General features: G+C 68.4%; 32 protein-coding genes, 1 tRNA gene and 4 pseudogenes. 22 read left to right on the top strand and 15 right to left on the bottom strand.

The features are described from left to right. The 7 genes and pseudogenes from AC5P1B_RS33230 to AC5P1B_RS33200 form a co-directional block, all read left to right on the top strand. A pseudogene (locus AC5P1B_RS33230) lies at positions 1–120 on the top strand (aminofutalosine synthase MqnE); the annotation flags it as partial. A 46-nt stretch (positions 121–166) separates the two neighbouring features. Beyond that, a complete protein-coding gene (locus AC5P1B_RS33225) occupies positions 167–493 on the top strand; it encodes a ferredoxin (protein WP_493891733.1) in 327 nt (108 codons plus the stop codon). Then, positions 493–1,716, top strand: a complete 1,224-nt coding sequence (mqnC, locus tag AC5P1B_RS33220) for a cyclic dehypoxanthinyl futalosine synthase (protein WP_493891732.1) — start codon at positions 493–495, stop codon at positions 1,714–1,716. The genes AC5P1B_RS33225 and mqnC overlap by 1 nt, the downstream gene beginning before the upstream one ends. Positions 1,717–1,771: 55 nt before the next feature. Then, a complete protein-coding gene (locus AC5P1B_RS33215; protein ID WP_493891731.1) occupies positions 1,772–2,683 on the top strand; it encodes a 1,4-dihydroxy-6-naphtoate synthase in 912 nt (303 codons plus the stop codon). Between the two features lie 768 nt (positions 2,684–3,451). Beyond that, a complete protein-coding gene (locus AC5P1B_RS33210) occupies positions 3,452–4,438 on the top strand; it encodes a glycosyltransferase (RefSeq protein ID WP_493891730.1) in 987 nt (328 codons plus the stop codon). After that, entirely contained in the window at positions 4,435–5,967 is a 1,533-nt protein-coding gene (locus tag AC5P1B_RS33205; protein WP_493891729.1) for a hypothetical protein, read from the top strand. The genes AC5P1B_RS33210 and AC5P1B_RS33205 overlap by 4 nt, the downstream gene beginning before the upstream one ends. Positions 5,968–6,028: 61 nt before the next feature. After that, positions 6,029–6,358, top strand: a pseudogene (locus AC5P1B_RS33200) (transposase); the annotation flags it as partial. A 252-nt stretch (positions 6,359–6,610) separates the two neighbouring features. On the opposite strand, the gene AC5P1B_RS33195 reads toward AC5P1B_RS33200, so the two are convergent. The 3 genes from AC5P1B_RS33195 to AC5P1B_RS33185 form a co-directional block, all read right to left on the bottom strand. Further along, entirely contained in the window at positions 6,611–8,737 is a 2,127-nt protein-coding gene (locus tag AC5P1B_RS33195) for a peptidoglycan DD-metalloendopeptidase family protein (RefSeq protein WP_493891728.1), read from the bottom strand. Positions 8,738–8,747: 10 nt separating this feature from the next. Further along, a complete protein-coding gene (locus AC5P1B_RS33190) occupies positions 8,748–9,452 on the bottom strand; it encodes a hypothetical protein (protein ID WP_493891727.1) in 705 nt (234 codons plus the stop codon). A gap of 170 nt (positions 9,453–9,622) precedes the next feature. Then, on the bottom strand, positions 9,623–10,036 hold the full coding sequence (locus tag AC5P1B_RS33185; RefSeq protein ID WP_493891726.1) for a hypothetical protein: 414 nt from the start codon (positions 10,034–10,036) through the stop codon (positions 9,623–9,625). A gap of 592 nt (positions 10,037–10,628) precedes the next feature. On the opposite strand from AC5P1B_RS33185, the gene AC5P1B_RS33180 reads away from it, so the two are divergent. From AC5P1B_RS33180 to AC5P1B_RS33145, 8 genes are all read left to right on the top strand, one after another. Continuing rightward, complete coding sequence (locus AC5P1B_RS33180; protein ID WP_493891725.1) at positions 10,629–12,269, top strand: conjugal transfer protein; 1,641 nt, start codon at positions 10,629–10,631, stop codon at positions 12,267–12,269. Between the two features lie 101 nt (positions 12,270–12,370). Further along, complete coding sequence (locus tag AC5P1B_RS33175; protein WP_493891724.1) at positions 12,371–12,670, top strand: hypothetical protein; 300 nt, start codon at positions 12,371–12,373, stop codon at positions 12,668–12,670. Between the two features lie 96 nt (positions 12,671–12,766). Further along, on the top strand, positions 12,767–13,291 hold the full coding sequence (locus tag AC5P1B_RS33170) for a hypothetical protein (protein ID WP_493891723.1): 525 nt from the start codon (positions 12,767–12,769) through the stop codon (positions 13,289–13,291). 7 nt (positions 13,292–13,298) lie between these two features. Then, complete coding sequence (locus AC5P1B_RS33165; RefSeq protein WP_493891722.1) at positions 13,299–16,310, top strand: ATP-binding protein; 3,012 nt, start codon at positions 13,299–13,301, stop codon at positions 16,308–16,310. 9 nt (positions 16,311–16,319) lie between these two features. Beyond that, positions 16,320–18,836, top strand: coding sequence for a hypothetical protein (locus AC5P1B_RS33160; RefSeq protein ID WP_493891721.1), 2,517 nt, complete (start codon positions 16,320–16,322; stop codon positions 18,834–18,836). A 78-nt stretch (positions 18,837–18,914) separates the two neighbouring features. After that, complete coding sequence (locus AC5P1B_RS33155) at positions 18,915–19,583, top strand: hypothetical protein (RefSeq protein ID WP_493891720.1); 669 nt, start codon at positions 18,915–18,917, stop codon at positions 19,581–19,583. 246 nt (positions 19,584–19,829) lie between these two features. After that, positions 19,830–21,272: a WhiB family transcriptional regulator gene (locus AC5P1B_RS33150; protein WP_493891719.1), complete on the top strand. Its 1,443-nt coding sequence runs from the start codon at positions 19,830–19,832 to the stop codon at positions 21,270–21,272. Further along, positions 21,265–21,525 (top strand): hypothetical protein, encoded by a 261-nt coding sequence (locus AC5P1B_RS33145; RefSeq protein ID WP_493891718.1) that lies wholly within the window; start codon positions 21,265–21,267, stop codon positions 21,523–21,525. The genes AC5P1B_RS33150 and AC5P1B_RS33145 overlap by 8 nt, the downstream gene beginning before the upstream one ends. Positions 21,526–21,814: 289 nt before the next feature. Here AC5P1B_RS33145 and valS read toward each other — a convergent pair whose 3' ends face one another. The 5 genes from valS to AC5P1B_RS33120 form a co-directional block, all read right to left on the bottom strand. After that, on the bottom strand, positions 21,815–24,385 hold the full coding sequence (gene valS, locus AC5P1B_RS33140) for a valine--tRNA ligase (RefSeq protein WP_493891717.1): 2,571 nt from the start codon (positions 24,383–24,385) through the stop codon (positions 21,815–21,817). Between the two features lie 385 nt (positions 24,386–24,770). Continuing rightward, on the bottom strand, positions 24,771–25,766 hold the full coding sequence (locus AC5P1B_RS33135; protein WP_493891716.1) for a translation initiation factor 2: 996 nt from the start codon (positions 25,764–25,766) through the stop codon (positions 24,771–24,773). A 962-nt stretch (positions 25,767–26,728) separates the two neighbouring features. After that, a complete protein-coding gene (locus tag AC5P1B_RS33130; protein ID WP_493891715.1) occupies positions 26,729–34,108 on the bottom strand; it encodes an SDR family NAD(P)-dependent oxidoreductase in 7,380 nt (2,459 codons plus the stop codon). Between the two features lie 271 nt (positions 34,109–34,379). Next, positions 34,380–34,787 (bottom strand): hypothetical protein, encoded by a 408-nt coding sequence (locus tag AC5P1B_RS33125; protein WP_493891714.1) that lies wholly within the window; start codon positions 34,785–34,787, stop codon positions 34,380–34,382. 830 nt (positions 34,788–35,617) lie between these two features. Then, on the bottom strand, positions 35,618–35,785 hold the full coding sequence (locus AC5P1B_RS33120) for a hypothetical protein (RefSeq protein WP_493891713.1): 168 nt from the start codon (positions 35,783–35,785) through the stop codon (positions 35,618–35,620). Positions 35,786–35,805: 20 nt separating this feature from the next. Here AC5P1B_RS33120 and AC5P1B_RS33115 point away from each other — a divergent pair. Further along, a pseudogene (locus AC5P1B_RS33115) lies at positions 35,806–36,219 on the top strand (tyrosine-type recombinase/integrase); the annotation flags it as partial. A gap of 63 nt (positions 36,220–36,282) precedes the next feature. Here the strand turns inward: AC5P1B_RS33115 and AC5P1B_RS33110 are convergent. Next, positions 36,283–36,356: transfer RNA gene (locus AC5P1B_RS33110), tRNA-Gly, on the bottom strand. A gap of 474 nt (positions 36,357–36,830) precedes the next feature. Here AC5P1B_RS33110 and dcd point away from each other — a divergent pair. From dcd to AC5P1B_RS33095, 3 genes are all read left to right on the top strand, one after another. Beyond that, positions 36,831–37,406: a dCTP deaminase gene (gene dcd / locus AC5P1B_RS33105; protein WP_493891712.1), complete on the top strand. Its 576-nt coding sequence runs from the start codon at positions 36,831–36,833 to the stop codon at positions 37,404–37,406. Between the two features lie 98 nt (positions 37,407–37,504). Continuing rightward, a complete protein-coding gene (locus AC5P1B_RS33100; protein WP_493891711.1) occupies positions 37,505–38,002 on the top strand; it encodes a phosphoribosyltransferase in 498 nt (165 codons plus the stop codon). Positions 38,003–38,442: 440 nt separating this feature from the next. Beyond that, complete coding sequence (locus tag AC5P1B_RS33095) at positions 38,443–38,856, top strand: hypothetical protein (RefSeq protein ID WP_493891710.1); 414 nt, start codon at positions 38,443–38,445, stop codon at positions 38,854–38,856. A 161-nt stretch (positions 38,857–39,017) separates the two neighbouring features. On the opposite strand, the gene AC5P1B_RS33090 is transcribed toward AC5P1B_RS33095, so the two are convergent. The 6 genes and pseudogenes from AC5P1B_RS33090 to AC5P1B_RS33065 form a co-directional block, all read right to left on the bottom strand. After that, on the bottom strand, positions 39,018–40,037 hold the full coding sequence (locus tag AC5P1B_RS33090; RefSeq protein WP_493891709.1) for a Yip1 family protein: 1,020 nt from the start codon (positions 40,035–40,037) through the stop codon (positions 39,018–39,020). A 325-nt stretch (positions 40,038–40,362) separates the two neighbouring features. After that, positions 40,363–40,686, bottom strand: coding sequence for a hypothetical protein (locus AC5P1B_RS33085; protein ID WP_493891708.1), 324 nt, complete (start codon positions 40,684–40,686; stop codon positions 40,363–40,365). A gap of 194 nt (positions 40,687–40,880) precedes the next feature. Continuing rightward, positions 40,881–41,990 carry a chaplin gene (locus tag AC5P1B_RS33080; RefSeq protein WP_493891707.1) on the bottom strand — a complete coding sequence of 370 codons (1,110 nt, stop codon included), beginning with the start codon at positions 41,988–41,990 and terminating at the stop codon, positions 40,881–40,883. Between the two features lie 503 nt (positions 41,991–42,493). Further along, positions 42,494–43,984, bottom strand: a pseudogene (locus AC5P1B_RS33075) (esterase). Positions 43,985–44,400: 416 nt separating this feature from the next. After that, positions 44,401–45,633, bottom strand: coding sequence for a GNAT family N-acetyltransferase (locus AC5P1B_RS33070; RefSeq protein WP_493891706.1), 1,233 nt, complete (start codon positions 45,631–45,633; stop codon positions 44,401–44,403). 43 nt (positions 45,634–45,676) lie between these two features. Continuing rightward, positions 45,677–46,906: a helix-turn-helix transcriptional regulator gene (locus AC5P1B_RS33065; RefSeq protein ID WP_493891705.1), complete on the bottom strand. Its 1,230-nt coding sequence runs from the start codon at positions 46,904–46,906 to the stop codon at positions 45,677–45,679. Between the two features lie 62 nt (positions 46,907–46,968). On the opposite strand from AC5P1B_RS33065, the gene AC5P1B_RS33060 reads away from it, so the two are divergent. The 3 genes from AC5P1B_RS33060 to AC5P1B_RS33050 all read left to right on the top strand — a co-directional run bounded on the left by AC5P1B_RS33060 (position 46,969) and on the right by AC5P1B_RS33050 (position 49,787). Then, positions 46,969–48,630 (top strand): MFS transporter, encoded by a 1,662-nt coding sequence (locus tag AC5P1B_RS33060; protein WP_493891704.1) that lies wholly within the window; start codon positions 46,969–46,971, stop codon positions 48,628–48,630. A gap of 132 nt (positions 48,631–48,762) precedes the next feature. After that, positions 48,763–48,909, top strand: a complete 147-nt coding sequence (locus AC5P1B_RS33055; RefSeq protein WP_493891703.1) for a hypothetical protein — start codon at positions 48,763–48,765, stop codon at positions 48,907–48,909. A 380-nt stretch (positions 48,910–49,289) separates the two neighbouring features. Then, entirely contained in the window at positions 49,290–49,787 is a 498-nt protein-coding gene (locus tag AC5P1B_RS33050) for an SRPBCC family protein (protein WP_493891702.1), read from the top strand. Positions 49,788–50,045 lie beyond the last annotated feature (258 nt).

The following is a 50,045-nucleotide window of genomic DNA, read 5'->3' as shown; positions in this document are numbered from 1 at the left end:
GACCTCATCAGGGACGCGGGCTTCCAGCCCGTCGAGCGCAACACCCGCTACGAGATCATCCGCGAGTACGACGGCCCCGACGCCCGCCGCCGCGAGTCCCCCCAGCCCATGCGGGTTTGACCCCGGCCGGTATCCCCCATCCCACGACGATCGGCAGGCATCAGCCATGGACACGAACACGCCCGAAGCCATGGACACGAACACGCCCGACGAAGAACTCGAAGTCTGGATCGACCAGGACCTGTGCACCGGAGACGGCATCTGCGCGCAGTACGCCCCGGACGTCTTCGAGCTGGACATCGACGGACTGGCCTACGTCAAGGACGAGAACGACGAACTGTGCCAGCAGCCCGCCGCCACGGTGATTGTTCCGCTTCCTCTGGTGAGGGACGTGGTGGACGCAACGAACGACTGCCCCGGTGACTGCATCCATGTGCGTCGCAAGAACGACCAGGTGGAGCTTTACGGGCCCGACGCAGGAGCACTGGTGTGATGACTCTGACCATGACGACGTTCGAGAAGGAACACCCCGGCGCGAAGGCGGCGCTCGACCGCGCCGCCGCTGGGGACCGCATCACTCCGGAAGAGGCGCTCGACCTCTACCGGTTCGCGCCGCTGCACGCGCTGGGCGCGGCCGCTGATGCCGTGCGCCGCCGGCGCTACGCGGGTACCGAGCACATCGCGACGTACATCATCGAGCGGAACATCAACTACACGAACGTCTGCGTGACGGCGTGCAGGTTCTGCGCCTTCTTCGCCGCGCCCAAGGACGCGGCCAAGGGCTGGACGCGGGAGCTTGATGACATTCTGCGGCGTTGCGCGGAGACCGTGGAGCTGGGCGGTACGCAGGTGATGTTCCAGGGTGGGCATCACCCGGACTTCGGGGTGGAGTACTACGAGGAGCACTTCTCGGCGATCAAGAGGGAGTTCCCGCAGCTGGTGATCCACTCGCTGGGGGCTTCCGAGATCGAGCACATGTCCCGGATCTCCGGCGTCAGCGCCGAGGAGGCCATCCGCCGGATTCACGCGGCCGGGCTCGACTCGTTCGCGGGTGCGGGCGCCGAGCTGCTGCCCGCCCGGCCGCGTAAGGCGATCGCGCCGCTCAAGGAGTCCGGTGAGCGGTGGCTGGAGATCATGGAGATCGCGCACGGGCTCGGCGTCGAGTCCACCTCCACGATGCTGATGGGCACCGGCGAGACCAACGCGGAGCGGATCGAGCACATCCGGATGATCCGCGACGTGCAGGACCGTACGGGCGGCTTCCGCGCCTTCATCCCGTACACCTACCAGCCCGAGAACAACCACCTGAAGGGCCAGACGCAGGCGACGATCTTCGAGTACCTGCGGATGCTCGCGGTCGCCCGGCTGTTCCTCGACAACGTCGCCCATATCCAGGGCTCGTGGCTGACCGTCGGCAAGGAGGCGGGCCAGCTGTCGCTGCACTACGGCGCGGACGACCTCGGCTCGGTCATGCTGGAGGAGAACGTGGTCTCCTCGGCCGGCGCCAAGCACCGCTCGAACCGCATGGAACTCATCGACCTGATCCGCAAGGCGGGCCGCGTCCCGGCACAGCGCGCCACCACGTACGAGCACCTGCTCGTGCACGTCGACCCGGCCAACGACCCGGTCGACGACCGCGTCGTCTCGCACATCTCGTCGACGGCGATCGAGGGCGGCACCGCCCACCCCGAGCTCAAGCTCATCGCGTCCACCTGACCCTCCCGACAAACCGGGCCACCGACACCGTCGGGCTCCGGGGAAAGGCGCTTCGATGCCCGAGAAGAAAGCCGCACCGGGGATTCGCCCGGAGGCGCTGTCCATCGCCTACTCGCCCTGCCCCAACGACACCTTCGTCTTCCACGCCTGGACGCACGGGCTGGTCCCCGGTGCCCCCGCCCTCGATGTGCGCCTCGCGGACATCGACATCACCAACGGTCTCGCGAAGGAAGGGGCGTTGGATATCCTGAAGATCTCCTACGCCTCGCTCCCCCACGTCCTGGCCGAGTACGCGCTCCTGCCCTGCGGCGGCGCCCTCGGCCGGGGCTGCGGGCCGCTGGTGGTGGTCCGTGCCGGAGTCGAGTCCCCGTCGCTGGTGGGCCGACGCGTCGCCGTGCCCGGCACCGGTTCGACGGCGTACCTGCTGTTCCGGCTCTGGGCGGCCACGGCGGTGTCCGACGCCCCCATCGGAGCCGAGAGCGGCATCGGTGAGATCGTCGTCCTCCCCTTCGACGAGATCATGCCCGCGGTACGCGACGGCGTCGTGGACGCGGGCCTTGTCATCCACGAGGCGCGCTTCACCTACGCCTCGTACGGGCTGCGCAGCCTCGCCGACATGGGCGAGGAATGGGAGAAGGAGACCTCGCTGCCCGTCCCGCTCGGAGCCATCGTGGCCAGGCGCAGCCTGGGCGCCGGGCGTCTGAACGCACTCGCCGAGGCGGCCCGCGCATCAGTACGCCACGCCTGGGCCGACCGGGACGCCTCCCGCTCCTACGTCCTCCGACACGCCCAGGAGATGACCTCGGACGTGGTCGACCAGCACATCGACCTCTATGTGAACGAGTACACCGAGGACATCGGCGCCGAGGGCTACGAGGCGGTACGAACCCTCCTGACCCGCGCCGCCGCCATGGGCCTCGTCCCCCCGGTCGCCCCCGACGCCCTGACGCTTCCCGGCACCGACTGAAGGGCGGCGGCGGGGGCCGGACGACGAGAGGGAGGAGGAAGGAGGAAGGAGGAAGGAGGAAGGAGGCGTCGACCGGGTCCCGGCCGACGGGGCGCACCTGGTGCGCCGTCGTCACGTGGCGGAACGCTGACCAACGGACGGTCGCTCCGGTCACCCGCTTGGACCTCTGCCCACGAATGCCAGCCACGAAGGCGGACGCGTCGAGCGAGTAGGCGCACGTGTACCGGAACGTCCGGCCGCTCCCACCGGGAGGGGGTCAGAAGCCAGGCAGGGACCGCACCGGGCAGATAGGGCCACGGCTGTCAGCCCGGCAGCCGGCTGTCCATACCGACAGCGCTCACGAACTGCCGCGGGCCCGCAGCCGCAGTGAGCAATACGGCACTGACAAAGGCTGCCCCACGCGCCCGCGATGCCGTTACGGCAGGCGCTGAGATGGACGATTTCATTCCGCTCTTGGTCCCTATCTGTTGTCCCCTGCTGCCCGGCAACATGGTGCACGGGTGCGGACCCGGCCAGGCGCCCGACTTGGTCAGGGGGCGGAACGCGCGGAAGACTCCCGAGTCTTCAGGTGGGCCCAGCTGCCCTCGATTGGCTGAGGTCGGAGTCACCCGCTGGAATACCACCCCATGCATTCTCGCCGCACGTCGGCGCTCCGGAATGCCAACCTCCCCACAGATACCCGCTCACGTCGGTTTTGCGGATGGTACGTTGGCCGAAGAATGGGGATTTTCGCGTGGAATCCAGCAGGGAGACAGAGGGCTGTAGTTCGTGCGTATTACTTTCCTCTTACACAACGCGTATGCCATCGGTGGAACGAACAAGACGACGTTCAATCTGGTCGCGTCACTGGCCGAGCGGCATGAAGTCCGTATCGTCTCCGTATGCAGAAACCGGGCGAAGCCGCTGCTCACGCTGTCGCCGGGAATGCCTGTCACGGCCTTGGTCGACCGGCGCGAGTCGGCCCCTGACCAAGCCGAGCGATTAGCCAAGGAGCCGGGCCGTTACCTTCCTGGAGGAGACAGCCGCTCCTCCCGATACCATCGCCTCGCCGAGCAGCGGATCATCGACTCGTTCGCCGGGGTCGACGCCGACGCCGTCATCAGTACCCGAACGGGGCTCAACGTCCTCCTCGCCCGCTTCGGCCCGCGCGAGACCTTGCGGATCGGCCAGGAACACCTCACGCACGACACCCACCCTCACGGGCTGCGTCGAAAACTTCAGCACTGGTACCCGCAACTTGATGCTCTGGTGACGATGACGCGGGCCGACACTCGGGCGCACCGTGAAGGACTCCAGCTCTCCGGAACCCTGATCGAACGTGTTCCCAACAGCGTCCCCGCCCCGCAGGTGACCCTGTCTGACGTAAGCAACTGTCCCCACGGCCCACGCGAGATCATCCGGGAGGGCGTCGACGGCCGTCTTGTGCACCGCGACGACGTGCGGGCCTACAGCGCCGCACTGTCGCAGCTCATGGAAGACGAGGAACCGCGTGCCCGGATGGGCGGGGCCGCGCGAGCACGCGCCGAAGAGGAGTTCGCCCCGGAAAGCATTGCCCACCGGTACGAGGAGTTGCTCACCGGGCTTGCCCGGCGGACCGAGCACGGCGCGCCGGGCAAGCCCGAGCGGGCGACGCGGCCCCAGTGCGCCTCGGGAAGACGCCGGACGGTCGCCCTGTACCGGGCCACCGGCACGATCCTCGGGCGCGGAGCACTGCGCCGTATGCGCCGCACGTTACGACAGGTCGCCAGGCCATGACGCCGACTGTCCCGGGCATCGGCCCCCGGCCCGGCCCGGCGAGTCGGGAAGCGTTCGCCGACGAGCAACCCTTGGCCCTCCGGCGTCGGGCGCACCGGGGGCTGGCCGTCGTCTGCGTTCTCTTCGCTCTTCTCCCGTTGGCCTTCCTCCCCTTGTCGATGCCACTCGGCTGGGACGAGATCGTCTACGCCAGCCGCTTCGGCGCGTATGCGCACGGCCTGGACGTTCCGTTCGAAGCGCCACGAACCCGGGGCGTGCCCACGCTGATCGCCCCCGTGGCGGCCTGGTCCGACTCCGTCGTGCTGCTGCGCGGCTGGCTCAGTGTGCTGGCCGGCGCCGCGATGTACGCCGGATTCCTGCCCTGGATCAAGGTGTTCCGCTCGCGCCCGTCCGTCGCCCCGCTCGCTGCCGCTGGATACGGCAGCCTCTGGTTCGCACTCTTCTACGCCCCCTCGGCGATGCCCAACCACTACACGGCGATGGGCGCGATGGCAGCCGTGGGTTGCCTCCTCCGCTACGTGGAAGGCGAACACGACCGAAGGCTGCTGTATGGGCTCGCTTTGGGCCTGGGGCTGGCCACCACGATGCGCCCGAACGACGCGGTATGGATCGCAGGCCCCCTTGTGCTGGCCCTCCTGCTTCACCGCCCCTGGCGTGCGGTCGCGCCGGTCGCGCCGGTCGCGGCGATCGCGGTGGGCGTGGTGGTGGCGGCGATGCCGTGGGCGATCGAGTCCGAGAGGCGCTTCGGGGGCATCAGCGAGCGACTCGCCCTGGCGAGCGACCAGCAAGGGGGAGCGGGACTCCGGTTCAACCTGCCCGCCGTGGTCACCGCGCTCGACGGGCCTCTACTGTGCCGACCGTGCACCTCTGACAGTGTGCCGTGGCCGAAGGCTCTGTGGTGGTTCGCTCTGCTGACCCTGGCGGGCGTTGGTCTGGTGCTGGCCCGGCGCTCGCGGCCGGGACACCCGGCAGTGGCCCTCTGGCTCCCGGCAGCGGTCGCCGCATCCGCGGCGCTCACCTACGTCTTCCTGATCGATTACGCGGCCGCCCGCTTCCTGCTCACCTCGTACGCGCTCCTGATGATCCCGGCGGCGCTGACTCTGCACACCGTGTGGACGGCGGCCCGCACGCGCGGCCGCATGACGGCCACCGCACTGCTCCTGGTTCTTGTCGGACACCTGTCGCTCCAACTGGAGCTGCTGCACGCGCACGCGGCTATCCAGACTGATGCCCGTCGGGACTGGACGCGCATCACCGCGGCACTGCGCGCGGCTGGCGTCCAGCGGAACTGCGTCCTTGACGGGAACAGTTCGGTCATCCCGGTCGCGTATACGGCCGGCTGCCATCCCTCCAAACAGCGGCCCGGACGTCCCCCGGACGCACTGATCCTCCGCAACGCCAACCTGCCCCGTGCCCAGCGGGACTGGTGGCTGATCGCTGTTCCCCATACCTACAACAAGGGGTGGCGGATCGCGGTACCGCCCCGGAAGGGCGCTTCCAGGGGCGGAGCTCCCATCCGGCCCGGTTGACGTGTAAGGGCCGGATCACGGCCGCCACAGTGGAGGCGGGTCTTGGGGCCGGGGGTGGGGGATATCGCGTGTCTCGGGAGTGCAGGACGCCTGGTGGGAGACGCTGCCGGAGCGTACGCGGCTGTTACCCGCCGAACTTGCCCTGGTCGACGCGCTCTTGGGTGACGAGCGATTCATCGCTTTGTGGCGGGCGGTGTTCGCTGAGCGGCTGGGGCGGCCGTCCGTGCCGGTGGAGACGCCGCTGCGCCTGCTGTATCTCAAGCACCGCTACCAGCTGGGTTACGAGACTCTGTGCCGTGAGGTCGCGGACTCGTTGAGCTGGCGCCGGTTCTGCCGCATCCCGCTGGCCTCGCCGGTGCCGCACCCGACCACGCTGATCAAGCTGGTGCGCGCCTGCCGGAGTGCCCGTGATCGACCGCTGCTCACCGCCCGATCTGGTGCGCATGTGGTGCGGGCCGCTTTGTCCGGCTCGTGGACCTGCCCTTCACCGACGGCGCCCGCTCGTATCTCTGCGCGGCCGGCGGCATGACATGCCTGGACACCAGGCTGTCCGCGGCCCGCGAGATCACCGTTGTCGCGTTCCCCACCCCGAACACCGGGCCTGGGGAGCGCGGCCACAGCAGCAGCGTGCTTCGCGTACTGCTCACGCACCTTGACTCTTGTCGACTCCGTCGGCCTCCACCGGGTCCGTACCCTTCGGGATCGGTACCCGGTAGACGCCCGTGATCTCGTCCTGGACGTCCCAGGTGCTGAACTTGACGACTTCGCGCTTATTCGGAGCGTGAATGATCTTCTTGCCCGCCGAGTCCCAGACCAGACCCACGTGTCCAGAGCGGCCATTTCCCTCCGGCCGGAAGAAAATCACGTCACCGGGCTGCGCCTCGGACAGCTTCACCTCGTGCGCCTTGAGATTGGGCTGTTGGTCGTAGGTCGTGCTGCCGATATTGATCTTTCCACCGCTGGCCATGTAGTACGCCCACTGGGTGAAACTCGAACAGTCGAAGCTCGTGGGGTTCTGACCCTGCAGTCGCGGGGCGCCCAGGACGTACTTGGTGCCCAGACCGCGCTGAGCCCAGCGGAGCACCTGCCGGATGATCGGGTCGTCCGCCTTGGGCAGCACGCCGGTGCTGCCGGCGCCGTCCGGGTCGACGTTCGGGCCGCCCGCCTTCTCGGCGCACCTGGAGTACTGGCTGTCCTTGCTCTCGCCCTTCTCGCCGTCGTCCTCCGGCGTGGTGCCGTAGTCGGGATTGGCGACGACCTTGCCGTCCATCCACGCCTTGGGGTCCACCATGCCGGGACCCTCGTCCTGGCCGGGGTTGAACGGGTCGTCGACTCCGGGCTTGCGCACCTCCCAGTGCAGGTGTGGCCCGGTGACGTTGCCGGTCGAGCCTATGGTGCCGATCTGCTGGCCGCGCTTCACCTTGTCGCCGACGGATACGAGGATCTTCGTCTGGTGGGCGTAGAGGGTGATGACTCCGCCCGCGTGCTCGATGTTCGTCTCGTTGCCGTACGCGCCGCCGGAACCTGCCTTCTTGACGGTGCCATCAGCGGGGGCGTAAATCGGAGTTCCGCTGCTGGCCTCGAAGTCCAGCCCGGTGTGGTAGCCGAGGCTCCAGTAGGGGCCTTCCTTGTGGTACGGCGTACCGCTCTGGTACGTGCCCTCCTTCATCGGCCACTGCCAGTCCTTCCCGGCGTTGCCGCTGTCATCCGGCTTCGGAGCCTGCGGCCGGGCCAGGGGCTGCGCGAACGCGGCAGGGGCCATGGCGGGTGCCGGTCCGGAGCCCTGACGCGGGATCGTGAAGGCGGCCTGCACAGTCGACGGCTTCGACGACTGGCTCCCGCCCTCGTCCAGCGGCGGGGTCGACCACTTGCGCGGCTCGGCCGGTTTGATGCTTCCGGCCTGCGATATCTGCACGTCGTTGCCGACCGGCTCGGGGATGTCGGACTGCTCGCCCAGGGTGGGGAAGTCGGGGTTCTTCTTGATGGTGGCGGTGAGGTGGTCGTACCAGCGCTTGATGCGGTCCTTGTCGTTGGTGAAAGCGCCCCGGTAGCGGGATGCCTGGCTGAGCACCACGCGCATGTAGATGGTGTTCGACGTGGACGAGCCGGAATAGACGCGCAGTGCCTCGGCCGCCTGCGTCTCGGCGTCCTCGGCGTGCAGATAGTTGGCTGCCGCGAAGGCCGCGTCGTCGACGTTGTAGAGGTCCTTCTTCCCGTCGTCGTTGCCGTCCGCGCCGTAGTCCGTCCAGGCTGGATCACCGAACTGGAGAATGCCCTTGTAGCCAGCGCTGTTGGCGCCCCCCGGCGCCGCGGACGGGTCCTGACCGTACTTCGTCTCCTGGTACATCTGGCCGACTATCAGCGTCCAGTCCAGTCCCTCGTACCTGGCCGCGGCCCGCATGGCAGCCATAATCATCCGCGGCGGTATCTCGTTGCGCGCGGCCTCGCTGGGCGTGTACATGCCCTTACCCGGCATGATGGGGTTGGTCGCCGCCTCCGGCCCTGTGTTGCCGCCGTTGGCGGCCTCCTTGTAGTCGTTGCAGGCGGCGGCGGAGGCGGTACCGCCGGCCCCGCCTCCGAAGAGCATCGTCATCATCATGACGATGGCCAGTGCCCCGACGGCGAAGAACAGGCAGCCACACCCGCAACCACCACCGCAGCCCAGACCACCCTTCTTCTTTTCCTGCGCCTTGCCCATCACTGAGGCGGCCAGCTTCCTGGCCGCCATGCCGCCCAGCTTCTTGAGCGCTATGGCTACTGGAACTGCCATCTACGCCTCGCTACCCGGCCTGCTCGGAAGCGCCGGCATCGCCGAGCCCGAAGAGGTTGAAACCGGAGACCTTCCAGTCCGATTCCCCCGGGTTCTCCGCGGTCACCAGCCAGAGGTTGGTCTCGGTGGTCTTCTTGCCCTTCGCGGTGTGCGTGGTCTGGAGCTGGACCACGGTGGAGATCTGCTGTCCGCTGCCCTTGGCCAGGTCGTCCGATACGAGCGCGTCGCGCATGATGGTCGCCTTGGCCTGCGACGAGCACCGTTCGGCTTTGCAGCGATCCCACTCCTTGCCTGTGGGCAGCGAGGTCTCGCTCCGAATCGACGGCTCACTGGCGATGAGCTCAGACAGTGGACGTCGCCATTCGTTCGACTTGCTTGTGTAGTCGTACGTGCTGACGCCAGCCATGTAGGTCGCCATGACCTCGTGCGCCTCGGCCACTTCCGCGAGCGGGACGACAGGCTCAGGGTCGGGCAGCTTGCCGGTCTCACCGCCGGGTTCCGAGCCGTTGCCCCCGGACTCCTGACCGCCGCCCGGTGGCGCGCCGGTCTCGTCACCCGGCTCCTTCGAAGCGGTCGCTTGAGAGCTCTGGGCCCCCGTACCCCCGTCTTCTTCCTCGTCGAAGAAGGTGAAGACCGCCAGCACAGCGATGAAAAGGAAGCCCAGTACACCCAGCGCCAGGTATCCCTTGCGCTTCTGGTTCGGATCCAACTCCATCGCTGCGGATCTCCCTTGTCAGCTGCCGGTCCGGCCTCAGGAGTGAGGTGACCGCGCCACGGTAGGAGGCGCGTGTAGCAGGAGTTCGGTGGTCTTTCCTCATGGGGAGACGGATGAGGAAAGCGCGCGTCCCTGTCGCACGTCGGAAGAGGCCTGGGTCGTCCAGCCGCTCAGGTGAGGATGACACCGAGGAGCAGGAGAGCGGCGACCCCGGCGAACATGATGATTCTCGCCGTGGGGTCCTCTCTCTCCCAGAGGTCATGCACCGTCGCCCAGCCCGACAGGCGCGTCCACCGGTTGCCTTCCTTGCTGGTCGGGTTGTTGGCCGCGGCTGGCTCGCGCACGTCGTCGGCTTCGTCGGCCTCATCGCCAGGGCCGAGATCCACTCCCAACTGCTCCTGTGCGACCTGCATGAGCTCGTCCAGCAGGTCGGGGAGTGTGTTGGGAGTCAACGGGAAGGTCATGATGCCTTGCGGCGACTGGAGGCACAGGGCGGCCTGCCAGGGGTCGCCGGGCTTGTATCCCGCTACCCAGGCGCGCTCGGCCTGGGACATCTGCGGCAGCGACTGATGAGCCGTGGCCATCATCGGGGCCTGAACGACCGGCTGCGGCATCCCAGGCTGGCCTGGTGGCTGATAACTGTCCTGCGGTGGCCCGTAGGCCGGTTGAGGCTGTGGCGCGAAACCCTGCTGGGGTACCTGTGGCTGTGCGGCTGGATATTGCTGCGCAGCGGGCTGCGGGACGGCGTAATGCTGGGCCGGAGGCTGCTGGGCGGCTGGAGCCGCGTCCGGCACCTCCACTTGTCCCTGAGGCGGGGCCTGGTACGCCGGGGGTGCGGTCGTGTGAGGCCCCGTGCCCCCATGAGCACGCGGATCTTGGGGGGAGGGGGGCGCGTGCTGCTCGCTCAACGCTTGTCCTTCGGCGTGGTCGGATGGTCAGGCGGGCCGCGGCCCGTCCACATGGTCGCCGATGCGTGTATCAGCCGACCAGTGCACCACAGTCATGCGCGCTTCGCGGTTTCCTCACCCCTTTCCTCAAAGACCATATGCAGCCCCTCGTTTGAGGAAAGTCAAGCCGTCGCTGCGCCAACTCTTTGTCAGACTGCCGATGGCACCTGGCGGATGGTCCGGGGCCCGCGGTAGGCGGCAGACAGAGACCGTTGGAGACACCGACTCGATGACAGACCACAACAGCGATGCTGGCGGGGTCGGCGGAGGCCAGGCGCCAGGGCACCCCGCATCCTTCGGTGCGCCCCCGGCAGCTCCCCATCAAGCCGGAGCGTCACAGGGCGGCCCGCATGGCCAGGGCACCACAAACGGTTCTGCCTCGCAGGCGCAGCAGTACGCGGGCTACCCGCAGCAGACACCCTCCGACGCGGCGCGGGCGCAGGTCGCCGCAGCGTGGGTACGTAGCGCTCCCCAGGCCGCTGCCCCACCGGGTCAGGCAGCCGTACCCACCCTGCCGCCCCGGGGCGCGGGCAACGCCGCCGAGGACAAGAAGGCGAAGCGCGAGCGCGCCAGGCGCGAGCGGAAAGCCGAGCTGGACCGGAAGCGGGCAGCCCGCAAGGAGCAGGCGGCTGCCAAGAAGGCTGCCACCAAGAAGGGTTTCACCAAGAAGAGTTCCACCAAGAAGGGCGAAGCCGCTCCCGCGAGCGGCCCGGCACAGCCGGGGCCGACAGCCTCGGCACCGGTCGAGCAGGAGACGCCACCCGCCAAGGCCGGGAAGCCGGGCAAGTCGTTCGACGTGCCGGCGCCGGGGGGACGTATACCGGCCGGCGGTCGACGCACTCATATCGCGCTGCGGGCCGCTGTGCTGGCCACCACGTGCCTGTTCGCACTCGGTTCCTGCACGGTCATGGGCTTGGTGATCGGTAAGTCCGGCAACACCCGGACCGCCGCTCTGTCCAAGGACGACGTCGCGCGCTACAAGCTGACCGACTTCCCCCTTGACGCGGCGGCCGCCTTCGCAGAGCGATACTCCCTGCTGTGTATGACGTTCTCCGAGAAGGAGCAAGAGAAGCGCAAGGCGGCGCTGTCTCGATTCATCTCCTCGGGAGTCGACGCCGGTTGTGGTTGGACAGGTGAGGGCTCCCAAACGGCGGTCTCCGCCGATTGGGACGGCAGTGCCGAACCCATTCCCGAATTCGGGAACCACGGTCGGTACATGGGCGTCCAGGTTCGCATGAGCACCGGACTCGTCACGTCACTCGTCGTTCCGGTGTATGCGCAGGACCTGAAGACCGGTCAGGGCCTGCGGGTGGTGGGAGACGTCGGAACCATGCCGCTGGCTCCCGGAGGAAAAGTTCCTGAGCTCGGTGACGCAGTCGTCGACGAAGCGCTGTCCTCTCAATTGGAGAGCCGGGTCCTGCCTGGTTTCTTCAGGGCATGGGGTGCTTCGGACAGTACCGCGCTGGCACGCTTCACCACACCCGGTGCCACGGTTCGGGCAAAGGGCGGCCTGCATGACGCGTGGCAGAAGCCGGTCGTCTCCTCCGTTGAGGCACTGGCTCCTGCCGGTACGGATGCCGGGGATGCCGTCAGATACGAACCTGGACAACTGGTGAGGGCACAGGTGTCGGTGCAATGGGCCGATGCTGACGGAGCTCATATGCTCCGCTCCTATCGGGTGATCTTGGAGAACACAGCTCAAGGGTGGTTCATCAAGGACATCAGCGGAGCCGTTCCCGACCGTGAGGGTGGGGCGGCAGAGGTCGCCGAACCCGACTCCGAAGACGGTAACGCCAGTTCCCCACCGGCATCGCCGGGGACGTTGTCGGGCGATGACGAAGCGGCGAAGAAGGATTCCAAAAAGAGCTAGCTAGCGCTTGGAGCTCTGCGAAACGACGGGGGGAATAGTCGTCCCCCAGGGCTCATCTCCATGCAGTCGAAAGGGAAAAAATGCAGCAGGGAAATGTGCGAGTGCTCGCGGCAGAGGATGTCGACGGCCTCACCCAGAACATCATGAACGTCATTCAGCCGATCAGTATCACGCTGGTCACGCTCGCGCTGACGTTCCTCGGAATTCGCCTCCTGATGTCAGTGAAGAATGGCGATGGAATGCGTGAGGCATTCCAGGGTGTCGGTCTGATTGCCGTGGCAACTCTGCTCATCGCGGGTGCCGCCGGTCTTGCCGATGTGCTGTTCGACCTCGGTAAGGATGTCGGCGGCAATGGGCCTGAATCCGGCGGCGTCGAGAATGGGAACATTGACAATCCGTAATTGACAGGCGCGGGGTGGCCACGCTTTTGATGGCTGCCTCTGCCCGTCGACCGAAGCGGTTCGCGTCAGTACGTATCGAAAGTGGGGAGGTTCCCAATGGCGGAAGACGTTCCTGAGCCTCTGGTCGCGTATGACCATACCGACCTGCTGACGCGCCCGAAACGCATCTGGAACTGGGGAAACATTCCCCTTCCTGGTCTGCTGCTGCCGGCATTGGGTGCCACCTTCGCCTTCGGGGTCGGCTGGTTCGTCCTTCTCACCATGCTGTCTGCCGCCGTGCCGTTCCTCGGCCTGTCGATGCTGACCTCTCTGCTCTACTTCGGCCCCCCGATCGCTGTGTATTTCGTATGGGGGAAACCTTTGCCTTCGGCCCTGACCCTGAGTCAGGAAGTCGTCGTCTGGGCTGATTACTGGTTGCAGCCCAAGAGGTTGCAGGGCCTGAGCGCGGATCAGGAGCCGGAGGAGATTCGCTGGCAGGTCATTCTCTGGACACCTGGTTCGCGCTGGCAGCAGCGGCACGCCGCAGCACGGGCGGCTGTCGCACAACAGGGCACTTCATTCTCCGCAGGCATCGCCGACCACGTGTCGAAAAGCCTGCCCGATACACCTCCTCAGGGATGAGTCCTCCATGCTGTTGATCATTCCGGCTGCGGCAGTGGTGTTCTTCGTTGTTGCTCTCATCACCGTGTCCACATCGTCCAAAAAGGCGAAAAACGGCCAGGGTAAGGGCGGCAAGGGGCAGGCGCGGAGCACCGGTTCGTCGTCCAACGCTGCTCATTCGCGACGCGAAGACCTGCGCCTGCCCTACCGCTATGCCGATGACGTGATCTTCATTCATGGGGACTCAGTATGGACCGGACTGGTACTGCCGACTTCCATCGACGAGTACCTGAGTGTCACCGAGCTGCAAACCATGGCGGAGAGCCCGGCCCGTGCGTTGCTCAGCCTGGCGCGCAGTCAGCGGAATGTGGAGTGCCATTACCGCAAGGTCTACCAGCCGATCACCGCGCTCACATGGGCGGAGGACCTCAACGCGGTTGCCTGGGACCCGACCGACAACTACAAGGCGTACAACTACCGCAAGGCCGAGTACCAGGAGCGCATTGGTGCGATGCGTGAACGAAACGTGCTGCTGGTGAAATTGGGCAGCTTCAAGCGCGGCAGCAGCGGCGTGCTGGAGGAGGACGACGAGCCTCACCAGGACGCCGGTCTGCTGCGCAGCGTGAACGGTGCGGCTGACAAGGCGGCGTCCGTGGCGAGCGGAGTGGCCGACGAGTACCTGAGCCCGTCCGTGCTCGCCCACTGGACACAGGTCGCCGTCGAGGTCCACGAGAGCCTGGAAGGCCTTGGAGGAAGCCCGCTGTCGCGCGAGGAACTGGTCTGGCTGATCCGCAAGCCGCTGTTCGGTGATCTCCCCGTGCCGCCGGAGCCCGTCCTCGGAAGCCGGTCGTGGGGGCCGGACCAGTTCGACCTGGTGGTGGATTTCTCCGGCGAGAACAAGAAGACGCACATCGTGCTGCACCAGTACCACGAGGAGACGGGAGAGCGGCAGACCAGCTACACCACCACTCTCGTCGCGGCGAACTGGCCGGCTGAGACCCGCTTCCGGCAGAGCACCGCATGGGCGAGGTACGCGGCGCAGAACGTGGAGTTCCCCGTCGAGATCGACATGCGCTTCACGTTGATCCCCTTTATGCGGTTCAAGGACCGCGCGGACAAGATCCGCGGGAACCTCGTCGACGAGATGAACGACATGGTCAACGGCGGGCGCAATCCGGACGCGAAACTCGCCTCGCAGGTAAACCGTGCCAAGACACTCTGCGAGGACATCGACGAGCACAAGATGCCCGGGATGGAGGCGCAGATCCGCTTCACGATCTCCGCGCCGGACGTCAGGGAGCTGGAACGTCGCCGCCGCGTGCTGGAGCTCCAGTTCAAGCAGGACCTGAAGGTCACGCTCCTGCGGCCGAGCCGGCAGCAGTGGCGCCTTCTTCAGTCTCAATTGCCTGGTGACGCGCCGAAGCTTCCCATCGCGCCCTATCTGCGGCTCCAGGAGGTGGAGCAAATGGGGGCCGGTCTGCCGACCGCCGGGACCGAGATCGGGGACAATCCCGAGTTCCGGTCGGGCAAGCGGCTGGGCTGGGTGGGCAATCTCGTCGGCTGGGCGGGCAAGATGCCCGTGCACTATTCCCTCCACGTCGGCCCTGCCCGGAATGACGGCGGTGGCGTGGCGATCGTGGGCGCGTCCGGTGGTGGTAAGTCGTCGCTGGCGCTGCAGAAGTTCTACGAGGAGTCCGAGTCCGGCGTCCGCTGTCTCGTCATCGACCCCAAGACCGACTTCGCCCAGATGTGCTACTACCTGGCCTTCGGTTCCCAGGTCAACGACTCGGACTTCTCGGCGGACGCGGACGCGGGCATTCTCGGGACCCCGCAGAGTCGCTTTCAGCCTGTGAGCAAGGAGTTCTGGGACGAGACCGAGGTCGTCGACATGCTCAAGGGCCAGGCTGGTGTGCTCGACCCCTGGGTCATCGCGCGGGACGTTCCGTCGGGACGGCTGCTGGCGGAGAGCATGCTGCGCGGATTCCTCGGTGATGAGGACTACCAGCGGGTGCGGCTGCCCGTCATTGAGGCCATGGCCACGGTGGTCGGGGAGTACAACTCCGCGGTGAGGCAGGCCGTGGAAGAGGGCTACTCCGGGCGCGACGCCGAATCGAAGGTGCAGCGTCCTACCCTTTGGCAGGTCGTGGACGAGGTCTTGCGGGCGTACGACCGGGCAGTGGCTGAAGGGGACCGGGAGGCCGTCAAGGAGCTCAAATTGGCGCAGATGCTCCTGACCGAACTACGCACCCTGCCCTACGCCCGTCTGGCCTTCGCCGAGAAGCCGATGCCGCTGTCGAGTGTTCGTAAGCGCCGCACGGTCATCACCCTTCGCGGTTACCAGTCGCCGGCGGCCACGGACCCGAAAAACTGGAATCCCGCCGAACGGCTGGCGGCCACCGCGCTGATGGCTGTGGTGGAACTGGGCAGTCAGATGCTGGACGTCGGCTACGAGGCCAATCCGGTGACCGGCGAGGTGGGGCTGCGTCCCAAGGCGCTGTTCGTCGATGAGGCGTACGTCGTCACCGCGACGGACAGCGGCCGTGACCTGATGCGGCGTGCCCTCAAGCAGGGCCGTTCCTATCTGGCGGTGACGGTGCTGATCACTCAGCAGGCCATCGACCTGGTGCAGATCGAGGACTCCGAGGCACGGAGCGGCGGCGCCAACCAGATTCACACGGTGTTCGCCTTCAAACAGAAGTCCTCTCAGGAGGCGGCTCTGGTGGCACCCCTGCTCGGCCGCGCCGAGACCGACGCCAAGGTCGTCAACGCCCTGCAGGAGCTGCGCACCGGTGTGTGCCTCCAGCGGGATGTCGACAAGCGCGTGGGCACGGTCGCGGTGGACCTGGTCTTCAAGGAGATCCTCGCCGCCACGGACACCAACGGCACCACGCGCCCTGGCCGCCAGGGCATCGACCCCCCGCTCAGCGTGTGGGAGTGGACCTACATCCAGGAGGCAGCCGCCGACGCGGCTCTCTCGGGTACGGCTTCCGAGCCTGCTGCCGCGGGGTCGGCAACGGCCGATTCCGCAGCGTCTTCCTAAGGATTGCTCATGTCGAAGCGACGGTCCTTGAAGACCGCACGCAAAGTAGTCACCAAAACCGGGGTGGTCATACGCGCCGGGCTCTTCCTGGTACTGACGCTTGTCGCCCTCGGAATGGGTGTGCCGAATCAGAACGCGCAGGCGCTCTTCGATTCCTGCGACTTCACCGAGGACAGTCACAACCAACACGCTGACTTTCCCGGCACGGGTTCAGAGGCCATGGTTCCCGCCATGAAGCAGTGGGAGGGGGACAGCAGCAATAAAGGTGGTGACTGGGACAACTTCTTCACTGGCGGACCTGAACTCCCGGGTGACGCTCAGAAGTACACCATTTACGAGCTTGCCGGCATGCGCGGGCTCAACTGGTCGATGACGCAGCGCGACCTAAACGAAGCCAAGGACGAGGAGAAGGGCGATGGTGGCATCCTGGGAGACAGCCACGACGGCGAGAGCTGCAGCTGGACCAATGAGATCCAGAACGACATCGCCCAGTTCATGTTTGAGGGCACGAAGCTCTTCTCGCGTGTCTCGATCAGCATCAAGGAATATGCTTCCGCAACGAGTCCCCTGTCCCCGCTTTACAACGGCACGGTCGAACCCTACAAGCCCGTAACGGAGGACGAGGCGGCCCAGATGAAAGAGGCGGGCATCGAACCGTCTCAGAAGGTCGAGCAATCGACTGCTGTTCAGCGCTTGAATTACGGTGTATTCCGTAAGATCGTGCCAATCATGATCATCCTTACCGGGATCTGGGCCCTCGCCAAGCTGCGCAGGGGTGATATGCGCGCGGTGTGGGCCGGAGTGTCCTGGGCCGCGGTGGTGGTCATCGGCGTGACCGCCTTTCTGGTCGATCAGAATCACACCAAGTTCGTCGCGGCTGCGGACAAGTATGTCGCGCAGGGTAACGCGGCGCTCATGGAAGTGGTTCTGGGCAGCGCCACTGGTTCGCCAGCCCCTCCGTGCGACGTCGGGGACGTGAAGAACCGGGGCGTCCGCGTGTCGAGTTGCGCCATGTACGACACGATGGTGTTCCGGCCTTGGGCCATAGGCCAGTTCGGCGGCACCGGTAAAGAGCGGATCGACTACAAGGGCGACGAGAAGTGCTATTTCGGAGACGAGGGGAAAAAGGAAGGGCGGTGTAATGATCTGCGTGTCCGCCAGCTGATTGCGCAGTCCATTACGAATCAGGACATTAATGGCCCAAATTTCCAAGGTCATGACAAGGATGACCTGAATTGCAAGTTCACGGATATACCACCGGACGTCGATCCTGAAATGTTTATCTGGTTCGATATGGGTGCTTCCACCCCGGAAGGGAGACTGGACAGGTGGAAGGAATGCCAGTGGGTCGACCTCCGCGTCCTGGTGGCCGAGGAATACCCCACATTTTTTGACCAATGGCGTGGGGCAAAGCCAGCATCTCGGCTCAGCATCGCGACGTACTCCATCATCGCTGCCCTGCTCGTTGGCATCATGGTTATCATGCTCAGCTTCATCACTTTGCTGTGGCATGCGGTAACCCTGATTCTCGTGGTCCTGCTTCCATTGGTCGCGACCATCGCCATGCATCCCACTCAGCAGAAACTGCTGAAGGGCTGGCTGGAGACCTTCGCGCACTCCTTTGTGTTGCGTGCTGGATTCGGCGTCATCCTCACCATTCAGTTGTTCTTCTACCAGATCATCCTGACGACGGGCGCTCCGCTGCTCATGCAGCTGCTGATGCTCATCCTCGTCACGATGGCGATCGTCAAGATGCTGAAGAACCTGATCGCCGGAAAGTTCAGTCCCAAGATCGAGGGGGCAGACGACGCGCTGGGCGTGAAGGAAACCGGTACGGCATTGAGCAACAGCGTGGTGAACAAGGGTGAGAAGGCGATAGGCGCCGTGGCCTCCAAGACAGGACGCGTCGGGGGTGGTATCGCGCAGGGCGCTGCGACGAAGACCGTGGGCGCTGTCACGACGACCGTCAAACACGGGGCCCAGTACGGTCTGTCCAAGACCCCCGTGGGCCACGACTACACGAACCCCGTGAAGGAGAAGTTGACGGGGAGGTGGAAGGAGATCAAGGACAGGTCGGCCAAGCTCAAGAGGGACAAGGCGCACGCCGACGCTCTCAAGGACAACGCGGGATTCGACCGCGACCAGCAGGCGGACCAGGAAGATCGCGAGAGGGTGCGGTTGGCGCCGCAGGAGGCACCTGCCCCGTCCGCGGATGCCTGGTGGGACGCTCTGCAAGAGCGAGGGCAGATACGGCCGATCGAGTGGCCGCCGAACTCGGGCGCATCCGGCCAGTCGGGAGGCCAGGGTCAGACACAGGCCCACGGTGCCCCAGGCCGTCAGTCTGACCGCCCGGAGCGGCCGCCTGACGGCCCGGAGCGGTCGCCTGACCGCCCGGAGCAGTCGCCTGACCGCCCGGAGCGGTCGCGAGGCAGGCGGGTCTCGGCCCGTCAGGGAGAAGACGAAGGCGGGGGCGCTGGATGGGCCCCCCGCCGAACTGAGGGCGAAGGCGGGGGCTCCGGCCAGTAGTCACCGCACCGCCCGGCCGCCGGGGCGCGCAGCGCGCCGGTGGCCGGGCCCGCGTCGTAAGAGCAGAGGAACTGAGAGATGACCACAGACGGAAAGCAGACGGACGGAAGGAAGAGCGGCATACGCGGGCGCCTCGCCGGGCTTCCGCAGCTGGTCCGCAGGGTGATCCGCCAGGATCGCGGTGACGACTTCGCCCGCCGTCTGCTGCCCAGGGTCGTCTTCGGCCTGGCCGGGGTCTACACGCTCGTCCAGTTCGCGGGGTCCAGCGACAGCGCGTTCCTCGTCACCTGCGTGATCATCGTGCTTGGCCTGGTGGCCTGGTGGTTGCGCAAGCGTAAGCAGCTCGTTCTGGCGCTGGTCTCCACGGTGGTCACCGTCGCCTGTACGGGCGTGCTGTCGCAGGGGCTGGACATGGCCCGGCGCGTGCCCGAGGAGGCCGCGGGTTCGCAGGCGGTCTTCGGCTTCTGGGCGTTGGCGGGGATGGCACTGCTCGGCGCCTGGATTCCCAAGCAGCAGTCGGGGGGCCGCGGCGTGACTGTGGCGGTCGCCGACGTCTTCCTGTTGGCGGCGGCGTTCGCCGGCGCGTGGCTGCCCGAGGTAGTCGTCTGGTGCGGCTTCATCGCGGTGGTCCTCGTTCTGCTGATCCGCAGTCGGCCTGAACGGACCAATCTCCTTCTCGCGAAACGCGTCCTCGGGTGGATGCGCCTGTCCCGAGGCGTCATGAGCATCGGCAAGTCACGGGGATAATGGGACGTGGTGACAAGGTCTCAGTTGTGTATCGACGGTTCCCGGTTGCGTACCAAAGGCCCTGAACGGAGGAGAACCCTTCGCCGGTCGATTCGGCCCTGGCTTACAGTGCCTCCGGATGCAAGAACGCAACGGGGGCTCAGTATCATGCTTACAGTTCGTCCTCCCATGGTGTACGCAGGGACAGAAGAAGACGCCGTAACTCTTCCGTGCCAACAGCGTGCGGACTTGTTTCAGCACCCACTTATGGAGAATTCCCGTACGCGGGCGGAGAGTTCGCCAACCGAGTGGGGCGAGTTCGTGTCACTCACTGCGGCCGCGCGGAAAATCTGCGCGTCCTGCCCGTTGTGGGCGGAGTGCCTGCAAGATGCGGTGCTGTATGCCGATCCGTATGGGTACGCCGCCGCCACGACCCCGGCGGACCGCCGCTGGATCCGGCGTCGACTTGATGTTGGAGAACGGGACGGCACCCTGAACGCCCCGGACAGTGATCACTCCGCGCTGAATGAGGTCTTGGCGGAGCGCCGTCGCTCTCCCGATGCCAGCCAGCGCGAGATGGCCGTCCGTCTGGGGTGCAGTCGGAGCACGGTGGCCCGGCGGCTCGCCAGTGCGCGCGACCAGGCGGACGAGGTGGCGAGGGAAGGGAACGCCGACGGTCCCGAGCCCGGTCTGGATGCCGTTCTGGACGCGTTCGACGCGCTGCAGGACCGGCTGGCGAGTGATGGCGGCATCGCCGTCGGTATCGGTATCGGTGCCGGTTCCGACGTTCGTCAGCCGAAGTCTCAGACCTGCGGGCGGCCCACGCGCGTCCCCAGGACCACCTCTACGCAGCCACTCAGCGGTACGGTCCACAAAGGTATGCCCATGGCGAAGGAGTCAGCCGAGGCCATCTCGGTATCCCTCAATGACCCGGCCCTGGCGGTCCGGAAGGCCATACTGTGGCCGCTCATCGGCTCGGCGGAACCTGCCCTGGCTGGGGCGGAGCAGTTGGCGTTGATGCTTGCCGCCGCCCCGGAGAGCACGATGACTCCGGAGGCGGTGCGGCACATTTCCCGAGCGCGTCACGTCCTGCGGCGCATGGTGCCCTCGGGGGTGGCTCGGCCATCCATGGAGCTCGACCTCATGGGCACGGTCTCCGTGGAAGCCGCGAAGGCTGATCCGGTCAGTGCCCTCCAGCAAGCGTTTCTCAGGCCGCTCGTGGCCGACCTCGTCGCCGTACTGGCCAATATTGAGACTGTCATGACCATGCTTTCCATGGTGTCCGTACCCGGCGCCTCGGAAGCGGACATCGAGACGGTCAAAGAGGCACGGAACGTTCTTGAGGCCCAGCTGTCCCTGGCCCAAGGACGTCGCGCTTCCTCCGGCGCGTCAGTGGCCGCGGGCGGCGCGGCCGACAGGTCCGAGCAGCCGACCGCCCTGGCGTCCCGGGCCAGCGTCCGGATCGCCGTCGAGGAAGCCGTCCGCACCTTTCCGGAACCCTTCACGGTCAAGGACGTGCTGAAAGCACTGGTCGACAGGCTCGGATACTCCCCTGTGCTTTATCGGGACCTGGGGAAGTCGGTGAGCAATGTACTGTCCAACATGGTCAGGGCGGGCAAGGTGACCCGCGTCGCCCGCGGTACCTACCTCCGCGCGGAGGGACCTTCTGCTGAATCGATTTGCCTGGAAGGGGCGCCGAGCCATGAGTGAGCCGATCCAGCACCCGGGCCCTCAGCACGGGGTGGCTCAGGTGCGCGTCTTCTCGCTGCACGCCGGCCTCGTGGACGGCGTACCGATCACGGCGCCCCCCTTCGTGGACATCCAGGACGTGGTCATCTCCATCCTCCAGCAGCGCGCCCAGCAGTTCGGCCGACCGGCGATGGCTCATGTCCAGGACGAGCGGTATGGCAGCGAGATCCGCCTCCTCATCCATCCGGATGGGTCCACCGAGCCGATCGACTAGCCAGTCCTCCGGGCGTTCACCTGACTGGTCAGGCTGATGCTGGTGTAGATGACTGGCCGACCAGAGCTGCTGGGTCTGGCAGTTCTGACCCCCTCGGCCGGGAAGCCGAGGGATGAGCGAACCTGTCGCCTCGCCGCAAGGCTGCGGGCCCCCAGAAAGCCGTCGTCCCGCGCGTGGGCCGGCGCGGATGCGAGCAGGGCCTGATCCACGGTGTGGATCAGGCCCTGGCCTGGTGTTTCAGCCGTCGTAGCGGCAGTCCCTCATGCGGCACAGCCGGGGAGCGGGGCTGTCACGACAGCTCCACCTCGACCGTCAGCTCGGCGTCGTCACCGGCCCGCAGCACGAGTTCGGTCACATTGCCGGCCGCCTTGATGTCCGCGCTCACCAGCCCGATGTCGTCCAGCGCGTCGGCCGGAGCCCGCACCAGTACCCGGGCGACCTCCGCGCGCATCGAGACCTTGGCGGTGGACTTGGCCTTGCGGATGGCGGCGATGGCCGAAGAGGCGACCTCGGCCAGCTCCGGACGCCCACCCGTGGCGCCGGCCGAGAGCTCCTCGACCGTCGGCCATGCGGCGAGATGCACTGTGGACTCGTGCGTCCACGACCACGTCTCCTCGGCGGTGTAGGGGAGTACAGGCGCGAGCAGGCGCGTGACGACGTCGAGTGCGCGCCGGAGCGTGGCACGAGCCGAGTCGGCGCCCCCCGTGCCGCCCTTGCCGTAGGCGCGCTCCTTGACCAGCTCGACGTAGTTGTCGCAGAAGAACCAGAAGAACCGCTCGATGGCGTCCAGCGCCGAGGTGTAGTCGAAGCCTTCGAGCGCGGTCGTCGCATCGTGCACTGTCGTGGTCAACTTCGACAGCAGCGCCTTGTCCAGCGGGTCCGTCGTCTCGGCCTCGGCACTGGGGGCGGGCAGCGAGAGCACGAACTTGCTCGCGTTGAGCAGCTTCACTGCGAGCCGTCGGCCGATCTTCATCTGCTGCGGGTCGAAGGCGGTGTCCGTCCCCGGGCGGCCGCTGGCCGCCCAGTAGCGGACCGCGTCCGCGCCGTACTCGTCCAGCAGGTGGCCCGGGGTGACGACATTCCCCTGGGACTTGGACATCTTCTTGCGGTCCGGGTCGAGGATCCAGCCGGAGAGCGCGGCGTGCTTCCACGGGGTGGTGCCGGCCTCCAGATGGGACCGGACGACAGTCGTGAACAGCCAGGTGCGGATGATGTCGTGCCCCTGGGGGCGCAGATCCATCGGGTAGACCTGCTCGAACAGCTCCGGGTCGGAGAGCCAGCCGCAGGCGAGCTGGGGGCTCAGCGAGGAGGTCGCCCAGGTGTCCATGACGTCTGGCTCGCCCATGAAGCCGTTCGGCTTGTTCCGCTGGTCCTCGGTGAAGCCGGGCGGGCAGTCGGCGGACGGGTCGACGGGAAGCATCGACTCGTCGGGAACGATGGGTTCCCGGTAGTGCGGCTGGCCCTCGGCGTCCAGCGCGTACCAGACCGGGAAGGGCACTCCGAAGAAGCGCTGCCGGCTGATCAGCCAGTCGATGTTGAGCCCCTGGACCCAGTCGTTGTAACGCGACTGCATGTGCGGCGGGTGCCACTGGATCTCGTTGCCACGGGCGAGGAGCTCTTCGCGGTGCTCGACGGTCTTGATGAACCACTGGCGGCTGCTGACGATCTCCAGGGGCTTGTCGCCCTTCTCGAAGAACTTCACCGCGCGTGTCGTCGCCCGGGGGTCACCGATGAGGCTGCCGTCGTTACGCAGCTCCGCGACCACGATCTCCCGGGCGGTGTGCACCGTCTTGCCCACGATCTTGTCGTAGACGCCCTGGGCGCGCTCGGCGTCCTCACTGGGCAGCGCCTGGAAGTCCACCGCCAGCAGTCGGCCATTGCGGCCGATGACCGTGCGGGTCGGCAGCTGGAGCTCGCGCCACCACATCACGTCGGTCATGTCGCCGAAGGTGCAGATCATGGCGATGCCGCTGCCCTTCTCCGGGTCGGCCGCCTTGTGGGCGACTACAGGCACCCGGACACCGAACAGCGGAGAGACGACCTCCTTGCCGACGAGCGGCTGGTACCGCTCGTCGTCGGGGTGCGCCACAAGGGCCACACAGGCGGGGAGCAGCTCGGGTCGGGTCGTCTCGATGAAGACGTCCTCGGACCCGTTCTTGAACGCCACACGGTGGTACGCGCCCGACGCTTCCTTCTCGATGACCTCGGCGTTGGCGACCGCGGTCTGGAACGAGACATCCCACATCGTGGGCGCCTCGGACTGGTACGCCTCACCTCGGCCCAAGAGGTGCAGGAAGGCGGCCTGGGAAACCCGCTGGGCCTCCTTGCCGATGGTCGTGTATGTCATCGACCAGTCGACCGAAAGCCCCAGCTTGCGCCAGAGCTCCTCGAAAACCCGCTCGTCCTCGATGGTGAGCTTCTCGCACAGTTCGATGAAGTTCTGCCGCGAGACACTGAGCGCGGGTGCCTTCTTGTCCTTGCCGGTACGCTCGGAAACCGGCGTCGGCGCCACGAAGTCCGGGTCGTACGGCAGCGACGGGTCGCAGCGCACCCCGTAGAAGTTTTGTACCCGGCGCTCGGTCGGCAGACCGTTGTCGTCCCACCCCATGGGGTAGAAGACATGCTTGCCGCGCATCCGTTGAAAACGGGCGACGACGTCGGTGTGGGTGTAGCTGAAGACATGGCCTACATGGAGTGAGCCGCTGACGGTGGGCGGCGGCGTGTCGATAGAGAATACGGCGTCGCGGCTGCCCGGCCGACCGAAGCGGTATACCTCGGCCTCGCTCCAGAACCTCGACCACTTCGTTTCCAGCCCGTCGAGCGAGGGCTTCTCCGGAAGCGGAGACCCATAGCGCGTCACGCGACACACCCTTCCCAGTCAGTCCTACACGTTGGGGCAGCAAGCATTACGGACCCCGCCGATTGCAGCCATTTCGTGCGGAGTCCTCAGCGATACCAAATGAGTCATGACTCGCCCCCGTCCTTTAGTGTAGATAGCTCGGACGCGGGCCCCTGCCCGACTTCGCCCGGAAGATCGCCGGGGGGAGTCAGAGGTCGGAAGCTTCATTGCGAGACCAGGAAGAAGCGGGGACTTGGCCGGGCAAGGCGCCAGGTGTGCCCCGCCGCGGACTGGCCAACGAGCTCCGGATGGCCTGTGACGGCCGGGGCCTGCCCCGCCTTCACCATCACAGCGGGGCACCAGGCCGTTCGGACACGGCTGATCTGCCCCAACTGACCTGGTTCTCCTATGCGTCGGCTTGGCGATGACGATCCAGGACGCGGCGCTCGGCCTGATCCACGTCGAGCCGCGCGGCCGGGGCGCCGTTCCGTGCCCGTACGGCCCCCCGGACCAGCGCCAGATAGAACAGCGCTGGGGCGGACGGGGCCCACAGCGGGGTCTCGTGGATGAAGTTCAATACGGATTCCGGGTCGTTCGGGACGAAGGTGAACCGGTCGTGCTCCCACTTGTCTTCGATACCGCGGCTCCACCGTGTGCGCAGTTCTTCTTCGCTGAGATCGTCGAGGACGGCGCGGAAAAACACCGACCACTGGTTGTTGAGCAGGTCCAGGCCGAAGGAAAGCAGCTCCAGATCGACGCTGTCGTACTCCTGTACCGCCAGTTCCTCGCGCAGTGCCCGATGAGCGACCCGGTGCAGGCTCACTTCACCTGAGGGGGACAGGTCGTGCTTGGCCGACAGCCCGTCGTTGGCTGAGGAATTCCAGCGGGAAGCGTTCGGGCCGCCCACCGTTGCGCTGCGGTGAGAGATCAGCATTTTGCCGTCCCTACCCGTCTCCACCGCCACATTTACACCGAAACTACAGGACATCCAGAGGGGCGCGTCCAGCGGGTCGGCGTCCTCCAGGTACTGCTTGCGCAGCGTCGACCCGTTTTTGAGTGTGCGGTCGAGATTGAGGGAAGTGGTGAGAAAGTCGTAGTAGTCGGCATCGATGAGGGACAGGGTGACCTGCGGCTCCTCGCCGGTGTGGGTGCGGCCGACCACCAGGCTCTCAACTGCGAAGCGCGGGTTGTTCCATCGGTACGGTTCTCCGGCCGCCTGTTTGCGGGCCTCCTCGTCCTCGATCTCACGCCGCCACGGCACTAGCTCGTCGGGAAGCCGAACCCTCCGGTTCTCGTAGCGGACACGGACGTTTTCCTCTCTGATCGGACGGGTCCCGTCACCTTCGTGAATGTGGCAGTCGGTTGCCCTTCCCACAAGGGAAAATCTGTCCCGGTAAGTCATCAAGTCTCCTTCATTGGCCGCGGGTTGAGTCAGAATAGTGGCCGGGCACGGCGGGGCTGTCGCGTGGAACCGGGGATCACCGGTCCGAGGGGCGCCCCTCCCGCCGAAGGTCTGTCTCCTGAGCCCGGCGGGTGGCTGTCCCACGGACGGGTCTGAATTTGGCGCGGTGTCTTGGGTAGTCGCTCAGGTGGCGTCCGCCGAGCCCGTCGGCGACTGCCACGTACAGCGGCGTGCGACGGGGAACAGCGAGTTCTGCGGATTTTCGGTCACGGTGCCGCGCAGGTCCATGATCCGACAACGAGGCTGTGCTCGTTGTGATCGTGCATCAGCCCGGCATGATGCAGGGCCGTGACGGGCGGTTTCCGCCGCCAAGTGGTGCACAAGTGGTGCGCGAGCCCAGAAGAGGTCTAGACAGGCAACAAGGCCCAGGTCACTGACCTGGGCCTCGGTATGGAGCGGGTGACGAGAATCGAACTCGCGCTCTGAGCCTGGGAATCACCCCCACTTTGACCGGTGAACGGCCCCCTGACCTGCTGCGATAGCTAATTCCGGCACTTTGCTCGCGGTCCTGGCGGACCCCCTGGTGACCGCTGTTTACCGTCCCTACTGGCATGTTGTGGCACGGTCTCTTGGTCGCCTGGTCAGACTGGCGCGAGGAGGTCCTTGGCGACGCATGAGGCGCACGGCCTTCGTGCGTGCCAGCTTCAAGTGGGGGATCACGGTGCCCGCCGGCATCCGGAGAGTCCGCGTCGCCGCTTCCCGCAGCCTGAAGATCTCATAGAGGTCCGCGACCTTCGGGATGTATTGGGTGCGGCACGTGTTCTCCCGGGGGGCGTACGTGTAGACCGCCTCCGAGTCCCTCAGGACCGCGAGGCTTTCTCGCAGGCGGCCCGGGGCTCATTCGAGGGACGAGTAGCCGTACCGCACCGGGCGAGTCGGCGGTCACCCGCGGGCACACCGGATTACCCGGGAGAGTTCCTGCGGCTCTCGTTCGGTATGCCGGATGGGGTGGGCGCGGGATCTGGGAGGAGGGCGATGAGAGCTTGGCCGGTGTTCTTGCCGGTGCTCAGGCTCTGGAGGGCCAGGTAGGCGTTTTCGATGCCGTGGGTGATGGTGGTGGGGCAGGTCAGAGCTCCGGTGGTGAGCCAGGTGGTCATTTCGGTGCTGAACTCCGGGAAGCGTGTGGCGTAGTCAAAAACTTGCACGCCGGTGAGGCGCAGGGCTTTGCCGATGACGAGGGGGAAGTTGTCGGGCCAGCGGATGTGTTCTTGGGTGTATTGGGATTGCATGCCGCACAGCAGGACGCGTCCGTGGGGGTTGAGGGCGTTGAGGGCGGCGGCGAGGTGGTCGCCGCCGACGTTGTCGAAATAGACGTCGATGCCGTCGGGGGCGGCGGCTTGGAGCTGGTCGGCGAGGCTGCCGTGCCGGTAGTGGATGACGCCGTCGAAGCCGAGAGTGTCGGTGAGAGTGCGAGCCTTGTGGGGGCTGCCGGTGCTGCCGATGATGCGGGTGGCACCTTGGAGGCGGGCGATTTGCCCGGCGATAGCGCCGACCGCGCCGGCCGCGGCGGAGATGAACACGGTGTCGCCGTCGGTGATGTTCCCGCCGTCTTTGAGGGCGCCGTAGGCGGTCAGGCCGTTCAGGCCCAGCGGGCCGAGGTAGACGGTCGGGTCCAGTCCGGTGTCGGCGAGTTTTTCCACGGCAGTGGCGTCGGCGACGGTGTGGGTGCGCCAGGCCAGGTCGTGGCGGACCAGGTCGCCGGGGGCGAGGTCCGCGGCGCGGGAGGCGAGGACTGTGCCGATGGCAGGCCCGGTCATGGCCTCCCCGACGCCATAGGGCAGGTAGGGGGAGGTGAGGTTGAGGGGACCGCGGACGCCGCAGTACTGGGCGGCGGGGGTGGGCAGCATGCGCCCGAGCATGGAGGTGTGTACGGACATGCAGGTGTTGCGGATCAGCACCTGTCCCTCGGTGAGGTGCGGCAGCGGGCGCTCTTCCAGCCGGACATGTCCGTCGTCCAGGAGGTCGCCCGGGCGGTGGTCGAGGACCCAGACGCTGGTGTGGTCCGGCAGACCGGTTCGCTGGGCGGGTTGGCCGTGCGCGGAGGCTGCGTGAGGTGTCGGAGGCTGTCCTGACCGGGCGGTGCGGGCGTGTGGCGGGGCTCCCTTCGCGGCGGGGTGGGGTGCGCGGTGAGGCTGCGGGGCGGGTGTCGGTTCCGCGCTGGTGCGGGGGTGGTGGGGCAGGTGGTCGTTGAGGTGATCGGTTAGTGCGGTGATGGTCGCTCGGGTGTGCAGGACGGTGCGGGGCAGCGGGATTCCCAGGGTCTCCTGGAGGCGGTTGCGCAGCCGGACGGTGATGAGGGAGTCCATGCCCAGGGCGGGCAGGGGGATGTGCGCGTCGATGCGGTCGGGCGGGCAGCCCAGGAGTGCGGCGGCCTGATCAGTCAGGAGGTCTTGCAGCAGCTGGCGGCGTCGGCCGGGCGGGGCCTGCAGTAGTGCCTGGAGCGGCGCCTCACGGCCGGTGGGGTGGTCGGCCTGGCGGGTGGGCGCCGCGGCGGGCAGGAGGGGGGTGAGGTAGGGGGAGGCGGCGACGGCGGGGTAGGGCTTGAGCCAGCGGGGGAGGTCGAGGGCGACGAAGCCGGTGTTGGAGCGGGCATGGGTGAGCAGGAGTTCGAGTCCGGCCAGGGCGTCTTTGAGGGGGATGGCGGCAAAGCCGCGGGCGCCCAGGGTGCGGGCGCCGATGCCGGCCTCGGCCCAGGCGCCCCAGTTGATGCCGGTGGCAGGCAGGCTGGCGGCCGCGCGGTGGGTGATGAGGGCGTCGAGCCAGGCGGAGGCGGCGGCGTACGCGGTCTGGCCGGGGGAGCCGAGGAGCGGGACGAAGGAGGAGAAGCCCACCCACCAGTCCAGGTCGAATGCTTCGCTGGCCTGGTGCAGCAGCCACGCTCCTTGGGCCTTGGGGCGCCAGACCCGCTCCAGCAGGTCCTCGGTGAGGCCGGCGGCGGTGGCGTCGTCGACCACGGCCGCGGCGTGGATGATGCCGCGCAGGGTGTGGCCGTGGCGTTCGGCGGTGCGCAGCACTTCTTCGGCGGTGCCGGGCTCGGCCAGGTCGGCGCAGACCACTTCGATCCGCGTGCCGGTGCGGCGCAGTTCGTTCAGGAGTGTGTGGGTGTGCTTGTCGGGTTGGGAGCGGCTGTTGAGGACGATGGTTCCCGCGCCCTTGTCGGCCAGCCAGCGGGTCAGCACCATGCCCAGGCCGCCGAGCCCGCCGGTGATCGCGTAGGCGCCGTCGTGGCGGACGAGGGGGACGCGGTCGGGCGGCAGGCAAACGGTGACGGTGCCGGTGGGCCACCGGTAGGCCGCGGACCTGAGCGAGGGGGTTTCGCGAGCCAGGTGCTCCAGGGGCAGCTGGGTGACGGGTAGCAGCGGTAATGCCTCTTGGGCAAGGGCGTCGGCGACGTCCCGTAGCAGGTCTGCGGCCGCACCGGGCGTCGCGCTCAGCAGCGCCGCGATGTCCACCACGCGTGCTGTGATGCTCCCCGAGTCGGGTTCTGCCCCACGGGAGGTGGTGGCCAGGAGCTGGCCTGCCGGTGCCAGGAGGCGCCGGGCGTGCGGGTCGGGCTCGGCGCTGGTGTCGACGATGATGTCCCATAGGCCGCTGCCGTCGGCGGCCGAGGCGATGGTGTGCACCTGGGCCTGGGCGGCGGTGGCGGTGTGCCGGGCAGCCACGGCCAGGGGCTCGGAGCCGAGGATCAGGACGCGGTCGCCGGGCCGGATGCGAGCCAGGTGGTGCAGGCCGTAGCGGGCGGTGAGGTAGGGCAGCAGCGAGCCGGCCAGCGTAGCGGCGTCCAGGTGGTTGGGCACCGGTATGCACCAACGGTCTTCGACGGTCAGATGGCTGACCGGGTCTGGGTCGACGACTACGGCGGCCACCTGCTGCCCAACGGCCAGGGTCGCCTGGGGTCCTGTTGCCGTCACGGCGCCGGCGCAGGCGTACAGCGGTGGCGCGCCGGGGCCGGCATCGGGGCGGCAGGTGGTGTGTACGGCGACACTCACCTGGTGCTCTGCCGGCTCGGGAGGCGGTTCGGTGGCGGTCAAGGTCACAGTGGCGCCGTCAGGCTCGGCGCGTACCGGCACCTGGCCGATCCGGCAGACGGTGGTGCGACGCTCGGCCGGACTCAAGGGGGCAGGGGACAGGCGGGCGACGTGGCGCCGACCGTCTCGCCAGGCCACCTCGTCCTCAGGGTCGTCGGCGAGCAGCTGGGCGGCGATGGCTTCGGCGGGGGTGAGGGTGTCGGTGTCGCAGAGGGCGGGGCGCAGTTCGGGGTGCTCGTACAGGAGGGTGCGCAGCGCCCCGCGCAGCCCGGCGTGGCCCAGCGCGACGGGGTCGCCCTCGCCGAGGGTCTGGCCGTGGTGGCTGAGGACGTGCAGGCGGGCGGGCGGGTGGCAGTCTGTCAGGGCCCGCACGGTGGTGATGAGGCGGGCCGTGCGCCGCCGTGCCCGCTCCACGGCGCCGATGTCGGCGCCAGTATCCGGTTCCAGGACAAGAACGGCGTCGGTGAACGGTTCCCGGGCCTGCTGCAGGGCCGTAGCGAGGACCTGCCGGGCCTGGTCTTCTTCGTCTTCAAGGAGCAGGGCGAGCCGCGTGAGGGTGAACGGGGGTCGGCCGAGGGCGGCTTCGAGGTCTCGGTGCCAGGGGTGGAGGTCCGCGGTTTCGGTGATCATCAGCCAGGTGGCGTGCTGCCGGCTGCGGGAGGTGGTCAACGGCTGGGGCTGCCAGCGGTGCTGGATGATGTAGTGCTGCAGGCGGGCGGCGCCCGGGTCCTTCGGAGAGTGGGCGAAGCGGATGTTCTCGGCGCGGCCGACCACCTTCCCGGCGGAGTCCAGCAGCCGCAGCGAGCCGGTGACGGTGTGCTCATCGAGTTCGTCGGCGCGGACGTGGCAGTACACGCCGGTGGCCGTATCCCCGTGTACCCGCAGCTCGCCGATGCCCTGGGGGTAGGCGATGCCCTCCGGCAGGTCGATGCGGCTGGTCCACAGAGCCAAAAGCGTCTGCAGACACCCGTCCAGCAGCACGGGATGCCAGGCGAAGCTGTCGGTGTGCGGACGGGCCGCGTCGGGGACGGCCAGGCGGGCCAGGGCTTCGGGCCGGCTGGCATCCGGTGACAGGTGCAGGCTCTGGAAGGTGCGGAAGGCCGGCCCGTAGGCCACGGCGCAGGTGGCAGCCCAGCTTTCCCGCAGGTGGGCGATGTCCGTTTCGAGGGGGCAGGAGCGTTGGAGTTCTTCTACCGGTACGCGCGCGGGGCCGGTGTCGTCGGCGGCGGGCGCGAGGGTGGCGCCTGCGTGCGGCTCGAAGCCGTCACTGGCGCGCGCCATCACCGTCCACGCGGCCGTGCCGCCTTTGTCCTGGGCACTGGAGACCAGATGCACCGGGTCCTCGCTGAGGAGAAGGAAGGCGTCGAAGGACACCTGTCGCACGGACACCTTCTGCACCGGCTTGCCGAAGGTGTGGGCGGCGGCGGTCAGAGCCATTTCGCACCAGGCTGCCCCAGCCATCGCCGGCTCCCCGGAGGCCTGGTGGTCCTTCAGCCAGCCCTCGCGCTGAGGGTCGACGGTGGCCTGCCACAGGTGCCGCCGGTGATGGGCTGGGTCGAGGATGTGCACGCCCAGCAGCGGATGTACTTCCCGGACACTGCTGTTGGCGGCGGGCAGGCCCAGGCTCAGCTCCGACGGTTCGATCCAGTGGTGCCGCTCCTCCCAGCAGGTGCCCGGGACATCCACCAGCCGCCCCCTGACATGCGTGCTCCAGGGCACGGGGAAGCCGGCGCAGTGCACGGTGGCCAGGTGGGCGGCGAAGTCGCGCATCTCGTCCCCGTCCCGCCGCAGGGTGGGAACGACCACCGCCTCCCCGGCACTGCGGGCCGTCAGGGTCTCGGTGATCGCACCTGCGAGCAGCGGGTGGACGTTGACTTCGACGAACAGCCGGTGGCCCGCAGCGTGCGCGGCCTCCACGGCCGCGGCGAACCGCACCCGGTGGCGCTGGTTGGCCGCCCAGTACCCGGCATCCAGCCTGACCGGCGCACGCGGATCTTCGGTGACGGTGCTGTAGAAGGCCAGGGACGGACAGCGCGGCTGCAGGTCGGCGAGCCGGTCGCGCAGTGTGGCAAGAATGGGGTCCATCTGCGCCGAGTGGGAGGCCACCTCCACGGCCACCCGGGCGGCCTCCACCACCCCTCCTTCTTCCCACTGGTGCAGCAGCCGTTCGATCTGGCCCGCGTCCCCAGAGATCGCCGTGCTGCCCGGAGAAGCGACGACCGCCACCTCCACCTGGTCGCAGCTGTGCTCCACCAACGTCCTGGCCACCTCGTCAGCGGGCAGCCGGACCACGGCCATCGCCCCGCCACGGACCTGGGTGAGCAGCCGGGAGCGGCGGCAGATCACCTTCACGCCGTCGGGCAGACTCAGGGCCCCGCAGGCCACCGCGGCGGCGACCTCGCCCATCGAGTGCCCGATGACGGCCGTTGGCACCACCCCCCGGGCACGCCACATGGCCGTTAGCGCCACCTGCAGGGCGAACAGTGTCGGCTGGACCCGCTCCACCCCGCTCACTACCGTGTCGGCGGCTAGGACCTCGCGCAGCGAAAAGCCGCTTTCCGCCTGCGCCAGCGGCTCCAACTCCTCCAGGGCGGCGGTGAACGCCGCATCCCGGGCGAACAGCCCCTGGCCCATGCGGGCCCATTGCGAGCCGTGGCCGGAGTAGACGAACACCACCCCACGCTCCTGTGGCCCGGCCCGGCCCACGGTGACGGTGGCCGCCGGTTGACCGGCCGCCAGCCGCCCAAGCCCCTCGGTCAGCTCGCTCCGGTCGCCGACCACCACAGCGGCCCGGTGCGCCCCGTGCGAGCGCCGCACCCCCAGCGTGTAGGCCACATCCCGCAGCGGCTCCCCGGCACCGTCCCCCTCCAGCCAGCCCGCCAGCCGCGCCGCGGTCTTGCGCAACGCCCCCGACGAAGCGGAACTGATCAGAAACGTCCGGGTCCGTGCAGGGGACTTGCCGTCCGGATCGGGCAACTGCTGCGCCGGTACGGTAGGGGCTTCCTCGACGACGACGTGCGCGTTCGTGCCGCCGACCCCGTAGGAGGAGACCGCCGCCAGCCGGGGCCGGCCGGGCAGCGGCCACTCGGCCGCCTGTGTGGGTACGAACAAGCGGCATCCGTCGGCATCGATTTCGGGGTGCCACCGGGTGAAGTGCAAGCTGGCCGGCACCTGGCCCCGCTGCAGGCAGACGACGGCCTTCAGCAGTCCCACCACACCGGAGGCGGGCTCGGTGTGGCCGATGTTCGTCTTCACCGACCCGATCGCACACCGCCCAGGCCCCGTCCCGTAGACCTCCTTCAGCGCGGCGAACTCCCGCGGGTCACCCACCGGTGTGCCCGTGCCGTGAGCCTCAACCATCCCCACTCGCCCGGCCTCCACTCCGGCGCGGCGCAGTGCCTCGCTGAACACCGCGACCTGTGCTCGCGAGGAGGGCACGGTCAACTGGCCGGAGTGGCCGTCCTGGTTGACGGCCGAGCCCCGCAGCACCGCCAGGACCCGGTCCCCATCGCGCTGTGCGGCGGCCAGCAGCTTGAGGACGACCACGCCGCAGCCCTCGGCCCGCAGGTAGCCGTCGGCCCCCTCGTCGAAGGCTCGGCACCGGCCAGTGGGTGAGTACATTTGCCACCGTGCCGAGGCCGCGCTGATCTCCGGCCCCAACGCGGCCGAGACACCGCCCGTCACCGCAAGCGAACACTCGCCGGACCGCAGCGCCTGACACGCCAGGTGCACGGCCACCAGGGACGAGGAGCAGGCGGTATCGACCGCCAGGCTCGGACCGTGCAGATCCAGCAGATACGACAGCCGTCCTGCCCCCACCCCGTGCACGGCGCCGGAGAACCAGTACGCATCCGCCTCCTGCGGACGGCGGTGCCCGCGCAGCAGGTTGTCCATCGAATACATCCCCGTGAACACCCCCGTCCGCGAGCCGCGCAGCGTCTCCAGCGGGATTCCGGCGTTCTCCAGCGCCTCCCACGCGACCATCAGCAGCAGCCGGTGCTGCGGATCCAGCCAGGCCGCCTCCTGCCCTGACATCCCGAACGCCTGAGGATCGAACGCCCCGATATCCCCCGTAAGCCACCCACCGACCCGCGTCAACGCCGCCACCTGCTCCGGCAGGACCCGCCCCAGCGCCTGAGCGTCCCACCGGTCCTTCGGCACCGGACCGACGGTCTCCCGCCCTTCTTCCAGCAACCGCCACAACGCGCCCAGCGAGTCCACGCCACCCGGCAGACGACACGAAGCCCCGACCATGGCAACCGGCTCGGCCGGCCCCCTGAACGAGCTGTCACAGCATTCGAGCATCATTCCCCCGGGTGGCGCGAACTGACTCTCACACAGGCCGGCGGACACCCACGCGTTTCCTCCGGTCTCGACAGGCACGTAACCTGCTCATGCTGGCAGGCGACGCTGACGGCCTAACCCTCGCCGCTCACACAGCATCTGCACTCTCACTCACCGAAAAGCAGCGCACCGGGACCGCCGGGAAATCGGGCTGACGAGATTCTGCCGCGCGCAGCATCCGCTACTCAGGAAAACGCCGCCACACGTGTTTCACCGTTTCGTTGTCGATCATTTCCGCCACGGCGAGCAGTGAGGTTCCGTTCAGGTCACGGAACTTCCCGGTGGTGCTGCGCGCGTGCAGAACGCCCTCGAAGCGCACCGAACCCCCGCGCACGTCCCCAGAGGCGCTGCCCGTCAGGACCAGCTGGTCACCGCCCTGCACCGCCTGCAACACGATCGTCACCGTCGCCGTCTCGGTCCCGTCGGCCAACCGCACCGACTCGTGGGTCGCGATGTCGGTTACCTGGTGGCCGTCCACCTCGCCCCCACCGGCGGCCGAATACTCCAACCGCACCGTGTCGTTTTCCACATCCGTAACACGAGTCGCATTGACCTTGTTGGTGATACGGCCTATCACGTCACTGGACACGCCCCGCCCCTCCCTCTAAAGGTCGGTTTTATAGGCACGGTAAGGACGGGCAGTAAAAACCACCAGTCCGCATCCGGCCACCTTCCAAGATTCAGAGGGATCTTTCAGCTTTTATAGCGCACCTCCCTGTAGTGGGTGATTTGCGATGAAGCTGAGACGGGCAGGGAGTCCGAAGGAAAGTGCGAAGCGAGGTGGAATTCGGCATCGAGGTCACCGTGCCATGCCAGTGCTGCAATGGCGCCTCCACAATGACGACTGAGAGGTTGTTATCGAATAGTTTGCAGTAACTCATGCTATTCAGTGCCGGGTTAGCTGGGTCTGTGAGTGTTTTCCACCCTCACTCTGAGCTAGCCAACCGGGCACGGATGCTGCGCTCGGGGCGCGATGAGGCGGCGAGTAGGGCTCGCCCCGGTCGAGCTCCGCCAGGCCGCGCGCACCCAGTCGATTTCGTTGAGCCCTGCTGTCGCACAGGCGCGGTGCGCTGCCCAGCGGGCGAGCGCGCGCTGTTCCTCGGGACCTGCGGCGTCGATCGCATGCACGAGTGCGGCATCGAGGCCGACGAGACCCTCGGGACAGCCCTTGAACCCCCGGAGCCTGCCCCGGACATCCCGCAGTCGGTCGCTGGGCAGGCGCCCGCTCCACGCGTCCATCTCCTTTCGAAGCTCGGCGTGTTCCTCCTCCTCGCGGGCCTGGCGCTCTGCCTCGGCCCGCTCCTCTGGGGTAGGGCCTGGGGGCTGCTCGCGCGCGAACTCGTGCCAACAGGCAGCGGTTCGGCTGGTTTCCTCGACCACGCGGTCCGGGGCCGGCGGGCTCGGCCAGAATCGCAGCAGCTACTCATCCAGCACGGGTTCGCCCGCGTCGCGTACCGCGTTGTGCGTCTCGTCCATACCTCGGCAGTGGTAACGGACCCGGTACGAGGTCTCGGAGAGGGGGAGCGGATACCGGGGGTAGCCCCATTCCACGAGATAGGTCTTGTCCGATACGGCTCGGAACGACACCTCGACGATGTCCTCCCAGGCGTCGGCGTCCAGGGAGGTACGCGGAGAAGGGGCCGGACGGATTGCTGTTTGTGTGTGTGTGTGTGGGGGGGGGGGGGGGGGGGAGGGCAAACCGTTCCGGCGCTCCACCTTCGGGCGAAAATGGCGCAAGGCCCGTACGCTGCGTCGGCATGCCGGACGGCTTCCGCTTCTACGATCTTCGTCACACTGGCCACACGCTCTCCACGCGCTCCGGCGCCACTCTGAAGGACACCATGGTCCGGGCCGGGCAATCGTCAGAGAAGGCCGCGCTCATCTATCAGCACTCAGACCGCGAGCGTCAGAAGGAAGTGGCGCGGCGGCTGGGCAATCTGGTGCGGGCCGAGCGTCAGAAGGGGCGCGCTGACCAGCCGAAACAGGAGGCAGGTGGTGCGAAGGTGGTGCGCGACGCCTGAATCGGTCTAGACAAGGCGATGGCCCAGGTCGGGGATCATATCCCTGGCCTGGGCCTTAGCTGTTGGAGCGGGTGACGAGAATCGAACTCGCGCTCTGAGCTTGGGAAGCTCATGTTCTACCATTAAACTACACCCGCGTAAGCCGCCCCCGTGAGGGCGTCGCATCGTCGCATACTCTACCCCATTGATGACCCCCGGTGCATTGACCGTGGGGTCTTCGTGCTGTTGGGGAGTGGGTGGCTGGAGGGTGGGACCGGGAGTGGGGAAGCGGGAGTTGGGGCGTACGGTGGTGATCGGAGTGCCGGGTGGGGTGGCGCCTGACTCATCCCCTAATGTGGCTTTTGTCGTTCACGCCCACTGGGGAAGGGGATCAATGAAGCGCACCGTCGTCCGTTGTGCCGAAGGGCATGTGTTCAGCACCGCTTCGTTCCCGATGCGGAACCTCACCGCCGACCGCCTCGGCCCCGGACGGCTGTTGCGCTGTCCGCGGTGTGCCCGGCTTCGGCACGCGGTGCCTGTGGTGCTGGAGCAGCGCTAGTCGCGATGGCGTGTGGGGCCCGGCCCGGTTGGGTCGGGCCCTTGGCGTCTGTTCGGCCGCGTATCCTCGTGGCGTGCTTCTCTCAGACAAGGACATCCGGGCCGAGATCGATTCCGGGCGTGTGCGGATTGATCCGTACGACGCCCACATGGTGCAGCCGTCGAGCATCGATGTGCGGCTGGACCGCTACTTCCGGGTGTTCGAGAACCACCGGTACCCGCACATCGATCCGGCCGTCGAGCAGCTGGATCTGACGCGCGAGGTCGTGCCGGAGGGGGATGAGGCGTTCATCCTGCACCCCGGTGAGTTCGTACTGGCCTCCACGTACGAGGTCGTCAGCCTGCCCGACGATCTCGCGTCGCGGTTGGAGGGCAAGTCGAGTCTGGGGCGGCTCGGGCTGCTGACGCATTCGACGGCCGGGTTCATCGACCCCGGGTTCTCCGGGCACGTGACGCTGGAGCTGTCGAATGTGGCGACGCTGCCGATAAAGCTCTGGCCGGGGATGAAGATCGGGCAGCTGTGCCTGTTCCGGCTGACGTCGCCCGCCGAGCACCCGTACGGCTCCGCCAAGTACGGCTCGCGGTACCAGGGCCAGCGCGGGCCCACGCCCTCGCGGTCCTTCATGAACTTCCATCGGACGCAGGTCTGAGCGAGCCATGGATGGGGGCGCCGGGTCTGGACGGAGGACCGGCGCCGTATGACGTTGCTCTGGGCGAGACGCGGTGGAGCAGAAAGACGCGGAGTGAGATGAGTGCGGTGCGGGAGAACCTGACCTACGACATTTTCGGGCGGTCGATTCGCGAGCTTGCGCAGACAATCGCTGATGACGGCTACGAGCCGGACATAGTGCTCTCCATCGCACGCGGTGGCGTCTTCGTCGCCGGCGGGCTCGCCTACGCGCTCGACTGCAAGAACATCCACCTGGTGAATGTGGAGTTCTATACGGGCGTGGGGACGACGCTGGAAATGCCGGTGATGCTCGCGCCGGTGCCCAACGCGATCGACTTCTCTGACAAGAAGGTCCTCATCGCGGACGATGTCGCCGACACCGGCAAGACGCTGAAACTGGTGCACGACTTCTGCCTCGGCTCGGTCGCCGAGGTGCGCAGTGCGGTGATCTATGAGAAGACGCAGTCGCTGGTGAAGTGCGAGTACGTATGGAAGCGCACGGACGAGTGGATCAACTTCCCGTGGTCGGTGGAGCCGCCTGTGGTGCGGCGCGAGGGGCAGATCCTCGACGCGTAGCGGGTGCTCGCGGCAGTAGGCGGTAGGCAGTGGCTGAGAGGGCCCCGGAATCCTGTGGAGCGGATTCCGGGGCCCTTTGCCATTGGCGTGTGCACGGGATGTGTCGGGTCGCCGCGCTCAGGGAGATCGGGCTCTGCTCCGTCCGCAGCGGATAGGCCTGATGAGAGCTTGCAAGAAAAGCCAAGCGATTCCGCAAAAGCGGGTCATCGCATACTTGCGGCCAAGACGGCTGATAGGAAACAAAGCGTGGCACGCCGAGTTAACCGCCTATTGTTCGCAATTTGTTGAGTGGGAGATGCGGGTGTGTTGTCGGGGCTTTTCGGTTGGGTAATGGAAAGGTATTGCGCGGGTTAGGGGGTGATCCAGGTTCAGGGCGGGCGGGCCTGGACCAGAGGCATGGTCGGCTCGTACCGAACGGGAAAAAGACCCATGGGGGAAACATGCGAGTCAAGACAAAGGCGGCGGCCGTTATCGCTGCCGCCGGTGCCGTGATCTTCTTCACCTCGACTGCGGCGTCGGCGGCGTCCTGGGGCGGCTCCATCAACGGTCCCGGCGGAGGTGCGGCCGGTGACGTCAGCGTCGCACTGCGTGGGACCAGCAAAATCGATATGAAAGTGATCGACACGAAGTCCGACGGCTATTGCGCGCAGACGCGCCGCATTGCCGACCTCCCGGTCTACAACGACCGCGAGTACGACAGCCCGAAGGCCTGCGGCCACCAGACGGCCAAGAACTGGGGCAAGGAGATCTACGAGAGCGGGACCATCCGCGGGGCGAAGCTCCAGATGTGCCGGGTCCACTCGGACGGCTCCGGTCGGCACTGCGAGACCAAGCACTACGTCAAGGCCGGCTGATTCAGGTCCTCCCCTCGGCGTCGTACATTCAGCGCCTTGGTCACTCTCCATCGAGACATGCACGCTCCGCTGAAAAGGCCCCTGGAATCCGGGTGGATTCCAGGGGCCTTTCGCCGTGTCCGGGGCCGCGTGACCGCGGCGGCGCGGCGTCGTGCGGCTGGTTACAGCGTGCCGAGCTTGATGATCGACAGCAGGGCGATGAGCTGGATCGCCGACGCGCCGAGCGCCTTCGGCCATGGCAGGTCATGCGACTTGCTGATCATCGACGTGAACAGCGCGCCCGCGGCGAGCCACGTCGCCCAGCCGATGAGCTGGACGAGGGAGCTGTCGCCGCCCAGGAACATCGCGAGCAACAGGCGCGGCGCGTCCGTGATCGACATGATCAGCATCGACAGGCCGATGGTCGGTGCCCACGCGCCGTCGCCGCCGAGCTGGCGGGCGAGGGTGTGCGTGACCGCGCCCAGGACCAGGCCGCTGAGCAGCACGGCGACACCGGTGCTGAGCATCGCCGGGATGCTGTTCGACATCGACGCGTTCAGTACGTCCTCGCGCGCCTTGTCGAAGCCGAACACCGCGAGCAGCCCGTAGATGAAGGTCACGGTGAGCGCGGTGGGCCACATCGTGTAGTCGCGCATCTGCCAGAAGGTCGCGCCGGGGCGCAGCACGATGCCGCGCAGCAGGTCCTTCCAGCGCAGCCGCGGGCCCACGGGCGGCGCGGGGGCCTGACCGGCGCGGTAGGTGTTGACGTAGCCGTCGTCGTGTCCGTCGCCGTAGCCGTCACCCTGCGGGGCGTAACCCGGGTCCTCGCCGAGGCTGAACTGCTGGGTGTGGCCCGGGCTGTTGTCCGCGGCATACGGGCTCCGGCCGCCGTGGCCGTCCTGTCCGTAGTACGGGGCCTGGTCGCCGTCGCCGAAGTACTCCGGCTCGTCGTCGGGCTGCCCCGGCTGTGGCCACTGCTGCTGGCCGTACGGCTGCGGGCCCTGGCCCGGGCCGGGGCCGTAGGGCTGTCCCTGCTGGCCGTACGGCTGCGGGCCGCCCGGCTGCCCGTACGGCGGGGGCGCTTGTCGCGGACTGGGTTGCCCGGGGTGTCCCGGGTGCCCGGGGTGCTGCCCGTGCTGCCCTTGTTGTCCCCGCTGCCCCGAGCGGGAATCCCGTCCGCGTCCCATCCTGAATCCAGCCACGAATCGAACGTACCTGGTCCCGGGAACCTCGGTGCCGGGCCTTGGGGAACAGGCCGGGCATTGCGGCCGAGCTGTGACATCCCTTAGGGGAACCCTGGGGGGCTGGCCACCCCTGTTGACCTTGACGTTTGATCCACCGCCGGCTGCCGCGCGAGGCGCGCGCACCCACCCCGTTGATGATCAAGATTTTGGCTTCGCGGTGCGCTTCTCCGCCGCCTGCCCGCTCGCCGCCCGGTCCGCCCCCGCAGGCCGTCGAGATGAGCGCCCCCGCTCCCCGGCTCCCGGGCTCCCGGGTGAGGGAGCCAGGGGGCGGGGGCCCCGGATCTCAGTCCTTCAGCACTGAGCCGAACTCGTCGTTCTCCGCCTTCCGGCGGGTGAACTCGACGCCCGCCGGGCCGCCCGTGTAGCAGGCCAGCCAGCTGTCGTCGGACGCGTCGGCGTCCTTGGAGCCGTACGCGACCAGGCTGTTGCTGCCGTGGTTGCCGAAGTCCCCGGCGACCAGGCCGCGCGGCGCGACATCGCCCTTGCCGAAGCCGTCGGTGACCGCTGTCGCGTGGGACGGCTTGCTGCGGCTGGAGCCGTCGCCGTACACCCACAGCCGGGAGCCGGTGAGGATGACGAGGTTCTGGCCGCCCTCGTCGCCGTCCACGTCCGTGACGACGGCGTGAAGTGCGCGGCTGGGCAGGCCGGGTCAGCCGGGCTGCGAACTCCTCGCGCTTGTCTTACAGCGCTTCTCGTCCTGTGCCTCGCGCTCGAAAGCCGCTGGCCCCTCCCGGTGGTGGGAGGGGCCAGCGGCGCATGAGCGCGGGCGGGGGCTGCCAGGACTGCCCGGCGCCGGATGCCTCAGCTTTCGACGAAGCGGGTCCTGCGGTACAGGGTGATCCCGGCCAGCATCGCGGCTCCCGCGATCGGCAGAGTGCCCATCATGGCGAGGCCGTCGCCGCCCGTTTCGGCCAGCTGGCCGCGCTCCGGGTCGGCCACCTGGCGGCGGTCGGCCTGCGGCCTGTGGTCGGGGCCCTGCTCCGCGCGCGGTTCGGCGGCCGTACGACCGTCGGCGGCCGGACGACCTTCAGTGACCGTGCGACCGTCCGCGGTCGGGCGCGCGTCGGTGGCCTTGTGCGGGTGGGCGCCCTTGTGGTGGCTGGCCTTGTGCGGGTCGGCAGCCGACGGGTGGTCACCCGCGGGCCGGTCCTTGACCTGCGGCTTGCTGGCCGACGGGTCTTCCCTGGGCGCGCTGTGGTGCGGTGTGGCCTCCTTCAGGCGCTGGGTGGCCGACGAGTGCTCCCCGTGGTGCTGCGGGGCCGGCTGGTGCTTCCTGGAGTGGTGGGGGGCCGGCTGGTGCTTCCTGGAGTGCTGGGTGACCAGCGGGTGCTCCTTGGGGGCCTGGGCGGCCGGCGGCTTCTGGCCCTGCTTCGGGTCCTTGGCGCACTTGTCGTCCTTGGTCGAGCCGATGAGGCCGATGGTGGACGTCGCTTCGCTGCACGCCTTGGCCGGGTCGCCGACGGGCACCTGGCTGCCGTTGATGGAGGGCGCGCCAGGCGGCCTGGCGGTCAGTCCCTTGGTGAGCGCTCCCCGCAGACGACCGATCGGCCCCTCCGTGACCGAGCGCTCCGCAAGCGACCCCGCCAGACGATCGATCGGCCCCTTCGAGACCGAGCTCCCCTGCAGAGGCGAGCTTCCCTTCGCGGCCGGCTTCTCGGCACGCGGCGTCTCGGTGTTGGCGCACAGGGCGCCTTTGACCGGATTGAGCAGCCCGACCATATTCACTGTGTTGCCGCACAGGTTGGCGGGGATGTGGAACGGCGTCTGAGCCTGGTTTCCCGAGGCCGTGCCCTGGGAACGGGCGGTGGCCCCCTGCGCCCCTGAGTCGGCGTGCGCCGCGGTCGCACCGGACAGCACGGCACTTCCGGCGACCACGAGTTGCGCCAGAACTCTGTATTTCCTGGATTCCATGAGTCGTCCTTGAATTGAGATCAGGCAACAGTTCTGAGGACGTTGAGCACCTGATCGACTGTCTCTCGGAACGGTGAGCGGGGCCTCAAAGGAATCCGTGGCGGGGATTTTCTGCTCGAAAGGATGAACCTATGCGTTCGGTAGGAGGCATGCCGGATCGCTCGGCGGCGCACTGCGCACAAATGAACTGGTGGGGCGTACACGTGAACTGGCGGCGATACATGGTTGGATGCGCCGGGCCCACGAGGAGTTGGCCGCCAATTGGGTGAAACGGCCCGCCTGGAATGGGCTCCCGAGAGCGGGAACTCGTTGCCGTACACCTTTCCGGGTCTCCGGCAGGTTTTCGCATGCGCCCGGCGTTGCCGTTCCGCCCAGCGGCGGAGCACCCAGCGGCGGAAGCCGGGCCCGCCCACCGCCACCTGTGTCCACCGCCGGCTGTGCCCACCGACAGCTGCGGCTACCGGCGGCGGGCACCCGTACCCGTACTCGTACCCGCGGACGACCTACTCGTCGATGGTCGCGCCGAACGCCGCGTCCTGACTCGGCGCGTTCAGCGAGCCACCGCCGTACGTCCATGAGCCCGCCGACGTCAGGCCGCCCGCTCCGGCGGAGAAGACCCACACCACACCGTCGCCGGTGTTCTCGCCGGGCGCCGAGGCCAGCAGCCCGAACTTCCCGTCCTTGTTCGGGTCGACCAGCCGGACCTGGCCGCCGAAGGCGTCTGCCTGCTCGGCGTCACCGGGGACGTTCGCGCTGTTCTGGTCGTACGAGAGGGCCTTGTCGGTGGTGATTCCCTTCGCCGATCCGCGCAGCAGCCAGGCCGCTCCGGCGTCCCGCACCGTGCCGATGTCCTCACCGGACGCGCCGATGGCGAGGTCCGCGTAACCGTCGCCGTCGGTGTCGCCGAGTGAGAGGTCGGTGCCCCAGCCGTCGCCCTGCTCCGCCACACCGGCCACGCCGGGCGAGTCCTGGGTCCACCACTGGGGCGGGCTGCCGACGGTGCCGTCCTCGCCGACCGGGCCGTGCTCGCCGCCGAGGTAGACGCCGACCAGGCCGCCGGTCATCGTCTCTCCGCCGTCGTCGGGGCTGTGCGGCTCCGCGGTCACCAGGTCGTCGTACGAGTCGCCGTTGATGTCACCTGAGCTGGCGACCGGGCCGCCGCGCAGGTCACGCTGGTAGACGAGGCCGTCAGCCTGACCGGCGAGCAGCGCGGACCAGCCGTGGCCCGGCTCCTCGCCCGTGCTGACGCCGGATATGACGAGGTCGGCGTAGCCGTTGCCGTCGTAGTCGCCGGTGGTGAGGGGCGCCGGGAGGATGTCCCGTCCCTGGCCTGCGAACGCGGACTTCTCCAGGCTGCGCGGGGTGGCGGCCCGCTTCAGCGCGCCGGAGTCCTACCAGGAGATCTCCAGGTCGTCCCGGTCGAGGATGGCGAGCACGTCGCCCGGCGTCTCGCTGGTGAATCTCGCGGCGGCGATGCCGACGCCGTACATCTCCTTCGCCGTCGGTTCCGACGACTCACGCCAGGTGGAATCCCGACCGGTCAGACCTTCGCGCGAGCCCCACAGCACGGTGACGCCGCCCGCGTCGGCCACGGTGCCGATGTCCTCGTTGGGGATGCCGATGATGGCGTCGTCGTAGCCGTCCGCGTCCAGGTCGCCGGTGGCGATGGCCTTGCCGAACGCGTCGCCGGGCTCCGGAGTGCCGGGCACGCCCGCCGTCGACTGGTTGATGACCGAGCGGTTCGAGGTGTTGATGCCTCGGCTGGAGCCGTACTGCACGGCGACGTAACCCGCGCCCTTGTCGCCACCTACGGTCGCCTTCGGGGCGCCGAGCACGACGTCTTCATAGCCGTCGCCGTTGAAGTCGCAGTTGCGGTCGTTGGCAAGGGTGCCGCCGGGCGTACCGGCGTGGGCGGCGGGGGCGACGGTGATCGCGGCGCCCGTCATGAGGAGGAATGAGGCCGCTACGGCGGCTGCGGAACGGTTTTTACGCACAGTACGGCTCCTAGCGCGAGGAAATCCTGACGAGTGCGGGGGTGTACCGGAAGACGGGCCCGTCCCTTGCCGATGCCTGTATGACGACGGATGGGACAGAAGGGTTGTACGGAGTGCCGAGTGCGGAACGTGGAATGCGGAGTGCGGAGTGCGGAGTAGTGCGGAACGGCGACGGGCCTGCGCCCGTCTGCCGCCGTCCGTCGCCGTTCCGTTTCCCGAGTCCGCGTTCCTTCGCCGTTCCGGCGTCGCCGTCGTGTCCGGCGGATCGTGCTGGGGGAGCTCCTGTCCGTGCCCCTGCCCCGCCCGTGTGTCGCGGACCGCGGGTGCGTCGTGGCTGGTCGCGCAGTTCCCCGCGCCCCTGACGGGGCACACTGTGCGTCGTCCGATGCCGGGAACGCATGGGCCGCCGGACGCCCCTAGAACTCGTCCACCGTGTGCGGCGCATGGGCCGTGCGCAGTGCCGCGTCGAAGGACGCCGCCGCCCCCGCGGTGTGCTCGGTGGCCAGTCCGGCGCGGACGGTGGCGCTCACCGTCGTACCGCCCAAGTAGCAGGCGGCAAGGTCGCGTACGTCGATCGTGAGGTCGGTGGGCCGCGCCGCGCCGGTCGGCTCGTAGGCGCAGCCGTCCGGGGACGCGGTGAGGTGGTGACGGCCCGCGTTGGCGGGGATGTGGGCGTCGGTCACGTCGATGACCAGGTCGACGGCGGCGGCCCACGCGCGCCGCTCCAGTGCCGTACGGACATCGACCAGGCGCACCCGCAGCGCGGGGAACTCGCCGGTGACCCGGACCTGGTCGCGGTCGGCCGCGAAGAGCAGCAGCGGGTCGTCGGCCGGGCGTCCCCACGCGGTGATCTTGTTGGTCAGGTCGATCGACGCGAGGTAGCGCCACAGGGACGCCGCCACGGCGGGTGTGTCGGCCTCCAGCTCGTCGAGCCGGACCAGGCCGGGGGAGCCGTCGCCGCTCTTCGTGCGGTAGATCGCGTACCCGGCGAGCGGCGCGCCGAGCGCCACGACCCGGGGCGGGCTCAGGTCGTCGTCCTCCTCGTCCTTCTCGACCAGCCACTCCTCGCGCCACCAGGCCTCGGTACGGGCGAGGCGTCCGGCGCGGGTGGCGCGGGTGCGCTCGTAGTACGGGCCGACGAGGTCGGGCACGTCCGCCAGGTCGACCAGGCGCAGCGGCCGCTCGTCGGGGTCGATCCGCAGCCGCAGCGGCGCCCTGGAGTCGACCTCGACCGTCACGCCGTGCGTCGCGGGACCGAAGCCGAACCGGCCGTAGATGGCGTCCTCGGACGCCCAGAGGCAGGCGAGTGGCCATCCCTCGGCGGCGCACCGGCGGTACAGCTCGGCGATCATCCCGGAGAGCACGCCCCGGCGGCGGTGGGTCGGGGCGACGGACACGAACGAGGTCCCCGGGCAGGGGAGTTCACCACCCGGTACGGACAGCGAGAAGGAGAGCGTGGCGAGGAATCCGACGAGGTCGTCCCCGTCGTAGGCGCCGATGCGCAGGCACTCGCGCAGCAGGTCGTGGTGGTGCTTGCGCTTGTCGTCCTCGGGGCTCTCGTGGAAGACGAGATACGCGAGGGCGAGTGCGCGGTCGATCTGTGTCTCGGGGACTTCACGGAACTGGATGGAGGGGTGGTGTGATCCCATATTCCGGACAGTAGTTCTGGAAAGTCGTACAGGCATCCGCATTTCACGCCGGGTCCGGCCCGGCCGCACCATGCCCACGCCCACGCCCGCGGCTGCCCGCGTGGCGGCGGCTCCCCGCCGCGTGCTGGTCCGGTGCCGAGCCGGTGGCCGCGGCGTAGCGGCGGGCGAGTTCGTCGCACGCGGCGGTGAGTTCCGGGGGGCCGATGACCTCGATGTCGGCGGCGAACGTCCCGATCAGCGCGGCGACGCCCACCCATGACCAGGCGCCGAGGGTGAGACGGCAGCGGGTCGGGGAGACCTCCTCCACGATGGCGCCGCCGGGGGCCCAGCGGGCGACGACGGCGGCGGGAGCGTCGAGGATCACTTCGCCGCGGCACTGCCAGTGGTCGGTGGTGTCACCGCGGTCGAACTGGCTGGTGATGAACGTCGTGACGTCGGCGCCGGGCAGCTCGCGTGGCGTGAAGCGGAGGCGGGTGGGGGCGTGCGGGGTGATGCGGTCGACGCGGAAGGTGCGCCAGCCGGAGCGCTCCAGGTCCCACGCGACGAGATACCAGCGGCCCGACCAGACGACGAGGTGGTGCGGCTCCACGCGGTGCGCGGTCGCCCCTCCCGCCTCGTCTTGCGTGCTGCGGGGTGCGGGTGACGCCGCGTCGACCGCCGGGTGCGCTTCCGTGCCGGAGGCCGGGGGTGCCTCCGCGTCCGGAGACCGGTGCGTTTGCGTGCCGGGAGGCGCGGGTGACGCGCCGGGGGGCGGCATCGCTTCCGCGCCGGGCGGCGGGTGCGCCGGGCTCGCGTAGTCGAAGCCCAGCACCTCCCGGTTGCGTACGGCGGTGCCCAGGGCGAGGAGTACCCGGGAGTCGACCTGGGGGGCCGCCAGGTCCCAGTCGTTGCCGATCGAGGTGACCTGCACGGCGTCGATGCGCTGCCGCAGCCGCGCGGGCATGACCTGTTGGACGGTGGCCAGCGCCCGTTCCGCTGCCTCCCCGAGTCCCGCCACCGTCGAGGGGGCGGTCTGCAACGCGACAGCGACGGCGATGGCCTGATCGTCGTCGAACAGCAGGGGCGGCAGCTTCAATCCGGCGTCCAGGCGATAGGCGCCCCCCGGGCCCTTGGTGACCCGTACGGGATAGCCGAGCTCCCGGAGCCGGTCGACGTCCCGGCGCAGGGTCCGCGGGCTGACGTCCAGCCGCTCCGCCAGCATCGCGCCCGTCCACTCGCGTCTCGACTGGAACAGGGAGAGAAGGAGCAGCAGGCGTGCCGAGGTTTCAGCCATGACCCGGACTCTGCCAGGAGTAGCGGTCACTATGTGGCCACTACTCTTGCCACGCTGCTGGCATGACCAAACTTCCCGCCGAGAGCGGCGAGGCCGGTGCCACCCCGGCCTGCCCGCAGGAGCCAGCCACCGTTTCCGGACCCTCAGCAGTGATCGCCCTCATCGTGGTGCTCGTCGCCGCGTTCATGGAACTCCTCGACGCCACCATCGTGAACGTCGCGGCCCCGGCGATAGCCGAAGACCTCGGAGCGAGCGAGGCCGCGATCCAGTGGACGGTCGCCGGGTACACCCTCGCCCTGGGCGCGGGGCTGATCACCGGGGGCCGGGTCGGCGACCAGTTCGGACGGCGACGCGTCTTCCTGATCGGGCTGGCGGGCTTCGCGGTCGCGTCCTCGGCCTGTGCCCTCGCCCCGAGCCCGGCGTTCCTCATCGCCACCCGGGTCTGCCAGGGGCTCGCCGGTGGCCTGATGGTGCCGCAGGTGTTCGGCATCATCCGCTCGACCTTCGCGCCGGCGGCGCGCGCGAAGGCGTTCGGTGCCTACGGCGCGGTCCTCGGGCTCGCCTCCGTCGCTGGTCCGCTGCTCGGCGGCCTGCTCGTCGACGCGGACGTACTCGGCCTGGGCTGGCGGACGATCTTCTGGGTCAACATCCCCGTCGCGATCGTCGGGCTCGTGCTGGGCGCGCGGGTCCTGCCCGAGTCCAGCTCCGCGCGACGTACGCGACTGGACCTGCCCGGTGCGGCCCTCGCCGCCGCCATCTCGGTGTTCATCCTCCTGCCGCTGGTGCAGGGCCGCGACTGGGGCTGGCCCTGGTGGGGCTTCGCCCTCCTGGCCCTGTCCGTGCCGGCCGCGGCGCTCTTCCTCCGGCTGGAACGACGCCTGGTCGCACGCGGTGACCAGCCCATCCTTGACCCCGCACTGCTGCGCGTGCGCGCGTTCAGCGGCGGTCTGGCCGCCTCCGCGCTGTTCTTCGGGGCGATCAGCTCGTTCTTCCTGCTGCTGTCCCTCTACCTCCAGCTCGGCACCGGACGGTCGGCCTGGGAGACCGGGCTGATCATCCTCCCGTACGCGATCGGCTCGACGACCACCTCCGGTATCGGCGTCCAGCTGGCCGCCCGCGCCGGGCGCGCGCTGCTCATCACCGGTTCGCTCGTACTCGCCGCGTCGCAGCTCTTCCTGCTGCTCATCGTGCGCGACGGGGCTGACCCCTCGTACTGGGAACTGGCATGGCCGATGTTCATCGGCGGGCTCGGCCTGGGACTGACCGCGCCCTCACTCGTCAACGTCATCCTCACCGGAGTCCACGCGAAGGACGCCGGGGCCGCCGGCGGGGTCCTCACCACCGTCAACCAGATCGGAAGCTCCATCGGCGTGGCCGCTCTGGGTGTGCTGTTCTTCGACGAGCTCGACGCCGCCTCCGTGAACGGTGCCGGCCCGTCAGCCGTCTACGGCGACGCCTTCTCCGCGGTCCTCCCCTGGCAGATCGCGCTCTATGTCGCGGCGGCGGCACTCATGTTGCTGCTCCCCAAGCGCGCGGAACCACCCGCGGAGTTCGCCACGGACCCCGCCACGGACCCCGCTGCGGAAACCTCCACGCAGACCTCCACGCAGACCTCCACGCAGACCTCCACGCAGTCCTCCACGGGCCCTCTCGCGGGATCGGGTACGGAGCCCGGCACGGACATCGGCGCGCACGACCGGACCTCGCCGCGGCTCGGTGCGTGATCGGTTCCGGTCACAACACGGTCGGTACCCGGTCCGCGAGCGCATCAGTGGCCCGGGGCGGGGTAGGGGTCGGGCAGCGCCGCACAGTGTTCGCGCGGCGCGGTCGTACGTACTACGAGCAATGGAGGAGCTATGCCGGGCATCTTGAGCCGGATCAAGGCGTTTGCCCGTAGTCGAAAGGGACGCCAGCTGATGGACGCGGGGAAGCGAGCCGCCTCCGACCCCAGGAAGCGGGCGCAGGCCAAGCAGGCCCTCAGCAGGTTGCGCAAGCGCCGCTGACGGAAACCGCCAGGTGCCGTCAGAGACCGCCACCAGGACTGCCGACAGCAGACAGCCGGCAGTCGGCAGCCGTCAGTGGACTGCCGCCTGCCGCCTGCCGCCTGCCGCCAGAAGACATCGGAGATCGCCAGGAGCCAGGAGCCAGCGCCGGTTATCCGTGGTTGTCCACGGCTAGCCAGGGTTCGCACGAGTGGATCTCACGAGCGGGTCTCACCGCGGGTCGTACGAGCGGGACGAAAGACGTATCTCGCCCGATGGCTCCACACTGCCAGTTCTCAGTGGCATGATCCGCCAGGATCACGCTACGAAGAGGAACTTGAGCCGGTGAGCCGCGCCGCGAAGCGTGGCCGATGCGCAGAGATGCGAGTGACGAGGCGGACATGACGGAACATGCGAACTCCACCCCCAAGCCGACCGCGAGTGGTGAGATCGAGGTGACGGCGTCGCCGGAGCGGGTGTACGAGCTGGTCACCGATCTTCGGGTGCTGTCCGAGCTGGGTGAGGAAGTGCACGAGCACAGCTGGGTGGGCGGGGCGACCTCGGCCGTGGTCGGGGCCCGGTTCAAGGGGGCCAACAAGCGGGGGGCCCGGCGCTGGAGCACGACGGCGCGGGTGACCGCGGCCGACCCCGGGCGGCGCTTCGCGTTCGAGGTGACCAGCGGGCCCATCGCGGTCGCGATGTGGCAGTACGACATCGAGTCCACCGAGACCGGGGCACGCGTCGTGGAGAGCACGTGGGACCGGCGGTCGGGATGGTTCAAGGCGGTCGGCGGGCTGGCCACCGGGGTACGGGACCGGGACGCGGAGAACGCGCGCAACATCGCGACCACGCTCCGTCGGCTGAAGGAGCGCGTGGAGGCGGGGCAGCCGACCACGTGAGCTGACGGTGTGCCGGGGTCTGCGGGGCGTGGCTGACCCTGGTGCCGGCTGGGAGAGCGAAGAACGCGTGTGGGCGCGGACCGGTACCGGTCCGCGCCCACACGCGTTCGCGGAGGTGTCCCTCCGCCTGTGCCGCTTCCGCCGGTTACTTCACGGGTTCCGGCTCCGGCGCCTCGGCCGTCTCGCCGTCGCCTTCCGGTCCGGCGGGGATCTTGACGGAGTCGAGGAGGAGCTGGGCGACGTCGACGACCTGGAGGG

The organism is Streptomyces sp. A01 (genome assembly GCF_059026195.1).
This window is presented reverse-complemented; position numbering and strand designations above follow the sequence as displayed.

Coding starts and splice junctions, on each gene's coding strand:
- AC5P1B_RS33160 (WP_493891721.1), top strand. CDS start 16,320: ATGTCGAAGCGACGGTCCTTGAAGACCGCACGCAAAGTAGTCACCAAA.
- AC5P1B_RS33130 (WP_493891715.1), bottom strand. CDS start 34,108: ATGGTCGGGGCTTCGTGTCGTCTGCCGGGTGGCGTGGACTCGCTGGGC.
- AC5P1B_RS33170 (WP_493891723.1), top strand. CDS start 12,767: ATGGCGGAAGACGTTCCTGAGCCTCTGGTCGCGTATGACCATACCGAC.
- AC5P1B_RS33195 (WP_493891728.1), bottom strand. CDS start 8,737: ATGGCAGTTCCAGTAGCCATAGCGCTCAAGAAGCTGGGCGGCATGGCG.
- AC5P1B_RS33205 (WP_493891729.1), top strand. CDS start 4,435: ATGACGCCGACTGTCCCGGGCATCGGCCCCCGGCCCGGCCCGGCGAGT.
- AC5P1B_RS33180 (WP_493891725.1), top strand. CDS start 10,629: ATGACAGACCACAACAGCGATGCTGGCGGGGTCGGCGGAGGCCAGGCG.
- AC5P1B_RS33150 (WP_493891719.1), top strand. CDS start 19,830: ATGGAGAATTCCCGTACGCGGGCGGAGAGTTCGCCAACCGAGTGGGGC.
- AC5P1B_RS33190 (WP_493891727.1), bottom strand. CDS start 9,452: ATGGAGTTGGATCCGAACCAGAAGCGCAAGGGATACCTGGCGCTGGGT.
- AC5P1B_RS33155 (WP_493891720.1), top strand. CDS start 18,915: ATGACCACAGACGGAAAGCAGACGGACGGAAGGAAGAGCGGCATACGC.
- AC5P1B_RS33215 (WP_493891731.1), top strand. CDS start 1,772: ATGCCCGAGAAGAAAGCCGCACCGGGGATTCGCCCGGAGGCGCTGTCC.
- mqnC (WP_493891732.1), top strand. CDS start 493: ATGACTCTGACCATGACGACGTTCGAGAAGGAACACCCCGGCGCGAAG.
- AC5P1B_RS33185 (WP_493891726.1), bottom strand. CDS start 10,036: ATGGCCACGGCTCATCAGTCGCTGCCGCAGATGTCCCAGGCCGAGCGC.
- AC5P1B_RS33095 (WP_493891710.1), top strand. CDS start 38,443: ATGCGAGTCAAGACAAAGGCGGCGGCCGTTATCGCTGCCGCCGGTGCC.
- AC5P1B_RS33080 (WP_493891707.1), bottom strand. CDS start 41,990: ATGGAATCCAGGAAATACAGAGTTCTGGCGCAACTCGTGGTCGCCGGA.
- AC5P1B_RS33165 (WP_493891722.1), top strand. CDS start 13,299: ATGCTGTTGATCATTCCGGCTGCGGCAGTGGTGTTCTTCGTTGTTGCT.
- AC5P1B_RS33060 (WP_493891704.1), top strand. CDS start 46,969: ATGACCAAACTTCCCGCCGAGAGCGGCGAGGCCGGTGCCACCCCGGCC.
- AC5P1B_RS33145 (WP_493891718.1), top strand. CDS start 21,265: ATGAGTGAGCCGATCCAGCACCCGGGCCCTCAGCACGGGGTGGCTCAG.
- AC5P1B_RS33055 (WP_493891703.1), top strand. CDS start 48,763: ATGCCGGGCATCTTGAGCCGGATCAAGGCGTTTGCCCGTAGTCGAAAG.
- AC5P1B_RS33225 (WP_493891733.1), top strand. CDS start 167: ATGGACACGAACACGCCCGAAGCCATGGACACGAACACGCCCGACGAA.
- AC5P1B_RS33100 (WP_493891711.1), top strand. CDS start 37,505: ATGAGTGCGGTGCGGGAGAACCTGACCTACGACATTTTCGGGCGGTCG.
- AC5P1B_RS33065 (WP_493891705.1), bottom strand. CDS start 46,906: ATGGCTGAAACCTCGGCACGCCTGCTGCTCCTTCTCTCCCTGTTCCAG.
- AC5P1B_RS33135 (WP_493891716.1), bottom strand. CDS start 25,766: ATGACTTACCGGGACAGATTTTCCCTTGTGGGAAGGGCAACCGACTGC.
- AC5P1B_RS33070 (WP_493891706.1), bottom strand. CDS start 45,633: ATGGGATCACACCACCCCTCCATCCAGTTCCGTGAAGTCCCCGAGACA.
- AC5P1B_RS33050 (WP_493891702.1), top strand. CDS start 49,290: ATGACGGAACATGCGAACTCCACCCCCAAGCCGACCGCGAGTGGTGAG.